The sequence below is a fragment of the Paenibacillus sp. FSL H7-0331 genome, assembly GCF_001956045.1.
The window spans coordinates 115,343-173,013 of the sequence record NZ_MRTH01000004.1 but is presented as its reverse complement, the minus strand read 5'-3'; the positions used below and the strand labels follow the sequence as shown (position 1 = coordinate 173,013).

General features: G+C 44.8%; 44 protein-coding genes (2 of these 44 running past the window's edge). 5 read left to right on the top strand and 39 right to left on the bottom strand.

What is annotated here, in order from left to right; genetic code table 11:
* From BK127_RS07615 to BK127_RS07580, 8 genes are all read right to left on the bottom strand, one after another.
* A protein-coding gene (locus BK127_RS07615) for an FAD-dependent oxidoreductase (RefSeq protein ID WP_076229425.1) crosses the window boundary here: on the bottom strand, positions 1 to 354 show its 5' portion. Its footprint begins 957 nt before the window's first position; the window shows 354 of its 1,311 coding nt (coding positions 1-354); its start codon is at positions 352 to 354; its stop codon lies off the left edge, out of view.
* Positions 355 to 414: 60 nt separating this feature from the next.
* Positions 415 to 1,542, bottom strand: coding sequence for an electron transfer flavoprotein subunit alpha/FixB family protein (locus tag BK127_RS07610; RefSeq protein WP_083689146.1), 1,128 nt, complete (start codon positions 1,540 to 1,542; stop codon positions 415 to 417).
* Between the two features lie 11 nt (positions 1,543 to 1,553).
* Positions 1,554 to 2,387 (bottom strand): electron transfer flavoprotein subunit beta/FixA family protein, encoded by an 834-nt coding sequence (locus BK127_RS07605; RefSeq protein WP_076229424.1) that lies wholly within the window; start codon positions 2,385 to 2,387, stop codon positions 1,554 to 1,556.
* Positions 2,388 to 2,663: 276 nt separating this feature from the next.
* The gene (melA, locus tag BK127_RS07600; protein WP_076229423.1) at positions 2,664 to 3,962 is read right to left on the bottom strand and encodes an alpha-glucosidase/alpha-galactosidase; all 1,299 of its coding nucleotides are present in this window, start codon (positions 3,960 to 3,962) and stop codon (positions 2,664 to 2,666) included.
* 29 nt (positions 3,963 to 3,991) lie between these two features.
* Positions 3,992 to 4,984, bottom strand: coding sequence for a 4-hydroxythreonine-4-phosphate dehydrogenase PdxA (locus BK127_RS07595; protein WP_076229422.1), 993 nt, complete (start codon positions 4,982 to 4,984; stop codon positions 3,992 to 3,994).
* Between the two features lie 50 nt (positions 4,985 to 5,034).
* Positions 5,035 to 5,850 carry a carbohydrate ABC transporter permease gene (locus tag BK127_RS07590; RefSeq protein WP_076229421.1) on the bottom strand — a complete coding sequence of 272 codons (816 nt, stop codon included), beginning with the start codon at positions 5,848 to 5,850 and terminating at the stop codon, positions 5,035 to 5,037.
* A complete protein-coding gene (locus tag BK127_RS07585) occupies positions 5,847 to 6,686 on the bottom strand; it encodes a carbohydrate ABC transporter permease (protein WP_083689182.1) in 840 nt (279 codons plus the stop codon). Before BK127_RS07585 ends, BK127_RS07590 begins: the two co-directional genes overlap by 4 nt.
* A gap of 231 nt (positions 6,687 to 6,917) precedes the next feature.
* Entirely contained in the window at positions 6,918 to 8,222 is a 1,305-nt protein-coding gene (locus BK127_RS07580) for an ABC transporter substrate-binding protein (protein ID WP_076229419.1), read from the bottom strand.
* 167 nt (positions 8,223 to 8,389) lie between these two features.
* On the opposite strand from BK127_RS07580, the gene BK127_RS07575 reads away from it, so the two are divergent.
* Together BK127_RS07575 and BK127_RS07570 are read left to right on the top strand one after the other, a co-directional pair.
* Positions 8,390 to 10,147, top strand: a complete 1,758-nt coding sequence (locus BK127_RS07575; RefSeq protein WP_179097415.1) for a cache domain-containing sensor histidine kinase — start codon at positions 8,390 to 8,392, stop codon at positions 10,145 to 10,147.
* Entirely contained in the window at positions 10,144 to 11,658 is a 1,515-nt protein-coding gene (locus tag BK127_RS07570; RefSeq protein WP_076229418.1) for a response regulator transcription factor, read from the top strand. Before BK127_RS07575 ends, BK127_RS07570 begins: the two co-directional genes overlap by 4 nt.
* Positions 11,659 to 11,783: 125 nt before the next feature.
* Here BK127_RS07570 and BK127_RS07565 read toward each other — a convergent pair whose 3' ends face one another.
* Complete coding sequence (locus BK127_RS07565; RefSeq protein ID WP_076229417.1) at positions 11,784 to 13,295, bottom strand: sulfatase family protein; 1,512 nt, start codon at positions 13,293 to 13,295, stop codon at positions 11,784 to 11,786.
* A gap of 146 nt (positions 13,296 to 13,441) precedes the next feature.
* Between BK127_RS07565 and BK127_RS07560 the strand changes: the two genes are divergently transcribed.
* Positions 13,442 to 14,284 (top strand): AraC family transcriptional regulator, encoded by an 843-nt coding sequence (locus BK127_RS07560; RefSeq protein WP_083689144.1) that lies wholly within the window; start codon positions 13,442 to 13,444, stop codon positions 14,282 to 14,284.
* Between the two features lie 95 nt (positions 14,285 to 14,379).
* Here the strand turns inward: BK127_RS07560 and BK127_RS07555 are convergent, their stop codons facing one another.
* From BK127_RS07555 to BK127_RS07525, 7 genes are all read right to left on the bottom strand, one after another.
* Positions 14,380 to 15,207 carry a sugar phosphate isomerase/epimerase family protein gene (locus BK127_RS07555; RefSeq protein ID WP_076229416.1) on the bottom strand — a complete coding sequence of 276 codons (828 nt, stop codon included), beginning with the start codon at positions 15,205 to 15,207 and terminating at the stop codon, positions 14,380 to 14,382.
* Between the two features lie 22 nt (positions 15,208 to 15,229).
* A complete protein-coding gene (locus BK127_RS07550; protein WP_076229415.1) occupies positions 15,230 to 16,414 on the bottom strand; it encodes a Gfo/Idh/MocA family protein in 1,185 nt (394 codons plus the stop codon).
* Positions 16,415 to 16,552: 138 nt separating this feature from the next.
* Positions 16,553 to 17,332, bottom strand: coding sequence for a phytanoyl-CoA dioxygenase family protein (locus BK127_RS07545; protein WP_076229414.1), 780 nt, complete (start codon positions 17,330 to 17,332; stop codon positions 16,553 to 16,555).
* A 77-nt stretch (positions 17,333 to 17,409) separates the two neighbouring features.
* Positions 17,410 to 18,291 (bottom strand): carbohydrate ABC transporter permease, encoded by an 882-nt coding sequence (locus BK127_RS07540; protein ID WP_076229413.1) that lies wholly within the window; start codon positions 18,289 to 18,291, stop codon positions 17,410 to 17,412.
* Between the two features lie 12 nt (positions 18,292 to 18,303).
* The gene (locus tag BK127_RS07535; RefSeq protein ID WP_076229412.1) at positions 18,304 to 19,278 is read right to left on the bottom strand and encodes an ABC transporter permease; all 975 of its coding nucleotides are present in this window, start codon (positions 19,276 to 19,278) and stop codon (positions 18,304 to 18,306) included.
* Between the two features lie 43 nt (positions 19,279 to 19,321).
* Positions 19,322 to 20,995: a type 2 periplasmic-binding domain-containing protein gene (locus BK127_RS07530; RefSeq protein WP_076229411.1), complete on the bottom strand. Its 1,674-nt coding sequence runs from the start codon at positions 20,993 to 20,995 to the stop codon at positions 19,322 to 19,324.
* A 287-nt stretch (positions 20,996 to 21,282) separates the two neighbouring features.
* Positions 21,283 to 22,164, bottom strand: a complete 882-nt coding sequence (locus tag BK127_RS07525; RefSeq protein WP_144026402.1) for an AraC family transcriptional regulator — start codon at positions 22,162 to 22,164, stop codon at positions 21,283 to 21,285.
* A 170-nt stretch (positions 22,165 to 22,334) separates the two neighbouring features.
* On the opposite strand from BK127_RS07525, the gene BK127_RS07520 reads away from it, so the two are divergent.
* Together BK127_RS07520 and BK127_RS07515 are read left to right on the top strand one after the other, a co-directional pair.
* Positions 22,335 to 23,162 (top strand): AraC family transcriptional regulator, encoded by an 828-nt coding sequence (locus BK127_RS07520; RefSeq protein ID WP_076229409.1) that lies wholly within the window; start codon positions 22,335 to 22,337, stop codon positions 23,160 to 23,162.
* A gap of 38 nt (positions 23,163 to 23,200) precedes the next feature.
* Positions 23,201 to 24,004 carry a sugar phosphate isomerase/epimerase family protein gene (locus tag BK127_RS07515; RefSeq protein WP_076229408.1) on the top strand — a complete coding sequence of 268 codons (804 nt, stop codon included), beginning with the start codon at positions 23,201 to 23,203 and terminating at the stop codon, positions 24,002 to 24,004.
* Positions 24,005 to 24,081: 77 nt separating this feature from the next.
* Here the strand turns inward: BK127_RS07515 and BK127_RS07510 are convergent, their stop codons facing one another.
* The 23 genes from BK127_RS07510 to BK127_RS07405 form a co-directional block, all read right to left on the bottom strand.
* Positions 24,082 to 25,107, bottom strand: a complete 1,026-nt coding sequence (locus BK127_RS07510; protein WP_076229407.1) for a sialidase family protein — start codon at positions 25,105 to 25,107, stop codon at positions 24,082 to 24,084.
* 34 nt (positions 25,108 to 25,141) lie between these two features.
* A complete protein-coding gene (locus BK127_RS43610; protein ID WP_179097407.1) occupies positions 25,142 to 25,294 on the bottom strand; it encodes a hypothetical protein in 153 nt (50 codons plus the stop codon).
* Positions 25,295 to 25,487: 193 nt separating this feature from the next.
* Positions 25,488 to 26,387 (bottom strand): helix-turn-helix domain-containing protein, encoded by a 900-nt coding sequence (locus BK127_RS07505; RefSeq protein ID WP_076229406.1) that lies wholly within the window; start codon positions 26,385 to 26,387, stop codon positions 25,488 to 25,490.
* Positions 26,388 to 26,753: 366 nt separating this feature from the next.
* Entirely contained in the window at positions 26,754 to 27,650 is an 897-nt protein-coding gene (locus BK127_RS07500; RefSeq protein ID WP_076229405.1) for an NAD(P)-dependent oxidoreductase, read from the bottom strand.
* 138 nt (positions 27,651 to 27,788) lie between these two features.
* Entirely contained in the window at positions 27,789 to 29,072 is a 1,284-nt protein-coding gene (locus BK127_RS07495; RefSeq protein ID WP_076229404.1) for a glycoside hydrolase family 18 protein, read from the bottom strand.
* An 84-nt stretch (positions 29,073 to 29,156) separates the two neighbouring features.
* The gene (locus BK127_RS07490) at positions 29,157 to 29,975 is read right to left on the bottom strand and encodes a sugar phosphate isomerase/epimerase family protein (RefSeq protein ID WP_179097414.1); all 819 of its coding nucleotides are present in this window, start codon (positions 29,973 to 29,975) and stop codon (positions 29,157 to 29,159) included.
* 16 nt (positions 29,976 to 29,991) lie between these two features.
* Positions 29,992 to 30,804, bottom strand: coding sequence for a carbohydrate ABC transporter permease (locus tag BK127_RS07485; protein ID WP_076229402.1), 813 nt, complete (start codon positions 30,802 to 30,804; stop codon positions 29,992 to 29,994).
* Between the two features lie 51 nt (positions 30,805 to 30,855).
* On the bottom strand, positions 30,856 to 31,698 hold the full coding sequence (locus tag BK127_RS07480; protein WP_372237347.1) for a carbohydrate ABC transporter permease: 843 nt from the start codon (positions 31,696 to 31,698) through the stop codon (positions 30,856 to 30,858).
* A 170-nt stretch (positions 31,699 to 31,868) separates the two neighbouring features.
* Complete coding sequence (locus tag BK127_RS07475; protein ID WP_076229400.1) at positions 31,869 to 33,194, bottom strand: ABC transporter substrate-binding protein; 1,326 nt, start codon at positions 33,192 to 33,194, stop codon at positions 31,869 to 31,871.
* A gap of 171 nt (positions 33,195 to 33,365) precedes the next feature.
* Complete coding sequence (locus tag BK127_RS07470; RefSeq protein WP_305954290.1) at positions 33,366 to 34,166, bottom strand: HAD-IIA family hydrolase; 801 nt, start codon at positions 34,164 to 34,166, stop codon at positions 33,366 to 33,368.
* Between the two features lie 228 nt (positions 34,167 to 34,394).
* On the bottom strand, positions 34,395 to 34,958 hold the full coding sequence (locus BK127_RS07465; RefSeq protein ID WP_076229399.1) for a glycerol-3-phosphate responsive antiterminator: 564 nt from the start codon (positions 34,956 to 34,958) through the stop codon (positions 34,395 to 34,397).
* A 190-nt stretch (positions 34,959 to 35,148) separates the two neighbouring features.
* Complete coding sequence (locus BK127_RS07460; RefSeq protein ID WP_076229398.1) at positions 35,149 to 40,980, bottom strand: glycerophosphodiester phosphodiesterase family protein; 5,832 nt, start codon at positions 40,978 to 40,980, stop codon at positions 35,149 to 35,151.
* A gap of 340 nt (positions 40,981 to 41,320) precedes the next feature.
* Entirely contained in the window at positions 41,321 to 42,178 is an 858-nt protein-coding gene (locus BK127_RS07455; RefSeq protein WP_076229397.1) for a carbohydrate ABC transporter permease, read from the bottom strand.
* A gap of 14 nt (positions 42,179 to 42,192) precedes the next feature.
* Entirely contained in the window at positions 42,193 to 43,080 is an 888-nt protein-coding gene (locus BK127_RS07450; protein ID WP_076229396.1) for a carbohydrate ABC transporter permease, read from the bottom strand.
* A 202-nt stretch (positions 43,081 to 43,282) separates the two neighbouring features.
* Complete coding sequence (locus BK127_RS07445) at positions 43,283 to 44,629, bottom strand: ABC transporter substrate-binding protein (protein ID WP_076229395.1); 1,347 nt, start codon at positions 44,627 to 44,629, stop codon at positions 43,283 to 43,285.
* A 155-nt stretch (positions 44,630 to 44,784) separates the two neighbouring features.
* Positions 44,785 to 45,987, bottom strand: coding sequence for a response regulator transcription factor (locus BK127_RS07440; protein ID WP_076229394.1), 1,203 nt, complete (start codon positions 45,985 to 45,987; stop codon positions 44,785 to 44,787).
* On the bottom strand, positions 45,969 to 47,669 hold the full coding sequence (locus tag BK127_RS07435; protein ID WP_076229393.1) for a sensor histidine kinase: 1,701 nt from the start codon (positions 47,667 to 47,669) through the stop codon (positions 45,969 to 45,971). The genes BK127_RS07440 and BK127_RS07435 overlap by 19 nt, the downstream gene beginning before the upstream one ends.
* A 169-nt stretch (positions 47,670 to 47,838) precedes the next feature.
* Positions 47,839 to 50,838 carry a glycoside hydrolase family 2 TIM barrel-domain containing protein gene (locus BK127_RS07430; protein WP_305954289.1) on the bottom strand — a complete coding sequence of 1,000 codons (3,000 nt, stop codon included), beginning with the start codon at positions 50,836 to 50,838 and terminating at the stop codon, positions 47,839 to 47,841.
* Between the two features lie 211 nt (positions 50,839 to 51,049).
* Positions 51,050 to 51,589 (bottom strand): glutathione peroxidase, encoded by a 540-nt coding sequence (locus BK127_RS07425; protein WP_076229391.1) that lies wholly within the window; start codon positions 51,587 to 51,589, stop codon positions 51,050 to 51,052.
* Positions 51,590 to 51,592: 3 nt separating this feature from the next.
* Positions 51,593 to 52,042 carry a MarR family winged helix-turn-helix transcriptional regulator gene (locus BK127_RS07420; protein WP_076229390.1) on the bottom strand — a complete coding sequence of 150 codons (450 nt, stop codon included), beginning with the start codon at positions 52,040 to 52,042 and terminating at the stop codon, positions 51,593 to 51,595.
* Between the two features lie 170 nt (positions 52,043 to 52,212).
* Entirely contained in the window at positions 52,213 to 54,846 is a 2,634-nt protein-coding gene (locus tag BK127_RS07415) for a discoidin domain-containing protein (protein WP_076229389.1), read from the bottom strand.
* 35 nt (positions 54,847 to 54,881) lie between these two features.
* A complete protein-coding gene (locus BK127_RS07410; RefSeq protein WP_256711214.1) occupies positions 54,882 to 56,393 on the bottom strand; it encodes a glycosyl hydrolase in 1,512 nt (503 codons plus the stop codon).
* A 195-nt stretch (positions 56,394 to 56,588) separates the two neighbouring features.
* A protein-coding gene (locus BK127_RS07405; protein ID WP_076229387.1) for a sugar phosphate nucleotidyltransferase crosses the window boundary here: on the bottom strand, positions 56,589 to 57,671 show its 3' portion. Its footprint extends 288 nt past the window's final position; 1,083 of the gene's 1,371 nt are visible here — the last part of the coding sequence; its start codon lies beyond the right edge, outside the window; the stop codon is at positions 56,589 to 56,591.

Here is a 57,671-nt window from a genome sequence, read left to right as displayed (position 1 = left end):
CGCTTTGTCCGCAAACCACTGGTCGAATTTGACTCGCAAGCCGGTAAAACAATTATAGGGCTCCGAATATTTTTCATTCCGATGTCCAAAGGTTACCATCGATTCCTTGCCCATCATCCAGATTCGCTGTTCTACAATATACCGCTCCATCGGGAAATTACGTTCCTTCCAAAACTCCGGGACGAGTTCCTCGATTTGCTTACGATATAATACACCACCAAACAGATTTTTGGCACCGGGAAATTCACCACGCTCAAGCAATACAACAGACAAGCCGGCCCGGGACATCGTTAATGCGGCGGCGGCACCTGCTGGTCCACCCCCAACAATGATAGCATCAAATTTTTCGTTCAAAGCAATCCGCTCCTCACAATAATAGTTCCACTCCTGCATGACGACGAAAAATGATGGCTTCTATACAGATTGTTCCAGATTCTGCTGCCGCGAAAGCTCTTGTGATGCTGCTTCTGTATTCGGTAGTTGAACGCCGAACAGGCTTTTACGTTTTTTGACTTCTTCCGTTATCGCTGGCACGATCTTGAACAAATCTCCCACAATCCCATAATGGGCAAACTGAAAAATCGTGGCTTTCTCATCCCTGTTGATCGCGATAACGATGTCCGAATTGCCCATACCTACTGTATGCTGAACAGCGCCCGAGATGCCGATGGCAAAATACAGCTTCGGCCGGACGGTTGAGCCTGTCTGTCCGACTTGGTGCTCATGCTTGATCCACCCGGCATCTACAGCTGCACGAGAAGCGCCAACGACCCCGCCCAATGCATCGGCCAATTCCTTGAGCATCGCAAAAGGCTCAGGCCCTCCCAAACCGCGACCTCCAGATACGATGATATCGGCTTCCTCCAGATTCAGATTACCTGTATCCCGTATAAAGTCGATTACTTGCGCAGCAATTTCCTCTTCAGGCATCAAGCTCTCGATCCTGATGATCTCAGATTCACGTGTCTCATCCCGTGGCAATGCCTGGAATACGCCGGCACGCGCCGTCGCCATCTGCGGGCGATACTGCTTGCATAAAATCGTTGCCATCATCTTCTCGGAAAAGGCCGGTCGGCTGGCCAGCAGCAGCCGCGAGGGGTGTGGCTCCACGTCCAGCTCCGTTGTATCCGCGGTAAGCCCTGTCGGCAGGTGTGTCGCGATCGCTCCAGCCAAGTCCCGTCCTGTTCCCGTCGCGCCGAACAGCACAATCTCAGGCTTCACCTGATCGATCAGCTTCAGGCAGATACGGCTGTAAGGCCGTGTCCGATATACACCAAGCTCAGGCGCTTCACACACATAAACCTTGTCAGCACCATAATAAGCAGCCTCCTTCGCAAGAGGCTCAACTCCATTGCCGATGACTAGAGCCAGTAAGGGAACCTCCAGCTTGGCTGCAAGCTTCTTACCTTCACCCAGTAGCTGCCAGGACACCTTCTTGGCTTCCCCATCCCTTTGCTCAATGACAATTAATACCCCACGATACGCCGACCAATCTGGCATAGCCCCCGCATCCTGTGTGTCCTTTTTTGGTTCATTGGACATGTTGTCGCCTCCTAAGTCCAGCCTAATCGGCTTGGTAAGTCCCGCTCCCACAGCTGGTCAAGCAGCTGTACGGCAGTTGCCTCCGGTGAATCGCCTGTGATCATTTTCGAGTTGACGGCTTTGACCTCGGGTACCCAGGTTTTGGACACTATCGTTGGCGAGCCTTTCAATCCAATCATCGATCGTTCCAAATCCGGAAAATCGGCCGTCGTCCATACCACCGGCTTGTACCTGGCGGCCCGAATCATCCCTGGCATAGCGGCTCTGCGTACCTTATTCAATTCCTTCAAGGCCGTAATCAGCACCGGCATGCTGGTCTGTACCACTTCAATGCCATCCTCAAGTAAGCGGTGCGCTGTCAGTCTGCGCCTTTCCGTATCGACCTCCACCACCTTACTGACATAGGTCAGCTGCTCCAAGTCAAGTCTGCAGGCTACGCCCGGCCCGACCTGTCCGGTATCCCCATCCAGTGTCTGTTTTCCACAAAATACCAAATCTATGGCACCCCATGTTTCCGCTACCTTTTGAAGTGTCTTGGCTATCACGTAAGAGGTAGCGAGTGTATCCGCACCTGCAAATCCTCGATCCGTTACCAACACGGCCTCATCCGCACCCAACGAGATGCACTGCTTCAAGCTTTTTTCCGCAGGGGGAGGCCCCATAGTGACAACAGTTACCCTTGCACCCAACTCATCCTTAATCCGCAGTGCTTCCTCCAAGCCATGCAAATCATAAAAATTAACAATACTCGGTACCCCTTGGCGTATTAAAGTATTGTTCTTCGGGTCAATTCGAATCTCTCGGCTGTCGGGAACCTGCTTGATACAGACAACAATATGCAGCATACGGCGATCCTCCTAACATGGGTCGGCTTCTAGGCCAATGAGTCGTCAAACCTTTCTCCATTTGTGAAACATCTCACTTACTCAACCGAATGAAACCGATTGCAATAACTAGTACTCTTTTACAGTTTATGCAGACATGGCGTATGAATGATACTAAATTTAACCCCACTCTTTTAAAATTATCTGAATATTATGATAATTAATAATAACGAAAAGGCCCGCGATATACGCGGACCTGCATTTCATAAAGCTATTGTCTATTTAATAAGTCTCTTCTTACACAAACTTCGGCAGCCAATCGCCATGAGCTTCAATAAGATCATCGCACATAGCTACGATATCATCGATAGAAAGCTCGGCTGCCGTATGAGGGTCAAGCAGCGCTGCGTGATAAATATGCTCTTTTTTCCCGGTGGCAGCTGCTTCCAGGGTTAATAACTGCGTATTGATATTCGTGCGATTCAATGCAGCCAGCTGCGGAGGCAGATCCCCTACATACGTTGGCGTCACACCGCTTGCATCAACCAGGCATGGTACTTCGACTATGGTTTCCTTAGGCAGATTCGTAATTAATCCGGTATTCATCACATTACCGCCGATTTTGAACGGATTGTTGGTCTCCATCGCCTCAAACATAAAGGATGCATATTCATGAGAACGGGTATGTCTGAGATTTTTGTTATTGACCAGTTCATCGCGCATGGTTGCCCATCTCTTGATTTGGCGTTCACAACGGCGTGGATACTCATCCAATGGAATATTGAAACGCTCAATCAATTCAGGATAATTTTTCTTAATAAAGTACGGGTGGTATTCGGCATTATGCTCAGAGGATTCGGTCACGTAATAGCCAAAGCGGAACATCATTTCATAACGTACCATGTCTTCGTGCTGCTCTTGTTGTTTCTCACGGGCACGACGCTTGATTTCTGGATACAAATCCACTCCGTCTTTGGTGACTTCCAGCAACCAGGCCATATGATTAATACCGGCTATCTTAGTATGAACGCCTTCGGTATCGATGTCCAAGTCCTTAAATAAGTACGGTATGCACCGTTGAACACTGTGGCACAAGCCGACTGTCTGTACACCACCATAGGTGATCATGGCATTCGTCAGTACAGCCATCGGGTTCGTATAGTTCAGGAACAGGGCATTCGGGCACACTTCATTCATATCCTTGGCAAAATCGAGCATGACCGGAATCGTGCGGAGATTACGAAAGATGCCTCCAATTCCCAAGGTGTCACCGATCGTTTGGCGCAAGCCGTATTTCTTTGGTATTTCAAAATCTGTAATCGTACACGGATCATAACCGCCCACCTGTATCGCATTAACTACATATTTGGCCCCACGAAGCGCATCTTTGCGGTTGGTGTACGCTCGTACCGTGCAGGTGCTTCCAAGTGTCAGCTTTAAATTATTTAACATATTTTCAGAATCTTTGAGACGTTCTTCATTGATATCGAACAATGCTAATTCAAAGCCTTGCAGAGCTGGGGTCATCATGCAGTCACCCAACACATTTTTGGCAAATACCGAGCTGCCAGCACCTAGAAAAGTAATCTTTGACATAAACCTTGCCTCCCAATTGTATGATTTTATTAGAATCCTGCTAATCTTACAGCGAGCTTCATCGCCTGCTCTGTAGCGCCAGGGTCAGAGATCCCTTGCCCTGCAATATCAAATGCCGTACCGTGTGCAGGCGTGGTGATGACAACGGGAAGTCCTCCGCTGACCGTAATGCCTTTATTAAAGCCCAACAGCTTCATACCGGTCTGTGCCTGATCATGATACATACTAACCAGACAATCAAAAGGTTTGGTTTTTAACCGTAAAAAGATAGTATCCGCCGGATAAGGGCCTTCTACGTTAATCCCTTGCTCCTGAGCGCTCACAATGGCAGGTCGAATTTCGTCGATTTCTTCAGTGCCTAACAGACCTCCATCGCCGGCATGCGGATTAAGGGCGGCTACGACAATCTTGGGATTATCGAAGCCTACGCTGGTTAAAGTATCCTGAGCAAAACGGATAATACGGGCAACGCGTTCTTTTGTTACAAGGCTGCTGACTTGTTTTAACGGCACATGGGAAGTTATTCGCGTAAACCAAAGGTCGCCCATCACGTTAATTTCACTAAAGCCTTCCTTGCAATCCAGAAGTGATGCAAAAAAATGCAGCTCATCCTGAAAATGAAATCCACCTCGATGCAAAGCTTCTTTATTGATCGGCGCATAAACAACACCATCCAGCTTTTTTTGCTGTGCAAGCTTCAATACGTACGTTAACGTCTCACCGGTTGCTTGGCCGGAATCTTCCGATAATTGGCCCAGAGAATAAGTATCCGGAGACAGATTGTGTAAATCAATGAAATAAACCTTGTCCTCGCTATCGATTTCTTCGATGTTAGCGATTTTTACATAAGGGACTGATAATCCTGCTACGGATTGGCCTTGCTGAAAAACACGTTCATCACCTACTACAACCCATGTCGCCAATTGACGAATTTCTGCAGATTGGAGCGTTTTTGCAACTAACTCCGATCCGATTCCTGTTGCATCTCCCAAGGTTAAGCCCATTACCGGTTTCTTCTTCATGCTGCCATTCCTCTTCTCTATGAATGTTGTATCCTCTAATTCTATGTTTATTATCCTTTGATAGCCCCCGAGGTCATGCCTGAGATGAAATATCTTTGCAAAAACAGGTAGACTGAAATGCTGGGAATTGCAGCTAATAAGGAACCAGCAGCTACCCAACCGATGTTGGAATTGTTCTCACCGAAAAATGTCGATAAAGCCACAGTGATCGTTCTGTATTCTAATTTCTGCAAGAAAAATACAGAGAATTGATAGTCATTCCAGATCGAAACGCCATTCATGATGATAACAGTAGCCGTAATTGGCATAAGTACCGGCAATAAAATCCGAAAAAACAGTCCAATCCTAGAAGCGCCATCAATCATAGCAGCTTCGTCCAGCTCTTTTGGAATCGTACTAATGAAGCCTGTGAACAAAAAGATAGCCATCGATAGATGAAAGGTAACATGGAGAATCACGATTCCTATATACGTATTCATGGCCCCGATTTCAACAAACATTTTATACAAAGGAACGAGGATCGTAAGCGGTGGCACGATAAGCGCACTTACAAAAAATCCGTACATCCATTTATTGAGCTTGCTTTGATTACGGGCAAGTGGAAATGCCGCTGATGAACCGAGAATCAAGATCAGTGCAATGGATAATAACGTAATGATCGCTGTGTTGACAAAAGCTCTGTCCAAACCTGCAATCTCCCACGCATGAATAAAATTATCCCAATATGCATAACCCGGCATGATCCATTTGGAGCTGGTGTCCAAGGTATCTTTAAATGAGGTAGTAATGAGCACATAAAAAGGAACGATATGCATGAGACCTATTAACGCACCTATGAGGGTATACAGAACGCCTGCACGCTTCATGAGGAAACCTCCTTTTTACGTAATAAATACAAAGAGGTCAAACCAATGACAGATATAAGCAGAAACATAAAATTACCTAATGCGGCTGCGTAGCCAGCGTCCTGATGAGCAAAATATAATTGATAAATCATCGTGGATAATGAAGCGGATGCATAGCCGGGTCCCCCATTAGTTAAAGCGGTTATAACATCAAACAGCTTCAAGCCGCCGATCAGGTTAAGTACAATATTAATCGTAATGGCAGGTGCAAGAAGTGGGAGCGTAATATTGCGGAATTTAGATAACCCCGAAGCGCCATCCATCTCCGCCGCCTCATAATAATCCTTGGAAATGGACTGAAGGCCGGCCAGGAAAATAATCATCGCAACACCCAGGAATTGATAGGTGTTCACCAGTGTAATGATCCATACGTTAAGTTGGGTGTCAGCAAGTAAATTGATCGGCTTATCGCGAAACAATAGAATGATATCGTTAAGTGCCCCGCCGTTAAACTGAAAGAAGAAATACCATATATAACCCATAACCAGAGGACTGACGATAACGGGAAGATAGACAATCGTACGAATAAGGGTCTTTCCACGGATATGGTAGTTGAGCAAGAGCGCATAGGCTAACCCAATGGCATTTTGTAAAACCGTACTGCCAATTCCATAAATCAGCGTATTGACAATTACGGTACCGATTCGATGATCCGAAAGCATTCTTTTATAGTTATCCAAACCGATATACTTGTACAGCTGCGAGTAACCGTCCCAATTCGTGAAAGAGATCATAATCCCTTGAAAAAATGGATAATAAATGAATAACACAAACAGCAGAAGCGCAGGTAAGTACATCAGGTTTATTGAGGATGGGGAATTTATCCAGCGACGTAAACGACTTTTAGTAGTTCCTCTCTCACCTGTTTTACGATACACGGTCTCCACGTTTAATCCTCCTTCATTAAAATAAGACACGAATGTGAAACAGCCTTAATATTCTCGCACCACGCCCGTTGACCCTCATGCTAGACCGCAATCGCCCATGCAGGATATAGAATCAAAAGGCGTGATACGAGCTGAGCATAGTTAGTTTTTGCGTAAACGTTCGACTTCCTGCTTCATATTCGCTGTGTATTCTTTTGGTGTAATTCGTCCCGCAAGCAGCTCAGTTCCTGATTTGGACATAACGCTCCACATTCCATTAGGCAAGTAAACGCGGTCAAAATAAGGGAACACTCGAATATCGGCATATCTTTCATAATACTCGGTCAGGTCATGCTTCGACTCAATACCCTTCAAGCCGGGCTGCAGCTTCGTTACATTGGCAATTTTGGTCATATTGGCTGGTTTAGCAAAGAACTGGAGCAGCTTCTTGGAGTCAGCCATATTCTTGGAGTCTTTCCATATCCCCATTGTAGCCCGTTCTCCACCAGAAAAATTCGGTTTGTCATTCGTCGACATCGATGGAATTGGCATCAATCCGACTTTCATGTCCGGCTTTATTTTATTAACCGCATCGACGAAGGATGGAGCCAGTAATACAAAGGCTACCTTCTCTGCAGCAAATGCAGCCGGAATCTCGCTCCGTTTCGCTGTCAAGAAATCTTCGTTAATCAGTCCACGATTTTTAATATCCAGCAATTTTTCCGGAAGCACGTTCCACTTGTTCCAATCGAAGGTGTTTTTCAACAAGTCTGCTGCCGAATTACTCTCTGGACTGATCAATAAGGAGTTGGCAAAATAGTCAAAGTAGGTGCCAATGGTACTTTCATCGATACCTGATAAGAAAAACGGTGTCGTCTTTCCGCCACTCTCTTTTTTAATTTTCTCAGCTGCAGCTATTAATTCATCCAGGGTTTTAGGCGGCTCCAAATTATATTTTTTGAGCATTTCGACGTTATACATAATGCCGTCCTTGGCTTCACTAAGCGGTAGGACGTATACCTTGCCAGCTTTGTCGGTTACGACATTTTTGATCGTATCGGTCAATTGCTTGGCCCACGGCTCATCTTTCAGATCGGCCAGGTATTCTCCGTAGCGGACTTGCGCCCAGCCATGCGTATCAAATACATCTGGAAGATCATTAGCCGCCATCTTTACCTTCATGTTATTTTCATAAGCCGAGCCCGGGAACTGAATATTCACAGCGATATCCGGGTTCTCCTTGGAGAAATCATTAAGAATTTGGCGATACACCTCTTGTACCGGCTGATCAGCAACATTGCTCATCATAGATAATGTTTTTTTGGCCATACTATTGCTATTACTGCTTTCCTTTCCACTCGTAGGTGCTGGTGCTGGCGAAGCTGATTCAGGACGCTGGGAACAACCGCTTATAGCTACTGCGGATACCAGGGTTAACGCCAAAGATAATTTCCATTTTTTCAACATGTGCCCACCTCTTTAAATTTATTATTTCCTTCACACAAAAATCCTATCACAGTTGTAAGGGTTTACATATACGCTAAATCTACGATTTCAGGCGCTCATAATTAATCTTGCAACCCTATTCATTTTCAAGTATAATCGACCTCAAATTAATGCAGGGGGAGTCTCTCTTGAATAAGCCAAAAATCTCGATTCGAGTGAAACTGATTCTGCTCTACTCGTTAACGATACTGATTCCTGTTATTATAATTGCTTTTGTGATGCCTGCCTATTATGTGAAAATTATCACGAAAGAAACGGAAAAGCTTACCGATGCTACCTTGATCGGCTTGACCGAAAACATTCAAACGTATCTGGACGATTTGGAACGAGTCACAATCTCTCCTTACACGAATAATGATGTGATGAATTCTCTCAAGCAAAAAGCCCGGGGCGTCAACAGTCCTCTTGATCCGTATTCAAAGTTTAAAGCCGACTATACCTTGTACCATACACTTCCGAGCTTGCTAGTCAATTTACGTAAGGATATATTAGGCACACTGCTTGTGGCTATTGATGGTTCTGTCTACTATAATGATAGCAGCTCGCAGCTGACTGAAACTCGCAACGCTTATCCTTATACAGAGCAAAACTGGTATCGTGAAGCCGTTGTAGCTAACGGAAGAGTAGCCTTTGTTAATGTCCATCCCCAGGATTATTTAAAGCTGACTGCTGTCCCAGAGGTATTCTCGGTAGCACGATTAATTAAGGATCCAGACTCCAAACAACCGCTTGCCGTCATTATGGCTGATGCCGATACGATCATTTTGGATCGAATCGTAAGACAAATTTCCGTTAACGCAGATTCTTTCGTTACCATTACGGACAAGGATCAAAGGTTGATTTATTCGAATACGAACTTATCTCATGAGGCTTTGAACCAATTTCTGAAAAACCCGACCAATAACGATTTTAATCAGCATTCCTATGTAGCTGTATCCAGGGAAATTTCGACCAGCTCCTGGAAAATTACAGTTTGGTTATCCAAAGCAGAGCTTGCCTCCAAAACCCATTGGATGCGCTTAACGGGAGCGATATTTGCAGCAGGTGGCGTGGTGCTTACCTTCTTCTTGTTTTTGGCCTATTCCAGAACCTTACTGACACCATTCAAAGAAATGATCGGCGTCATGCGCCAGGTTCAGCTCGGCAATATGAACAAACGCTTTTCCGTTCGAGGGCAGGATGAGATCGCTCAATTGGGAACTGTTTTGAACAAAATGATCAGTCAGTTGGATGAATTAATTACGAATGAGTATCTGAACAAGCTGAAGCTAAGAAATGCCGAATTTCGCGCATTGCAGTCACAAATTCACCCTCATTTTCTGTATAATACATTAAATGCGTTCGTGAGTCTAAACCGAAAAGGAGAACATGCGCTGCTGGAGCGTGCTATATTATCGTTAAGCGGGATGCTCCGTTACTTCTTAACCTCTCATGATTCCTGTAGTCTGGAGGAGGAATTCTCCAGTATTCACAAATACGGCGAGCTGATGAGCATACGTTTTAGTGACCGCTTACAAATAAACATCACATTGGCACCCGAGCTGGCACCTATTTATATTCCCAAGCTGCTGATTCAGCCGTTAGTCGAAAACGCTATCATTCACGGCGTTGAGCCTTGTGAGCATCCTTGTATAGTTGAAGTAAGAGCTCAAATGGCTCCCGATAGCGATAACGGAGAAAGCTTTGTCATTCGCATTTCAGATAACGGATTAGGATTTGATACTTCCGTGCACATAGATGATCAGCATATCGGTTTAAGCAATGTTAAGGAACGATTAGCGCTCGCTTTTCCGGATAAACACGAATTTCTACTGGTTAGCAGCCCAGGACAGGGTACTACCATAACGATCACTATATCTCTTAACAAAGAGGAGCTGGCACCATGAATATTGTGATTACTGATGATGAACAATTGGCAAGGGAAGCATTATCGATTATGTTGTTGGAAATTTGCCCGGATTTGCATATCTATGAAGCACGCAACGGTAAGGAGCTGATCCAACTAGCTGAACGGATCAAGCCTGAGGCTGCTTTTGTGGACATTAGAATGCCTGGCAAATCAGGTCTCGAAGCGATTCAAGAAGCAGCCCCGTTATCACCGGATACCCAATGGATTATAGTAACCGGTTTCGCTGATTTTGAATATGCCAAAGAAGCCCTCCGACTGAGAGCGATGGAGTATTTGCTGAAACCGGTCGATATTCAGGATATACGTGTACTACTGACCAAAATACAGCAAACGGCATTTCTGCAAATGATTGAGAAGAACAAGTTTTTTGAGTCGGACATGTTATCCTTATTTCACGGTCTCATTCGCGACTGGGAAGAAATTGAACAGTCCCCTAAGCCTTACAGCGGGATTCGATGTCAGATTATTTATATGGACAGCTGCTACTCGGAAACGGAAAAATCTGCAGCCATCAAGCTGTTGATCAGTGCCATTCGCTCAGCAATGTCGCAGTATTCCCACAAGGATTTGGAGTTGGCTACTTTAATTCTGCCCAGTGGGGATTGGGCTGTAGTCGGGAAGTACCAGACATCACAGGGCGCAGAGCAATTGGATCAGCTATTCTCTGCTCACGCCGAGCTGGTACAGCAGGCTGAGGAGCCGGGTCAGGCATTTACACTGGTACAATCTGGTGAATGCGATTCTTATATCTCCCTGCTAGCTGAGGTAAATATGCTTCATAAGCTTTCTTATCTCCGCTGCTCATTGGGAATCTCACACAGTTGGACTCAAGCAGATTTACTTGCAGTTGAATCACAGCCAATGATTTCTCAGCTATGCCACCTCTTAAATAAAGCAGTAGATGAATACCACAGAGCACAATATGTAGGCTATATGGATACGATTGAGCAATTTGTTAAATACTATTCAGAGCAGTGCAATTCGGTATCTCTAGAAACGTCATTGGCTTTTTCACGGTTTCTCAACTGCTCCATCCAAGCGCCCGTGCTCATTCCAACTGGGGAAGCGGAATGGCTGCAGTCACTCAAAAGTCTTGGCGTACATCTTCTGGATAAAAAGATTCGACAAGTCGATACTAAGCCTGATTTGGTAGGCAAGACCATTGCTTATATAGAAAAGCACTATGCAGGAGATTTAACATTAGGTCGTACTGCAGAAGAGTTCAGTGTGACTCCCAATCACTTAAGCAGTCAGTTCCATAAGCGAACAGGAACGACCTTTATGCAGTATGTGACCAAACTCAGGATGTTGAAAGCGCAGGAGCTGCTGTCTGATCCAATGGTACAGGTACAGCAAGCCGCCGAGCAGGTTGGCTATTTCAGTACAAGACATTTTACAAAGCTATTTAAAGAATTTGTTGGGTGTTATCCGTCTGAATACAAGAAAAATTACAAGAAGGTGGAGTCGGAGAGCTCATCGAAATTGTAATAGAGGTGAACAATAGTCACGAGTGATTATTGTGAATATAAGCCTGATAGGCTCTCCTTATGACCTAATGGAGATAAAAAAGATGGTTCCGCTACAAGGAAACCATCTTTTTATATTGGTGACGTCTAAGCGTGCCAAATGCGCGGCATCGGCAGCGGTTCTTTTCCAAGCTCCGCCCATACATATTTCAACAGCAGCTCTGTCTTCAATGCTGCACTCTTGCTGTCATCCCACAGGTTATTCAGCTCGCCCGGGTCTTCCTGCAGGTCGAAGATTTCGCCATAGGTCTGATTGTAGTAGACTGTTATTTTATATCGTTGATCTACATACGTTTTTTGGTGAATTGTAGTCGCTTCGTGGCGGAATTCACAGATGGCATGGTCCCGCGCCTGATCGGACTTCCCTAACCATACTTCGCTCTGATCGACACCCGTCATGCTGTGAGGGACTGCAATTCCGGCCATACTCAAAAATGTCGGCGCGAGATCAACAAGCGATTGAATAGCCGGAGATTGCACATCTGCTGGCACATGGTCCGGATAACGGACGATAAAAGGAATTTTGATCAGATCCTCATAGTGAAAGCCGCCCTTATATTGCAAACCATGCTGACCAAAGAAGTGGCCGTGGTCTGTTGTAAACACGACAATGGTGTTATCCGTTAGCCCCAGTTCATCGAGCTTATCCAAAATCCGGCCGATATACTTATCCATACAGCTGATCATTCCGTAATAAGTGGCAACAAGCTGTTTGCGTTCACTCTCCGAGTGCCGATTATGGGAATGGTAGCCATGGATACCAAAGCCGCTTTCCAGTAAATGTGAGAAATCTGGATTCGGCTCCTGAGTCATTCCAAAATGCGGCGGATTCTGATCGTGCTCACCAGGTGTTACGGTTGGAATGGTTAGCTGCTCCGGATCGTACATCGTATCCCAAGGCTCCGGTACGAGATAGTCAGGGTGCGGATCAAAAAAGCTTGCCCATAGAAAAAAGCTGTCCTCATTTTGACTATAATCTTCAAGTAGCTGATTGGTTCGTTCGGCTATCCAGGTGTTGTAATGATATTGCTCAGGAATAGGCCATTTATGCAGCACGGACGGATCCATCGTTCCGGTCGGTGGGAGGAAATAATCACGCCAGTTGGTACAGCCCTTTTGCTCCATCCAGATTGCATAATGTTGTCCCACATGGGCTTCATTCGTATGATTACGTGCGAGCTCCACATGATCAAACCCGTAAAAGGGCCCGTTAAAGCTTTTCCAATATTCCAGATCCTGCATGATAGGGTACGACTCCACGGAAGGATATGTCTCCGTACTCTTTAGAGGTTGAAAATGCGCCTTCCCGATCAGTCCTGTTCGGTAACCAGCCTGTTTAAAATCTTCACCAACGGTATGTCGGTCCTCCAAAAGCTTCGTGCCCAAGGTCCAGGCTCCGTGTTGGCTCGGATACATGCCAGTAACAATAGAAGCTCTCGTAGGTGTACAAGTCGGATTCGGGCAATAAGCCTTCGTATAGGTTGTTCCCTGCTTCACCAATCTGTCCAGGTTCGGAGTGGAAATCTCACCATTAAAAGCGCCAAGGGTATTCCAATGCTGTTGGTCACTTGTAATTAGCAATATGTTGGGCTTACTCATTATACAATCCTCCTGTTAGGAATCGATTTCTTTATCTTATAGTATAAATCGGTTTCCTTTCCGTGAAAATGCAAATATGTTGTACTTGTCATTATGTTGTCTGTTGATTTATCCTGAAGGTAGGACAGGTTATCAGGGAGTTGACGATGGATATGCAGGAATACGCCCATGAGTTTGCTGAGCATTGGTACTCGCTTCCCACACCTATGCAAGCGGCAGGCGGCAGTTGGATCGTCCGGGCCGGACATAATAAAGCGAAACCCCATTATGTTGTCGGACCGAAAAGCATTCAGCAATATGGATTTCATTTGATTCAATCAGGGAAAGTTCAGGTGACAAGCGGAGGCGTATCGGTAGAGCTGGCGGAGAGCGATGCCTTCTGTCTATTTCCTGGGAAATCGTATATTTATCAAGCGATACCGGATTGTTCTGAGGAATTGCACATGGTATGGCTGGCGCTTGATGGCCCACAGGTCCCTTTCTTACTGTTAGAGGTGGGTTTGACGGATACATCGTTTTATCTCAGGCAGGCGCTGGACCATCGCGTATGGGCGACAATCAGGCAATTCATTCAATATTTTCAAAAAGGCAAACTTGATCCAATGCGCGAGCAAAGTCTGCTATTTGAGCTGCTGTGGCGAATCAAACAAAACACCGACATTCAACAAGCCATGCCAAAGCGCCATTGGGTTGCCGAGGTCAAACCTTATATGGAGCTGCATTGCACGGAAAATATCAAAATAGACGATATTGCGCGGTATATGGGTGTGCACCGGTCCCATCTGTATACTGCTTTTATGAAAGAGTTTGACTGCTCCCCGATGCAGTATTTACAAAGGCTTCGTTTGGAAAAGGGCAGCCAGCTGCTCAAGAAAACCGATCTTTCAGTAACTGAAATCGCCCTTTCTCTTGGGTATCCGGATTTGTTCTCTTTCACCCGTGCTTTTACGAAGCTGTACGGAATATCACCCAAAGGATATCGGGGGTAAGCAGAGCAGAGATCGAATAATCGATGCACACAAAAAACGGCTCCCTCCCGAAAATATTCGAGTGAAGAGCCGGTTTGAATTCAATTATGACCATACTATTCCCAGGTCTGGTCTACCTTATCGAGCAACACCTTTAATGCACGGATTGCCGCAACAACACGCTCCGAATCGTTTGCTTCAGGCAAATAATGCTTTAAATGAGGCTCTACCGATAGAAAACCGTCATACTGACGTTCCTTTAATGTAACGAGCAATTCCTCAATGTGACCCTCTCCTACACCAGCTGGTACAAATTGACGGGGCACCTGTGTAGCATCCTTGATATGGACATAGTCGATGTAGGGAGCAATCTTGGGATAAGCGTCGTGCATGGGCTGAACGTTATTCATTACATAATTCCCAGGGTCAAACGCTGCACGCATATGCTTGGAATCGCAATGGGCAAGAATGTCCAGGCAGCAGTCGTCAGTTGCACCGTACAAATTGCTGTCATTTTCCAGGATCAAAATGACTCCATGACGGCTGGCAGTCTCTGTGAGCTGCTTCAGTCTGGACAGCACCTCTGCACGATGGGCTTCAACGGATTCACCTTCAGGCAGCCGATAAGAAAAAATGCGAATATACGGAGTTTCAAACAAATGCGCCGCGTGTACCGCCTTATCAAGCGCCTCAAGCTGTGGTTCAAGGGGGTCCGTTATTAAGTATTTGCCGATCGGTGAAGCAATAGATGAAATACGAAAACCTCGTTGTTGTAATGCTGCTTGTATTTGATTCAGCTCTTCTTCATTCAGATCAAGCACATTTTTGCCCCATACTCCACGTAATTCCAAATATTTGATACCTTCCTGCTCAAGAACATCCAGCTGTTCATTTAAATCGGAAGCTATTTCATCGGCAAAACAAGTAAGCTTAACATGACTCACAGCGAGGTCCCCTCTCCATTCATTACTTGCCAAAAGATTTGGACATATCTTCTTGCGACAAGCTTGCTGCCGCTTTCTTAACGAATTTTGAACCGGCAATCAGTTCCTTCAGCTTAGCTTCAAAAGCATCAGCATCAATCGGAACAGTTACCGTCTGTTTTTGGAACGAGGACAGCATAATACCGTTTGCCAAAGTCAGTGCGCCTACACCTTCAACGCCGTGAGCGATAAGCTCTCCGGTACCGTTCAGCAGCCGTTCAACAAATTTGGTAGTCACCACTTGATGTCCGGAAGGCTCATTAATATCGACTTCAATCTCGATCTTTTCGAATTCCATTTTACTGAACTTTTGTTCGGTTTCATTGGAGTATTTCAGCATGGACATCGGATTTTTATAAAGAACCAGCTTGCCATCCTCCAGTACAAGCTTGCCGTGTTCACCGATAATTTCCATTCGATTCGTTCCCGGCGACTCAGCTGTCGTCACCATCAAATGCCCGATCATGCCGTTAGCATGTTCAAAGTATGCGGTTACCTCGTCCTCGACTTCGATATTGTGATATTTGCCGATATGTGCATGTCCGGTAATGCTGGTAGGTACACCGAACAACCATTGATACATGTCAAGTGTGTGCGGACACTGATTTGTCAAAATACCGCCGCCCTCGCCTGCCCAGGTTGCACGCCAGTCTCCACTGTCATAATAAGCCTGGGAACGGAACCATGCCGTATTGATCCAGGTAGCACGCGTAAGCTTACCGAGCTGGCCGCTGTCTACAACACTTTTCACTTTACGGTAAAAAGGTAGGGTGCGCTCTTGGAACATGATGGCGAATTCCAAATTCGGGTGCTGCTTTTTAGCTTCCTCGTAAGCATCGATCATACGCTTGGCATCGTTAAGATGAACAGCAATCGGCTTTTCACACATAACATGGATTCCACGTGCAAAGGCTTCCAAAGCAACGGTAGGGTGATCATAATGCGGCACGGCAATAATAACTGCATCCAGCCCGGACTGCTCCAGCAAATCTTTGTAATTGGTATAAGCTTGCGTATTCAGTTCCTTGGCATAGGAATCCGCTTTTTCCTGAACAACATCACATACACCAGCTATGTGAACATTGCTCATTTCCTTCAATATTTTGGCATGTGTGGAGCCAATGTTCCCGAGTCCTACTAGTCCTATACTTATTTTCCGTTCACTCATATCATCCGTCTCCCTCAATTATTTGTGATATTAGGTTCTTCCTTATTCTAAAGGGTACCAAATGCAACTTCCTTGTAATTTTTGATGAAAAAGTAGGAATTATTGACTAATCACATGATTCATTTACGTTGTCCACAGTTAAACTTCCGCTAATTTTCCTTCATAATTATAATTTCTGAATAAAGGATTGATACCATGAAGCATCATCCCCTGTCCCCAATTTACATGTTTATCATTCGTCGGCAAATCCTCGGGATCACGAACCTGTACAAGTATATTCCTACGAGTCCGGTCGCTGCGGTTAATCGGCGATCCATGAATCGTTAAATAGTTAAAAAATAATACGTCACCCGCTTCAGCTATACAGGGAGTTCCCCTTTCAATAGGATATTCTTTATGGTTCAAATAGTAGCTTCCTACGTGGGGCAAAGGTCCTTGTTTATGGGAGCCAGGTATGACATGCAAACATCCGTTTTCCTCATTCGTTCGATCTAAATGGATGCTTGCTAGCATCATACTATGCTTGGTGTGCGGAAAATACGGATAATCCTGATGCATCGGGAAGGCAGCGCCCTTTTCCGGAGGTTTGACCATCATTTTGGTATGATGCAGTTGGACATTGTCACCGATCAGCTTGGCGAATATACCGACCAGCTTCAATTGTGTGATCATTTGAGTAAATTGGGCGTCATGGTACTGTACGTCATGAAAACCTTTCAGCACAAGCTTCTTCAATTGTTCCGGAGGCAAATAATCTCCCTGCCAAGCGTGACTCCGGTCAAATTTAGAGGCGGCTGCACGCTTCAGGAAGGTTTCCACTGATTCCTGGAACCTCCTAACTTCTTCAGTGTTATATACACCCTTTACCAGTAAGTAACCGTTATCATGATAAAATTGCACTTGGTCCTCAGTTATCAAGGTTAATTCCCCTTTTCCATAATCATTTGGTGTATCCATCCCGAGCCATAGTCCTTACCCTCACCATGGGCTGATACTTATCCCTTCACTGCTCCTATCATAACCCCTTTAGTAAAGTATTTTTGCATAAAAGGATAAACGGCAATGATCGGTAAAGTGGCTATAATGATAGTGCAATATTTAACAATCTCGCTGACTGCCTCTTTGTCATTTCCGTTGGAGCCTGTGATCATACTGTCGGTACTGCTGTTTATTAAAATCTCACGTAAAAACAGCTGCAAAGGATACGCATCTCTATTGCGCAAATAAATCATTGCACTAAACCACGAATTCCAATGCGCCACAGCATAAAACAAAATCATAACCGATATCACGGCTTGCGATAACGGCAGAACGATTTTAAACAAGATCGTGATATCGTTGGCTCCATCAATTCTCGCGGATTCCTCCAGACTATCCGGGATTGCTGCGAAAGAGGTTCTCATAATAATCAAATTATAGGTACTGATCGCTCCCGGCAGAATGAGTGCCCACATGGTGTCAAACATGCCAAGGCTTCTCACTAATAAATAGTTGGGAATCAGACCTCCGCTAAAAAATAAGGTGAACACAATGATCATCATCATCGGATCTCGAAGCATGACACCTTTTCTGGATAATACATAGGCTCCGAGAGCGGTCATAAAAACATTGATGATAGTTCCCACGACCACATAAATGATTGTATTCGTATAACCCGTTATAATATTGGGATTTTTAAAAACATTGATATAACCGTCAACATTGAATCCCAACGGCCAGAGCAGCAGACCGGAATGACTGGCCAACGAAGATGGATTACTTAATGATGCAAAAGCAACATACAGAAATGGATACAACGTGATTAATGTAAGGAACAATAAAAAGCTAATATTAAAGAATCCGAATATGATTTCTGCTTTACTTCTCTTTACATTCAATTTGTCCACTCCCTACCAAAGACTGGTCTCGTTCACTTTTTTACTGATTTTGTTGGTAACTACCAGAAGCACGAAATTGATAACTGAGTTAAATAAACCTACTGCCGCACTGAAGCTGTAGTTCGCTTCCAGAATCCCTTTTCTGTATACATAGGTTGAAATAACATCCGACGTCTCATAGGTAATCGGATTGTATAAGAGAAATATTTTATCAAACCCAACATTCATCATACTTCCCATTCTCAAAATAAAAAGAATAATAATCGTCGGCATAATTCCAGGCAGCGTAACATGGAGCATTTGCTTAAATCTTCCCGCCCCGTCAATCGTTGCTGCTTCGTACAGATCTTGATCAATTCCGGCTAACGCAGCCAAATATATGATAGATCCCCATCCTACCTCCTGCCAAATATTGGAGCTCACATAAATCGTTCTAAATAATTCAGGTTTAAGCAGCATGGTTATTCTTTCCATTCCCATGAAAGCCAGCAAATCATTAACGATACCGTTTCTTGCAGTAAAGTCGACTATCAGACCGCATAAAACCAGGACAGAAATAAAATGCGGCAAATACGTAACTGATTGTACAAACCTCTTAAGCACATTTTTTCTCACTTCATTCAATAGGAGCGCTAAAATGATGGGTGCCGGGAATCCAAATATAATGTTATATAAGCTGATTAAGAGAGTATTGCTTAGTATTCTTCCAAAGTATACATCCTTAAAAAAATCGTTAAAATGCTGCATGCCCACCCAAGAGCTTCCCAAGATTCCCTTCATTGGGGAGAAATCTTTAAAAGCGATGGAAGCACCGTACATAGGGAGATATTGGAAAATAATATAGTAAGCCATAACCGGCAATGCCATCCAATAAATCATTCGGTTTTTATATAAATCTCTTTTAAGTCTATGCACAAAACCGGTTTGTTTCTTCGTCTGATAAACATTTCCAGAAAGTGCCGCGTCACCAACCTTAATCTGATCCATAGTTCCCTCCCATTGGTAACAGTCCTTCTACAGATACACTAGCCTATTTTCTTGCCATATATCTGTCGTATGCAGCTTGCTGAATTTTGATGGCATCTTCGATTCCCATACCCTTCAATGTCTTCATATAATTATCATAATCACTAATAGAAGACTGTCCCATAACGATCTTCAGGAATTGCTCATCCTTATAAGTGTTAACCGCAGACATAACAGATGCCATTTTGGTCGATTCCTCAATGGTTGGCGTTACTGGCGGCATGATTCTATCGTATGAACCTGCTTTCCATAATCCGATAATTTGCTGTTGTTCGGGTAATGACATGCGTTGGTGCCATATCTCAGGTGTCATTACATAAGCTAAGCCGCCAGATCCTCTGGAATATTTGGATAATGCCTCATCAATAGACAGACCCTTTGGATTATTGGTGATCTCAGGGAGTAATTGAGGAGAACCATTCACCATCTTGTAGCTTTCGCCTTCTATACCAAACGTATTGAGCAATGCTCCTTCTGGGCTATAGCCATAGTCCAACCACATCGCAGCCTCCTTGGCATACTTACTTTTGGCGGATATGGCTACACCAATGCCATTAGCAACCTTGATTTCATCTGCATTAAAATTATATGATTTTGTCCCTTTAACGTATGGCGGAACCGTTCCCAATAATTTTACGGTTGGATCCTTTGCTTTCATCAATTGAACAAATCTTCCGAAGGTTCCTGATGTAGATCCCGTCCAGGCACCTGCACGGTTACCTACTACCTTGGTATCGAATTGTTTGGCATCCGTTAATCCAAAATCAGGGTCTATCAATCCTTCTTTATACCACTTGGCTAACGTCGTAAGCGCTTCCTTATATTCAGATGTATAAGGTCCAAATTTAACGGTATCCCCATCATGATAAAAACCGTAATTGATCCCCCAAGCCCTTACCCAGTTCTGTAAATCCCCTGCTCCTTTAGGCGCCAGAGGGATCTCATCATTTTTTCCGCTGCCGCTAGGATTTTTTGTTTTAAAAGCGGTTAACACTTCATACCAATCATCAATCGTTTCAGGTGACTTTAAATTCAGTTTTTCCAGCCAATCCTGACGTATTTGCCAGCCAAATGTCTGAAAAGCGGGATTGGGATTCGGGTTTACCTTGGCGTACTGATCCGGTGATTGTGCCTCAGGGAATACATAAAGCGTACCATCATCTGTGCGGATTTGTTTATTTGCTTTTGGGTCAGAATTCATAAATTTTTTGAGATTGGGAGAATATTTATCTACCAAATCATTGAGTGGAAGGATGATGCCATCCTTGATAGCCTTATTAGGTCCACCGTTAAAATCATTAATCCAGTTATAATATATCAGATCAGGTAAGTCGCCTGACGCTATCATAAGATTGAACTGTTCTTTGATTGCCGCCGCATCCATGGATGCCGGATGAATGAAATCGATATGTATACCGGTTCTTTTTTCCAATTCTTTGAATTGTGCTATTTCATTATAATTTTTCATTGTTGCCGCAACCTTGGGGTCCATGGACACAAACATTTTCAATGTAATAGGTTTACTTACGATGGGCAGTTGGATTGACGATATAGCTTCCTCGGTCTTTTGCGGTGAATTTGTTGGCTGCGTTGCATTGGAAGTACAGCCTGATAATAGGCCTGTGATTAAAGTAAAAGACATGACATAAGCTGAAGTCTTGCCGAGTTTACGATTCATTGATTAAGTCCCCCTGACATTTTTTTGTTTAGAGTTTTGATAAGTTCTTCAAGCTTTTTTGCATAAAGAAACGAAAGCGCATACAAAAAAAGGTGTTATTAGATATAAAAGGATAAACAATCATACTCTGCTATTCTAAAATATTCCAAAGGATATATCATTGTTTTTTGTGATTAAAATATTGTTTTTTGTGCACTTTGAGGCCGCATTAAAAAATGCAGCAGTCTCCTTATGAGACTTACTGCATCTTGTTGATTAGCTTCATTACAGATTCCACAGCAAGCTGCTTATCCCAAATAATTCTTTTGATAATCCCGAGGCAATATCCCTACTTTTTTCTTGAACATACGCAAAAAACTGGTGTAATCGTTAAATCCGCTGACCATACAAGCCTCAGTCACACTGCTGCCCTCTGCGAGTAATTTTTTAGCCAGAGATATACGTTTATAGATAATGTATTCATGAATTGTATTTCCGGTATACTTTTTAAAAAGCTTGATTAGGTAATATTTATTTATAAAAAACTGTTTTTCCAATTGGTCAAGACTCAGATCCTCTCCCAAATGCATTTCAATATAGTCCAGAACGGGAGACAGTTTATGATGCAAATCAAGCCCTTGATCTGTAATCTTCTGCTCTTGGAATAGACGGTTGATATGAACCATGATTTCCATAAAACAACCCATTTTCATAACGGCGTTTCCTAAAGAAGGATGGTTTTTTAAAGCATCATATTTCATAAATAAACTAAGTAAGGCTGCTGAATCATTACTGGTTAGAGAGAGCTTGTTTCTTGTACCGATGGGTCTGTCATAGAAGCAGGATAAAGGATTGAAATCCTCAGTCTGATATTGCGCAGCAATTAGGGGGTCAAATTCAATAGTAATTCGCTCATACACAACATCTGACGAAAAGGACGGTTTATGAATTTCGTGTTGATTCGTAATAATCAAATCGCCGAATTGCAATGGATAGACCGTTTTTTCCACAAAATATTTAACATCACCTTGAAGGAGAAAGTAAATTTCACAGCCTTGATGCAGATGAAAATCGATACTATGGCTTTTCCGCTGCACATGCAAAAATTGAATATAATGATCGATTTGGTCTAAATAAGTAATAGGCAGTGCAATCCCCCCATGAAACATCAATTTAGTCCATATTTTCATCAAAAATTACAATGAAATTGCATATCTTATATAATACTCTATTCTTATCATGAATGTCACACGTACCGCAACTACAAATCAGAAAGGTGATGAGAACAGTTACAGCCCAGAAAAGCCAATAGTTTATTTCAGCCTGAAACATTTGTGTAGGATAAAGTGAGGTCATATGGATGAATTTAGCTTATGGAAATATCGATGATTGCATTCGTTATGAGCATAAACTCTTAAATCCTAACCTATATAACGTTAACTTTCATTTGCATGAAGAGTTTGAAATTTACTTTTTAATATCAGGTGATGTGAACTACTTTGTTGAAAAAAGTATATATCCTTTAAAATACGGCGATTTAATGATTACCAATAATCAGGAAATTCATAAGCCGGCTTTTCGAAATGATAGGTTATACGAAAGAATAACACTACAGTTTGCACCACACATCGTCCGTCCTTTCAATTCTCCACGGCTCGATCTTCTGAATTGTTTTATTAACAAACCGAAGGGCCAACAAAATAAGATTTCTCTTAAACCGAGTCAGACTATTGAAATACTGCGGCTTTTTAATCAAATGGAGAATCTTAAAAACGATGCTGGCTATGAAATTTTAAAGCTCAATTATCTCGTTGAAATGTTGGTTCTGATTAATATTGTATTTATGGACGTTAATCGCTCAGAAAGTCTTTCTACAATGCCTGATTTATTAATTTCATTACTGGACTATATTGACATGAATTTGGAAAAAGATCTTACCCTTGTATCACTCTCCAAAAAGTTTTATGTGGATCGATTTTATATGGGGAGAATTTTCAAAAAAAATATCGGTAGTAACATCCATGAATATATTTTATTTAAACGAATTTCCAAAGCAAAAGAAATTCTTTCTGAAGGCTATAACGTCACAGATACGTGCGAAAGATGTGGATTTAATGATTACTCCAATTTTTTAAAAATGTTTAAACGAACCGTTGGTATTTCTCCTGGAAAATACAAGGGTAATTAGTGTACGATACGATAATTTGTAGTTGAGGAGAGAACCTGATGAAGATAGCATTTCAAACATTGGCAAGCCCGAATTGGAGCTGGGAGCAAACCCTGAATGCAGCCGCGCAGCTTGGCTACGACGGTATTGAGTTAAGAGGCGTGGAAGGCGAGATGTACTTACCTCGGGCGCGACCGTTTTTACCCGAAAATATAGAGCAAACTTTGTTGGATTTACAACAAAAGGGTTTGGAAATCTGTTGTCTGGACACATCCTGCGCTTTTCACAATGAGGAGAAATACCGTGCCTCCATTCTGGAAGGTAAGGATGCGATAGATCTTGCAGTGAAGCTCCAAGCACCTTACATCCGAGTATTTGGAGACATCATTCCTGAAGGCGCTTCGGAAGCGGAAATCGCAGGCACAATCGCATCAGGGCTGACTGAATTAGGGCTTTATGCAGAAGGAACAGGCGTTACTGTACTGCTGGAAACCCATGGAGATATTAATAATCACCGCATCATCAAGCATATATTGGATCAAACCGACAGCAGCAGTGTTGGCGTCCTATGGGATTTTGAGCATCCGTATTTGCATGGGGAAGAGCCTGAACTTACCTACAGGGAGCTTGCTCCTTACATCAAGCATACCCATGTCAAGGACGCGATTAAAGGCGAAGACGGTAAAAAGCTTTGTCTGATCGGAGATGGCGATGTGCCTGTCCCCCAGATTGTCAGTATTCTCAAGGAAAATGGCTATAACGGCTGGCTCTCGCTGGAATATGAGAAGAAGTGGGCTCCTTATCTGGAGGAACCTGAGGTTTCACTGCCCGCTTACATGTCCTATATCAAAAAACTCGTTTAGCTATAAACCAAAGTCCGGTTACTTCCCAGATGGGAGAACCGGACTTTTTTTGAAGCATGATTGTCGACTCTTCAACTCTAGCTATGGACCGCCTGCTGCTGCAAGGTCAGCTGCCAAAAGGCGATTCGTTCCCGCTTCCAGGTATACGTTACATACAGCTCATTGTTTTTGGCAACAATGGCTGGGTATGAATATTCACCAGGCTCGGTTTCCAGCTTGATTTCATCCGTCCATGTACTGCCATTGTCCGAAGAAAAACGAATGACTATCGGTGTACGTGGACTACTTGTGGAATAACCAGTCACCGGGTTGAAAATAAGCGCCAGCAGCCCGTTGTCCATCTGCACGACATCAATTCCACTGTTGTTGTTGGGCAGCTCTATCGGATAGGCCAGGCGCCAGGTTTCTCCGTTGTCCTCCGAATCGCTGCGATAAATAAGGCCTTCGGTGCTGCGCAGCAGCATATGGACATGCGTCCCGCCTGACGTCCACAATGTCGGCTGAATAAACCCTTTGGCATGTGAATGCACCGCCCCTACCAGCTTAGAGACCTCCATGGGCACAAGGCTGCTCTGCCTCCAGGTATGTCCGTAATCGTCGGATATATCGACGAATGCTTCCCAAATTTGCTTGCCCGGCGCATCCGGGTCCTTCCTCTCGATAGAAGCAGGCGCCAATATGATGCAATTGCTTAAGGAAATCGGCTTATTGCGTACCGGTCCTCGTCCGCCGATATCGCCTTCAACAAGCTCCTTCGGCTCCGTCCATGTCTGTCCGCCATCCACAGAATGAATTACCCGTGTAAACCAATCTGTGATTTCATGGCCGACCTTATAATAAAGCGTTAGCTTGCGGCCATCGTCAAAAAGCACCGGATTCCAATGGGCAATGCCCTCTTCATCTGCAGCTAGATAAGGTGCTGACCAGCTCTCTCCGGTACGCCGCGACATCCAGATCGCCACATCACTAGCCTTCTCATGCAGACCGCCGAACCATGCAGCCAGGATGTCGCCATTCGACAAAACGACCAGCGTAGAAGCATGGCAGCTTGGAAAAGGTCGGTCGTCTTCAAATATAAATTGTTTTTGGGATTGAATATTCATGGTTAAGTTCTCCTTTGTTTTGTAATGAATACTATCAGCCTTTAACCGAGCCAACCATCACCCCCTGCACAAAATATTTTTGAACAAACGGGTACACGGCCAGGATAGGAAGCAGCAAGCATAAGAAGTACATCAGAATTTTGAAAAACAGTTTATTTTTTCGCATCACCTTAATCCAATTATTCATACTCATGGTGCCCTCCTTGCCGACCCTAAGTGGATATTTGAAACAACCGCTCTGATTGTATTGTAATCGATTTCATGCTGAAGATGATTAACCATTTCCATTAGGCCGTTTCATTTGTCTACAATTATGAGAAAGAACATGATTCATTTCTCCTACTGTGTTTCAACTGTCTACTTTAGGGAGTTTCAACGATCTACTTGTTATTCAAATGTGTCCGGTAAAAAGCACGACGGAATTCAGTAGGCGTCATCTGCTGATGCTTGCGGAACACTTTCATAAAATATTTTTCATCCTCAAATCCCAACCGATGGGCGATTTCTTTAATCGAAAGATCGGTGCGGCCCAGCTCTTCCTTTGCGCGGTCGATTTTGACTTTTTGAATATATTCCTGCATGCTCATGCCCATTTCCTTTTTAAATAAACGGGTCAAGTAGTCGGGATTGTAATTGAATTCACGTGCAGCATCATCAACCGATATAGGCTTGACAGCATGGATGCGAATCCACTCCAGCACACTCATCATCCTCTGGTGCCTCGAAGTCATTCCCCCTTGAGGGCTTGTATAAGCAGTCATCGATTGCTGCGTCAGCTCAATTAATAAAGAAGTCAGCATGTAGTCGGCCCCCTGCCGGGTGTAATAGCGTGATTCCACAATGTGCAGCAGCTGACGAAACAAAATCCCCGCTTTGTCCACCTCAGGTGGTTTAAAAAACGCCGGCAGCAGGACAAATGGCATACCTTGATCCAAATAAGGATTATGCTTGTAACGCCCAAGCTCGGCCTCGGCCTGCTTCTCATCCATGAACTCCATACTGCTCTCAGGACATTGAAAATGCAGCCAGTAAAAAGAAACCTGCGGGTCCGAATACGCATAACCCCAATGGGTCTGTTCCGGCAATAGCAGCAGTACACTGCCTGGAGTCACCTCAAACTGTTCATCCTCCTGCTGAATATAGGCAGTGTCGCGCAATCCGAGGATAATCTCAAAGCTGTTTATCGAACGTTTACCGTGAATCCACGGATAACCGGCGGTAAAGTGCCCTGCAGATACGAATTCGATCGGCTTTTCGATCTGTGCTTTCCAATAATACATAGTCGGTTTTTTCCACCTGTTCTAATAAATGATTCCCTGACAGCAGGATTCTTCCATGATTATCCTTAGTATAAAGCTGTTGATCATGCACGACAACCCATCAAATCCGTATCCGTAAAATTACACCTGCAGGTTTAGAATGAGTGGGATGTTATCCAGGATGAAAAAAAGATCAGCTTGGATAACCAACTGATCTTTAGGAGTCCGGTGAATAAAGAGCGAAGCGGCCAAATGATCCCGGAGAAGCGTCATCGATCGGAGGGATATTTGGCCGCGCAGTGCGACTTATTCGCCGCACTTTTAGGAAGATGTAATTCGAAGAAATCAGGGTGAGCCTGTACTTGTGATGCAGGGAATGATGCTAGCCTAGCTACGATGGCTGACTCCGGCTTTACCCCAGTCTTCATAGCATTTAACAATCGCACTCATATCTTCATCGCCATACCCATCGTTGCAAGCGACCTGAAACAGCTCCTTGACAGCCGATAGTGCAGGCACCGGGAGCTCGAACGATTCCGCCAATCCGCGGGCCAGCTTCAAATCCTTCAGCATTAGCCGTGTCATAAATTGCGGCGAAAAGTCTCCACTCAGCATTTTGGGTCCTTTCATCTCCGCCATGCCGCTGCGCGCTCCGCCACCCGCTACAACCTCTAGAAATAAGGCGGGGTCAATGCCAGCTTGACGAACAAGTGAGATACTCTCGGAAAGTCCTGCCAGCGTAATAGCAACCAAAGCGTTATTGGCAAGCTTCGTTTGCGAACCTGTACCCTGCGCTCCCATATGTACCGCTTTTTTTCCCATGGCATTAAATAAAGGCAGGCAGCTCTCGAATAATTCCCGATCTCCACCAACGATAAAAGTCAACTGCGCTTCTTTAGCTTGAGGCTCGCTGCCTGTAACCGGTGCATCCAGCATCTGTACGCCAATTGCTGATAAGTGAGCAGCCAGCTCCAGACTTGTATCCGGAGAGATTGTACTGCAATCGATAAGTGTGCGGGCACCCGGCTGCTGCTGTAGCGCAGGAACAATTCCGCCTTCACCCAAATAAACTTCCTTGACAGCACGGTCATCTGAGATCATCGTAATCACGATGTCTGCTCCTTGGGCAGCTTCGCCGGGAGAGTCTACAACATGGACGGAAGAGCCGAGACCCTCAGTCTTGCGCCGATCTCTATTGTAAACGCTTAATTTATATCCAGCCTTTAATAAGTTGACTGCCATGTGCCGCCCCATAGTCCCCAAACCAACAAAAGCAATATTCACTTGATTACCTCCTAAATGGAATGATGATACCTCTCCTATTATAACCTAAGTAAATGAAAAAAGCCTGCAATCACGCAGGCCTCATGCTAGCTATATACGGAAATTCATCGAATTAAAGCAGACGACGTATCGAATTTTTCATTTTTTGATGACATTGAAGTTATCCTCGATAAGCAGCCAGTTCTGAGGAAAGCTTAATCCGAGCTTCCAATAGCTGATTCCCCGAAGGTTTAATTCCTTTAATAAATCAAATTTGGCTTGAATCGATCTTGCGTCCTCAAACCATACGATGTGGGTTTTACCATTATCGTCCCAGTAGGTGAAATGTGGAGCCTGCGCCACGTAATCGTATTGAATCGCAGCCTGCCGCTCACGGGCCAAATTAATAGCCTCCTGAGGACTTAAAGCTCTGGCATACGCTCCTCCGGCCACAAAGGGCAAGGTCCAGTCGTATCCGTAGAGGTTTTGTCCCATCATGATCTTGGAGGCGGGAATTTCCGTCAGCGCATATTCCAATACTTGCCGAACCGGACCTATCGGGGATACAGCCATAGCAGGCCCACCGCTATACCCCCATTCATAGGTCATGATGATGACAAAGTCAGCAATCTCACCATGGGCACGATAATCGTGTGCCGAGTACCATGCACCCACTTGGGTTGCGCTGGTCTTGGGTACGAGCGCCGTTGACATCAAGAATCCCTCATTATGGATAATGTCCGCTGCTTTACGTAAGAAACGGTTGTAGGCTTCTCTATCCTGTGGACGCAGATGCTCAATATCAAAGTGAATATCCTTGAAATCAAGCCGCTTGGCTGTTTGAATAATCGTATCCAATAAGGTATCCTGCAGCTGCTCGTCATTTAATAGGACTGCGCCAAGCTCTGCGCTGAATTGTTGCTCCAGATTGGTTATAACCATCATCAGCGTCACATTGTTATTACTGGCTATGGTCTGGAGACCAGCGAGAGGAGGAGCCTTCAATGTGCCATCGCGTTGGATGCGGAAGCTAAAAGGAGCAAGATAAGTAAGATGGGGGGCCGCTTGCCGGGCTGCCTGGAGAAGTGGAGGTGAGACCGTATCACCACGAGGCTCGATATAAGCATTAACCTCGATATTCCTGCGAGGCCTTGGTGGAATATATAACCTGAGGCCCACGTTGAGTGGCTGGTTTGGTGCTAAACCGTTGACCGATGCCAGCTGCTGCGGTGATATTCTGAATTTATTGGCAATCGTATACAGGCTGTCCCCGCTCTCTACCCAATAGTATTGACCCGTGATCGGGATTACTAATGCCTGTCCCACGACCAACGACTTATCCGGTGATAGCTCATTTGCATCTGTAATGCTTTGAATACTTACACCATAAGCTTGTGAAAGCTGATAGAGCGTCTGGCCTGGCCGGACAACCTGGATCTGCATGACGTCCCCCCCTTAAACATTCCTTATTAAACATATATTCAATTACATCGAATAATTGTTCGTTTAGTAAAAAAATGTTTAGCGTTAGTGACCAAGCCACTCCTGAGATAATCGGATATCGTTCATATTGCTCATTTCCAGCACCCAAGCACCTGAATAACTATACTCGTTGGCCATGGCTAGCACCGATTTCAGAGGAACGGTTCCTGCTCCCAGCCGAAGATGATCGTCATGCTGCCCCTGGTTATCACTAAGATGAATACTCGTTATAAACGGCAGCAGGCTTTGAAACGACTGTTCACATTGCCCTTCACCCATCAAATGCATATGACCCACATCATAAACAATTTTCACACGTCGGGATTGTACGAGATGGATCACTTTTTTCAAAAACACGCTATCTGTGCCCAACAATCCAGGATAAGGAGGCACATTTTCCAAAGCAAGGATAACTTGTGATCCTTCGGTTTCGTTCACAATCTCCTGCAAAAAGGCAGCTATTCTCAGCGCTGCTTCATGACTCGCGCCATCCCGATCCACCTTGTCCCTGCTCAGCTCTCCGGGGTGAAGCACCACATAAGCACATTCCAGCAGCTCCGCAATCTGCAAGGTCCGAAGCAGCAGCTCCGTGTTAGACTGAATTAACTCCTCTTCCTCCGCTGCCAGATTCAGATTCGCTATGGGAGCGTGAATCGTCCAGATGATTTGATTCTCATCTCCAAGCTGTTTCAGCACATTCAGTCGTTCCTGCGGCCAATCCAACAATTCTCCATGACGCCCTTCACACATAATTTCAATCGCTTTACAGCCTTTATTTATTAAATGATTAACCGCCTCATCCAAGGGAATATCTGCCAAAGCATACGTCGAGATCAAGCATTCATTGCCTTTCAGCATATTCATCATCCTTTCTTGGTTATTATTTCATTCCTGAATGAATGAAGCTGTTCATAAACTGTCGTTGAAATAACAGGAATCCGATCATCAGCGGTGCGATGACGAGCAGTGTAGCAGCGCTGACTTCAGTCCATTGAGCACCTATCTCGAACGACTGTGCGAATATAGCCAGACCTACCGTCAAGGGACGGTTCTCTACGGAGTTGGTAACAATTAAAGGCCATAGGAAATTGTTCCAATGATAGCTGACGGATACGAGCCCAAAGGCCACATAAGTTGGACGGGAAAGCGGGAAATAGATTTTCCACAAAATCTGCCATTTCGAGTAGCCTTCCATTACAGCAGCCTCGTCGAGCTCTGGAGGGATCGTCTTGAACATCTGCCGCAGCAGAAAGATGCCAAAAGCCGATGCAAAATACGGCAGCATCACACCGAGCTTGGTATCGAGCAGTGACAATTCCTTGAGTACGCTGTAATTCGGAAAAATCAACACATCGGCAGGCACCATAATTTGGATAAGAAACAGCAGGAACACGATATTTTTCGCGCGAAACTCCACTCTTGCAAAGGCGAAGGCAGCCATCGAAGCCGTAATCATCTGTACGAGGAATACGCCCACCACGATCAGGATCGTATTCAAATAGTATTGCGCGAAGGGTGCAGCCGACCAGACCCGGGCAAAATTATCAAGTGTGAACTCCAGTGAAAATGAAGGTGACAAAGCAATTTGCCTGGGGCGGAATGCGGTTACCGTCATCCAAAGCAGCGGCACTAGCCAGAAGGCGGCACCTATATATAAGAGCCATTGGCTTATATTCAATTTTTTAAGCAGCATAGGGATCGCCTTTCTCCCCCTCACGGGAGCTTACTTGGGCCTTGAGAGGCATCAATGATAATGAATTTTTTTGTCCAGTCCGAGGAAATTTAACGCTGCAAACAATAGAAGAACCCCAATCATTACAACCGTCAAGGTTGAAGCCATTCCCTGATCCCAGAAGCTGAACGCAGATTCGTAAATATAATAGAGCAGCAAATTACTGGCGTTGTTCGGTCCACCCTTGGTCATAATCAGCAAGTGATCCACCAGCTTAAACGAATTGGTCAAGGCCACAATGGAAACGAATAATGTTGTCGGCATCAGCAGTGGAAAGGTAATTTTACGAAATACCGTCCAGCGTCCCACACCATCCATCTGTGCAGCTTCATACAAATCCGGAGAAATATTTTGCAGACCGGCTAAGTAAAAAATCATAAAATATCCGGCCTCCTTCCAAATTACCATAATCACCATTGCCCACATTACATACTGCGGTGATCCCAGCCAGTTCACATCGGTTTGCATAAAGCCTTTCATGACTCTGCTGAGCAATCCATACTGCGGCGTGTAAATAAACAACCAAATATTAGCTACTGCAATCATCGGAATTAACGTTGGATAAAAAAATGCGGTCCGTGCCAGGCTTGTGCCCCGCATTACTTTATTGGTGAATACCGCCATAAGGATCGCTAACAGAATCGAGGTCGGGACCGTGCCAATCGCAAACCACATATTGTTGGACATGACCTGCCAAAAAACCATATCGTCCAGCAAATGCTTATAATTATCCAAACCGTTGAAAATAGGTACCGGTGTCGCCAAATCGGCTTGATAAAAGCTGAGTCGAATCGTTTTGGCAATCGGATAGAACGTAAATAGAAACAAAAAGACAAGCGATGGCGCTAGAAGCATCCAGGCAAACGCATTGGTTTTCCAGCTAAAGACTGATTTTTTGCTGCCCAATTGGGGGCCTCCTCGCATTAATATCTGAGTAAGTCCGTACATCATGAAGTTAAGTAAGGGGAAGCAGTCTGCTATGCGTCCTGTTCAGTGCCGCAGCATTGCCTCCCCGCTTTCAACAATTACTTATTAAAGGGTGCAAGCGCCTTGTCTGCTTCCTCCTGTGCCTTTTGCAGAGCTTCAGCAGGTGCCATACTGCCTGTCAACACGGCCTGTATCGGATCGTTTAATGCTTTCATAACCTTGCCGTTGTTATGTGTGGATAACTCCGCAGCGGCATATTGCAGCTGATCACGGGCAATTAGAGCTGCGGGGAATTCTGCCGCATATTTCTTCATTCGTTCTGTATCATAGGCCGATTTTTTAACAGCGACATAACCGGTATCGATGCTCCATTGTGCAGCAAGCTCCGTTTCGGTCATAAATTTCACGAATTTCCAGGCTGCTTCCTGCTTTTTCTTTTCGATATCTTTGAAGATATAGAAGTTTCCGCCACCTGTTGGACTTCCAAAGCTTTTATTTTTAGGCAGGAAGCTCACACCAAAATTGAATTTGGCATTTTTCTTCACGTTGGATAAGTTGCCGGTTGTATGGTACATCATCGCCGTCTTGCCTTCCAGGAAGTCAGAGGGTACAGTTCCCCATTCGGTGACGCCTTCCGGCATTACTTTGTCTTTCTTCGCCAAATCGCTCCAATATTGCAGTCCTTGCACGTTCTCAGGTGTATTAAACATGACCTTTTTACCGTCCTCGGACATCAAATTTTTACCATTTTGCAACGCAAAGGTTTGCATCATCCAGTAAGCATATCCCGTCACCGGAATTTCCAAGCCCCATACCCCGTTTTTGGTTAGCTTGCTCGCATAATCCTTCATCTCGTCCCAGGTTTGAGGAGCCTTCTCTGGATCAAGCCCTGCCGCTTTAAACAAATCCTTGTTGTAATAAAGCACAATGGTGCTGCGTTGAAACGGAATGCTGTATGTCTTCCCGCCGGTTTGGGAGTTTGACATAAATGCCGGATAGAAATCGGACAAATATTTATCGCCGCCTTCTTTGGCAATGAAATCATCCAACGGAACGATCGCGTTCATGTCCAGCAGACTGAACAGCTCGGTAGACTGAAGCACGGCCACATCGGGTGGATTCTTGCTCTGTACGCCTGCTTGGGTTTTGACTGCGGTATCCGCATAGCTGCCTGTGTATATCGGCTTAACGGTTATGTTCGGATTAAGCTTGGTAAACTCCTGAGCCATGCTTTCAATCGTAGCCGTCAGAGGACCACCCACAGCAATCGGATAATAGAAGCTAAGCTCGACCTTCTCTGCTTTCGTATCGGTCGGTGCCCCTGCAGGTGCTGCCGCAGATGGCTCGGTTGTCGTTTTGGCGCAGGCGGCCAGCATGGAGACGCATAAAGTAAGACCTATCATTTTTGTTGTGAGGGAACGCATAAGTAAATCTCTCCTTTTTCCTATGATCTTATTTGTGAAGAACTGCCCACTTCCGCCGCTTCCTCATTCACTGTAACAAACCATTGTGATCCCATGATTACAGCAGTGTGAAGCAGGTGTAAACTCTAATGCTCTGTGCTTTGCTGCAGTGGTTCGTCTGAGCCTGACTGCTTACACCTGTTCCTTATGCATGGTCAGGATCGATAGTAAATCATCCAATGAATCCCATACATAATCAGGTTGTATCAGAGATTGTTCGATATCTCCCTTCGCCGTGACCCCCGTCAATACAAGCGCCGTGTAAAAGCCATGATTTGACCCGAATAAAATATCCGTTTCCAGCCGGTCACCCACCATTAGACAACGTTCGGCACTCAGACCGCTCCATTCCTGCACTTTAGCTGCATAATGCTCGGACGGCTTGCCGATAACAGCATGCGGTGCTATACAGCTTGCCGCTTCTATGGCCTTCACCATCGACCACGTATCAGGGATGACGTCGCCGACGACCGGACAATTCGGATCGGGGTTCGCAGCGATCAGGGCAGCTCCATTGCGTACAGCCGTCATAGCTTGATGAAGCTTATCGTAATCAAAATGCATATCCATACCTACAAGCACATGTGTAGCGGCAAGCGGGTCCATCGTATGCTTGACCCCCTGCTCATCCAGCTCACTGAACAGTGCCGGCTCCCCGACTGCAAATACCAGCGGCTCCTGCGTGCCTTCACGCAGATATATAGCTGCTGTGAAAGCTGCCGTCACGATTTCCTCCAGGTGCGCCTCAAGGCCAAGCTTGCGCAGCCGATTCACGCAATCCATACGGGTTCGCGTCGTAGTATTGCTCAAGAACAAAATCCTTTTTCCTGTTTGCCTTAACACGGCCAAAGTTTCCGAGACACCCGGGAGCAGCTGTTCTCCAAGTAAAATCGTTCCATCCAAATCAAAAAAGTAACCATCCCAATCCATCACATCCGGCAATCTGTGAGCATCTCCTTTCTTGGAACAACACAAAAAACCCTCTATCCATCAAACGGAATCGGCGCGCCCAAATAAAGGCGGTTCCACTTGCTGCATAAAAGGGTTTTCTCTTCGGCTCGTACCCTTGTATATTCGATTAGTTATTACATCTCTACTTTACCAAGCTTCTGTTATCGGAGCATCAAGCGGAAGTTAAGATTTTGTAAACCTGTGACATTATTAAATCCATAGCCGCTTGCTGCCCATCGATACAGCACTGGCACCAGCCTGTAAAGCCATTGTAATCTCACTATGATCGTGAATTAATCCACCAGCGATAATAGGTATGGAAATCGTATCACAGAGTTTGGTAATCACACGAGGGATCAACCCAGGCATAATTTCAACAGCATCGGGCCCACTCTGCTCAATGTTGTGGATGCCATGCTCCAAAGCCGACGTATCGATCAAAAAAATCCGTTGGATCGCCATCAGCCCATTTTTTTTGGCATGCTTTACAAAATGGCTCTTTGTGGATATGATGCCTGTCGGCCGCAATCGCTCGGCTACAAACTTCATTACAATCGGGTCGCCACCCAATCCCGTAATAAAATCGACATGCAGAAAAATCTTTTTACCTGCTTGTTGCACTTGTTTAATATAATCCTCCACGGTGAGCAGATCGCCGATCAGTAGGAAAACTACCGGACTGTCGCTTCGGCAGGCTGCTTGCAAATCCTCAACCTTGCGAACCGCAGGTATGATCCGTTTGGGGCCCCAATAATCATGTTCAATATTACTCATTAGCCAACATCCTTTCCAACTCTTACACCTATTCCAATTTACCAGACTATTGTTTGCGCAATATTAACTTAAATCAACAAAAAGTTTACTTGGACTGTTAGGCACAGCCCAAGCAAACTTTTGTATGCAACCATTTTGTTCATACAGCTTCGCTCACCAAACCCGAATCAAGAAACGAAGCGCATCAAACCTAGTTAATAAAATTGACTTTGCTTAAGAAACGTTTCAATATAACAGCGGATTGGGCACGTGTTGCATAGCTTGCCAAATCGAGCGTGTCTGGTGTCATTCCATTCATCAGACCCGCATGCACAGCGGTAGCTACCTCGGATTTAGCCCAAGCGATCTTATTGGCATCCTTGAATGGCGCCAAGGTTTCGCTTTGCTGTGCTGCCGAAATCGCCGTATCCACGCTTACGAAGGACATGGCACGGATGACCATAGCAGCCTGCTCCTCACGCGTAATTTCCCTATCAGGACGGAATGTACCATCCTCGTAGCCGCTGATCAGACCTACTTTCGCCGCAGCAGCCACCTCAGGAGCATACCAGGCATCGGAGGCTACATCGCGGAAATCACTCTTGGCAGCAGTTGGGCTTATACCCAGGGCACGAACAAGCAGTGCCGCAAATTCCGAGCGAGAGATATTGCGATCACCCTCGAAACGGCTATCGCTAACCCCATCAACCACCAGCTTGTTAGCCAGCAACTCCACGTCCGCTTTTGCCCAATGGTTGGCCAGATCGGTGAAGCTTTTGTTATTCTCCATTACGGTATACATACTGTTGCCATTTCGTTTAAGTGTAGCTGTTGTCTGACCATCCTTCGTTTCGAATACGGTCGGAACGAACCGGAGCATTTTCGTTTCCGGGATAAACTGTACACCCGTCGCTTTCTTGAAATCGACTTCCTTGCCAAGCTTTAACTCGCGAGCCACATAGGTGGAGCCAAAGGATATAGGAAGTGATTGGCCACTCTTATTGACTGCCTGAACATCAAAATCTACGGCAGTGGCGATTTGTTGTCCGCCTGCTTTCACCACAGCTGCTGCAACTGCTGCCGCCATGCTGTCGTCAAGCTTCTTGATCGTCACCTGGATCGTCAGGTCATTCACACTTACACCCAGCTGCTGTGCCAATCCCGTTAGATTTAAAGTGGATACTGGCAAATAATAAGCAGCATTGCTATCGCCTGTAATGACCAGTGTGCTTCCGTTTATTTGTGATGCATCCAACAGCCCAGCCGCGCTGAGCTCCAGCTTCTCGCCTGTCATATGCACCTCAACTCTGGTGCCAGCAGCAAATGCATTTCTGAGTTGACCCGCATCCAGCTTGCCATCGACGGCTTCAAGCTTAACGGACTGTTTGCCATCACCGTTATTGCCTGTGCCAGATGTTCCAGTTCCAGTTCCGGATGTATCCGGGGTTGTGGAGGAGCCGCCCGAACTCGAATTGGACGGTTTGAGCACCACCGTAACGTCAATGGAAGCGGTCGTGTTGCGGTAAACAACATCAATCACTGTAGAACCGGTTAGGAGCGCCCGCATCTTACCGTTCTCTACAGATACAATGGTATTGTCACGAGGTGTGTAGGCTGCATAAGGAGTTACAATTTGGCTATCCTTTGCAGACAAATAGGTTACATTGTCGATGTTCTGTTCTCTGCCCACAATAATCGTATATTGCTTCGGATCCACACTGAGTGTATAGGTTACTGGCTCAGGATTCGGGTTACCACCACCCGGGTTTTCTCCTGGGTTACCACCGGGATTCTCTCCTGGGTTTCCACCGGGATTTCCGCCCGGATTACCTCCTGGGTTTTCTCCTGGATTACCTCCTGGGTTCTCCGGCTCCTGCCCTTTGACCTCAATAGTGATCGGTTTCGTATACAAATCATATTTCCGGCTGGCGTCCATGGCGGCTGTATATCTGAGCAGCACATGCGCGGTTCCTGACTTCTTGGCTGTTACCTTGCCTTGATCCACCCCAATGAAATCTTGACCGTCCAGCAGCACGACTTCCGGGGTTACGGTCGATTTGGTGCCTTTGTAGGTTTCGACGGTTGCATGTAAGGACAAGCCTTCATCCTTCAGCAACACATAGTTGTCTTTCTCCGGTTTAACCGAAGCGGCCCAATCCGCAGCCCACAGCGCATAATCGGTCGTTAACCCAAAGGCTCCTAGCGCGAACAAGTTTTTAAGATCATCCTGGTTATTAATGGTCCACGGCGATACGATTAATCCACGGTGCTTGGTTGCCTCCAGGAAGTTCTTGCCAATCCCATAATAGCCTACGTTGAACGTGGCATTAAGACCTTGAACCGTTCTCAGCGCATCACGCAGTGATTTATTGGCGTTCGTCTCATTAGAGCTGATGCTGTTCACCAGCAAGCCCGAAGGCATCTCCGGCATCTGATCAGCCAGCAGCTTTAATTGATTCGAGCTAAAGGACATCGAGTCGACAAGCCCCTCTGCCTTCATCTCTTTAAGCAGCTTGACGTAGGCAGCAACAGCAGCTGGCGTGCTCGTCTTGATTTCAGCCATGACCATTTTCCCTCTACTTGCAGCCAGTTCAATCTGCTCATCCAGTGTCGGAATTTGAACATACGGAAAGCCTGTTGGGAACGGCTTATTGGCATTCAGTTTCTTTAATTGCTCCAGTGTAAAGTCCTCAACATTTCCTGCGCCATCCGTTGTATGCGACAATTCAGCATCATGGATAATGACTAGACGATTGTCCTTGGTTACATAAATATCATTTTCAATAAAGTCTGCTCCGTTATCCAACCCAAGCTTGTCACTTTCGATCGTGTTCTCGGGAGCGCTCGTCGGCATGCCTCTATGACCGATAATATAAGGCTTACGGATCAATGTTGTATTATTCGAATACAGTTGAAAAGCAGTGAAAGCTTCATTTGGTGAATCCGTGACAATTCCGTTCACTCCAGCTGTAATCAAGCTGTGCATCGACAGGCTGTGACCAGTTGCACTAGCAGCTTCCTTCGACCACACTACGATCAGCCGCTGCTGAAGGTACGCAACATTATCCATGGAGGCTGCACTCTGTGGCAGCAGTGCGATCTTGGCAAGGCTGCGTGTGGTTTGTCTACGAATGTCCAACAAGCCCTCTTGCGTTACATCTTTAATATTACTGAAATCTACAATACCACGGATAATTGGATAGGCCGTTCTTGCCCTCTTAACCAAATCCCCCTTGTCAGAGATGACAAATGCATCTTCCATACCCTTGTTCTTCAGAGCATCCATCAGCTTATCTACAGTCTGCTCATCCTTAATGTAAAAAGCAGGAATCATCCGGTTTCCGATCGTGTCCAAAATAGTGTCAAGACTTGCAATTTCCGTCTGGCCTGTTGGATCTGTAACCTTTAAATCACTGTTCACATGGACCATTACAGTCGCAGGCAGAACAGGTCCGGTTAATGCTGTCAAATCCTTCATCGTCTTCAGCTCGGTGATCACAGACGGGGCCATGGAAATTCGGCTTTCCGGCTCTGTAACCTGGACGAATCGTTCACTCGGCATCGGCGGCAGCGCCTCTTGCTGCAAAGTGATTCGAATATTATCCACCTTCATTTTACTTCCGTTGGACTGAAGCCCAATTCTTCCTTTCGTATATGCTGTTGCCGCGTTGCTGTCTACAATTACCCGGTCATTAATCAACTCCTGCACCCGACTTCCATGGGCTTTGACCGTATAATGATATAATTTAGCTACATCAATAGCTTCGGAATTCGAACCTGTCTCCATTACGTTCCATCCATTGGCAGCTGTTCGCTCGGCAAACTCAATCCCATTGGATGCAGTTGCATCCTTCCTAACAGCCATTTGGTAGTAGGGATAGTCGTTGTTTTGTATTCTGTACATGATCGAGTGCCATCTGGCCGCGTCGTTGGCAGCCAAATGCGTAACATCAGCTTCAATCCTGTAATTGCCGAACAGTCCCAAATAATCGGGCAGCAGCACTCGGGAAGGATTATCGGGAGCAGCACTCGCATTCAGCTCAAATGCTCCGGATTTCACCACAGCTGCACCAACTGTAGTCCCCTCTTTTCTCGTCCATCCTTGAGGCAGTGAGCCCTCTGCGGCATTATCAAAGTTCTCTTCGTATAACGTGTATTCACTATCACCAGCGTTTTTAACGACTAGAGCCATATTCGCTGTAGCACCATTTGCTGCAGCAGTAAGCATGTAAACGCCTTTTGTTTGCGCCGTTATTTTGCCATTCGCTACAACGACGTCAGGACTGCTGGGAGTCCAGGTTAATTCATCGCCCTTGATAGTTCCCGTTGAAAAGTCATTAAATTCCGCTTTAAATATAACCGAATTCAGCAGCACATCCTGACCAGCAGTAGCCAAAATATAACCGTCATCATGCTTGATGGATGTCGCCTTAATCCCTGTCAGAGACGGTGTAACCGTAATTTCTTTTGATACTTCCTGGTTATAATAAACAGCTTTAACCATTGCTTTACCCGGCTTGATAGGATAGATCTTGTTGTCAATAATTCTAATAATGCTTTCATCCAATGAATATAGCTTCACCCGTCCATCAGAAGGGGAATCTGTTACACCATCCGAATAATACACACTGGCTGTGACGCTAGCCGGTCCTGTCAGGGCCTCAAGTGTGCCAGGCATCGTCATATCGAGCCGATCAGCCGTAATACGGGTCACTTTCAGATTATCGAAGGAAACCTTGCTCTGATCACCTTGAAAACCGATTGCTCCTCTTTCTGGCAGCATATCCGGAGTCAAGAACTTATCCCCTTTGAGATCAAAGGCGGGCGCACTCTTATCTTTAAAATAATCCTGAACATGATTATCGAAGACTCTTACTTTCATCGTATAATCTTTGTTCAGCGCTAGTCCCGCTCCCGTAAGGGTGATTGGTGAGACCCAGCTGCCATCAGGCTTTCTATAGGCGACCTCAATAATACCATTCGGCTTAATAGCCATTTGCGAATAGGGAGGTTTGCCAGTGGAGGGTGCCCGGAACATAATTGAACCCCATCTTCCCGTATCCTTCCATGCATCGAACCGAACATCCGCTTCAATGACAAAATTGTCCCATTGGACCGGCGCTATAATGCGACTTTGTTGACCGGAAGTAATCCCATTAAAGGTCATTCTTCCATTGCCATATGTATCTTTCACTACGGAGAATGGGGGGCTTCCGGCATTAATATCCGAAATCCATCCGTCTGGAATTTGACCTGTAGCATAATTGTCGAAATTTTCCTGAAGAATTACATTGTTCAAGCTGCCTGAAACCGGACTGCTGTCCACAAGCGTAATGTTTCCAAAACCGGAAGTATCATTCCAGAAGGAAAACGAGTTATAAGCACTCCAGAAGCTGGTTCTATTCTTGGCGGGGTCCGTATCATAACGGTCTGTAGCACCAATTTCTAAACCCAATTGTTTTTTCAACACCGGGTCAAAATTGATCATATCCCACGGCAATGCGACTTCAAGAGACCAACCTGTAGCGGTTTTACTGATGGCCCTCAATATTTTCTTATCATCCTTGGCTGCCTGACCATTAGCTGCAGCACCATAATGAAACTCAGGTACCGTCGTATTCGGTTTATATACAAAACCAAGCTGCATGTCATCGGCCACATAAGGTGTGGATTGATGAAGCTTGGGATCCAGGAACACATTAATATTGTCCTGTTCAAACCAATTCCCCGTTCCCCCGTTCACAAGCGTGTCGTCATCAGCCTGAATTCCCAAATATAAATATTTATTATCCCACAGTAAGCCAAATTTGCTGTCTTTAAAGGTGCCTTCGCCTACACGCGCATTCAGAGGCTGATCAATTTTCCAGACCGAATCATCCAGCTTGCCGTCAATTACGGGTGATGTTATCGTCTTATTCACATCCAGCGATTTTCTCCCTGCATCCGCAGCATGAACCTTGGATGGAAGCATAGGCACTTGAAACATACTGCTTATTAAACTTATTATCATGATTACAACTACATATTTAGCATGCTTTTTCATGGAGTACCTCTTCATCAATTTTCAACCCTTTCATGAGTTCATTTACAAACCATCGACATGTGAACATCTGCTGTTAAGCCCGCGGTCTCCTTCCCTTGAACAACACAAAAAACCCTTTATCCATCAAACGGAAGCGGCGCGCCAAAACAAAGGCTCTTCCATTTGTTGCATAAAGGGTATTCTCCTCGACTCGTACCCTTACCTATTCGTTTGTTTGCTACATTTCCTAGTTTATCAGCTCTTTGTTATCAGAATATCAAACGCAAGTGAAGAATTTGTAAAACCAGTGGATCCGATCGTGCCTCGACCGATGCTGATGCTGATAGGTCGTCGGTATCGATTATCCTTTGACAGATCCTTCAGTCAATCCGGAAATCAGCTGCTTTTGAAAAACGAGCACGACAATAAGCAGCGGTATGACGCTAATAACCGAAGCAGCCATGATCAAGTGATACGGTGTATAATTGCTGTCTTCAAGTGCTTTGATCGCTACGGCAAGTGTTAAGTTCTCTTTGGACCTTAGAATAACAACCGGCCACAAAAAATTGTTCCACTGCTTAACGAACAAAATAATGCCCAAAGCTGCAAAAGCCGACTTCAAATTGGGCAGCACTACTTTTCGGAACAGTGTAAATTCCGAGCATCCATCAATCCGTGCCGCTTCCAGCATCTCATCTGGCAGCGACCGACAGTATTGTCTCATAAAGAAAATACCAAAGGCATTGGCAAGGTCTGGAAGGATAACCCCCCAAATATTATCAATTAAATGAAGCTGCTTATAGATGACAAACAGCGGTACCATTGTCGCTTCGTGAGGAATCATTAACGAAGCTAATACAAATACGAATAAAATTTGTTTTCCGCGGAATTCGTATTTGGCAAAGGCATAACCGCCCAAGCTGCATAGAAACAGTGTTACAACAGTAAAGGTTGTGGATAGTAAAACACTATTCCACGTAATGATACCAAAGCTTCTTTTCAAAAACAGTTCCCCGAAATTTTCCCAATGCAAGGTTTCAGGAATCCATATCGGAGGGTTGACGAATATTTCACTTACCGCTTTTAATGAAGAGCTTAGCAGCCAAAAAAACGGAAATAACATCACTGCGGAAACAACAGCCATTACGATAAACATGAGGATAGCGTTAAATTCATTTTTGCGATTCCAGCTGTAATTCTGTTTAGCCGAGGTCTGCATGCCTTCTCCCCCCTTTATCCATTTTTATCATCAAACAAGCGTAATTGAACTAACGAAACCAGCATCATGAGAATAAAAAAACATACGGCGATCGAAGAAGCATAACCAAAGTTAAAGTTTTGAAAGCTCTCGTTATACAGCATCAAAACAGGAGTTAACGTAGAGTTCAAAGGGCCTCCCTTGGTTAAGATGAAGGGTTCGGTAAACAATGAAAATGTCCCAATCGTGGACAAAATCGTACAGAATAGTAATATCTTTTTCACCAGAGGGATCGTAATCAGAAAGAAACTTTGGGTTTTGGTGGCGCCATCGACATATGCGGCCTCATACAAATCTTTGGGGATGCTTTGCAGTCCTGTCATAAGCAGCAGCATATTGTAGCCGAGCCAGCGATACAAAACCATCATTGCCACAGTAAACCGAGCCCAGCCCGGTGATTCCAGCCACGGAATACGGTTATCCAACCATCCCAAATTCATAAGCAGAGAATTCAAAAGTCCATCCTGCGTGTTGAATATCAAAACAAATACGAATGATACGGCAACAACAGATACAAAGTTCGGGACGAACAACGCCATACGGAAAAAGCCTTTGCCGACCATCCAGTTCGCATTAAGCAGGCTGGCAAAAATAAGCGCCAGAAAAAGCATGATAGGCACATAAATCACATAGATCACAGCGCTGTTCCATAAAGACAACCAGAATTGGTTATCATGCATTAAAGTCGTATAATTTTGTAATCCGATAAACGACTTTACTTTAGAACCGTTCCAATCCGTGAGACTTATATAAAATGAATAAATAATAGGATATAAAGAGAACAGGATAAACAACAAAAAGTATGGCGATATGTAAAAATAAGGAGCGAGTCGAAACTGCCATTTCCAGCTTGTGGTTCTCATAGCTTTCCTCCTATGAGTTTCGCTTTAGCGAAACTGACTTCGTAAGCATTTGCTAAGTTTGGCGAAGCAAAACTGACTTCGTAAGCTTAGCAAAAAACAAAGGGGGCATCATTCCCATCGAACTCATGCTGATTCACATTCGCTCGAATGAACATGACACTCCCTCAGTTATTCCTGTCGAGATTGAATAGGTATTTTGTGCTTACTTTCTTTTCGTCTTTTGCCTAAGCTCGTCAGCCATGCTTTTTAAAGCTTTGTCCGAAGGCGTATTGTTTAAAAAGATTTGCGCCCATACGTCCGTCATCATTTTATTGGCTAATGGAAAGTCGGAAGTGTAAGCAAGCGGGAAAGTTTGTTTTAACGACTCGGCATACATTTTCAGGACCGGCTGGTTGTTGAAGTATGCAGATGGCGCGTCCATATCCGGACTGCTATATACGGTGTTCAGTGCCGGGAACAATCCTGCTTTTGTCATCATTTTCGCTTGAGAACTGTCCTTACCCAACATAAATTCAATGAATTTCCATGCTTCTTCAGGATTCTTGGAATTTTTATTGATAGCCATGTTAGAGCCGCCTTGGTTGGCACTGACATATTTATCATCCTTGGACCATTTTGGCATCATGGCAACCGACCATTTCCCCTTATCTCCAGGGGCATACTGCTGTTCGATGGTCGCGTCATGCCATGAGCCTCCTACAACGGTAGCGAATTTACCCTCTTTGATAGCATTACCCCAAGGATCGGTATTAGCACGGGCATCAAATACGAGTCCTTCTTTTTGCATCTTGACCAGAAAATCAGCTACTTCTTTCACCTGAGGCGAATCGACGGATACGTTACCCTGCTTATCGAAGTACCACAAGCCGCGCTGCCACATCATGGACTCGAATACACGGTTGCTTGAATTTGTTTTTGAGTCTCCATACATCAGAACGCCGGTTTTTTCTTTAATTAGTTTCGCTGCTTCATAGTAATCGTTCCAAGTCTGGATTTTTTGTGAAACTTCCTTCGGATCGGTAGGAAGACCGGCTTTTGCGAACACATCATTTCTATAAAACATCACAACCGGACCACTGTCCCATGGCATCGCGTAGATTTTATTATCCTTTGTGGCGTCTTCCCATTTGTACGCATTCATTTTGTCTTTATAGGGCTGGACACGAGAAGTAATATCCAGTAAGGAATCAATTTGCACCATTTGGGAAAGATTGGTAGATTCCAATGAGACAATATCCGGCACTGCATCTCCCGTATTGGAAGCGATCAAATACTTTTGATACAAGTCTGTCGATTTCATCAATTGAAATTCAACCTCGATATTCGGGTATTGCTTCTTAAATTCTTCCATGTTCAAATCTACACCCGTTTTTGCCGATTCCCAAATCCAAACTACCAGCTTCGTCTTTTTACCGGCATCTGCAGGCTTGACGGCTTCTCCGGGCTTTGCCGATTCTGCAGGTTTGCTGCTTGGATTGGAACATGCACTGGCCATGATAGAGAAAAACATGCAGAGGACCAGTAATAGCGACCAACTTTTCTTTTTCATTGTTCAATACCCTCCTTATTTTGTTCTTCTTTATCTTAGTTTTTTTGAAAGTGCTTTCAAACTGACATTCGTTTGATAATAGTGTACTATTTTAGAAAAATAAAAAAACACTCCTGACGTTCAGGAGGTTGTCGTAATCTTGTTCCATCATTTCGTTATTTTGTTTGATGTCGGTATAGACTGGGGGTTTGAGCCACACATTTTTTAAACCATTTGGAAAAATATTTGACGTCCTGAATGCCCACCTGCTCGGCTACTTCATCCGTTCGAAGGTCGGTCAGACGCAGCAAATCCTTGGCCCGTTTCAATTTACGATCAGAAATAAAAGTGATCAAGCTGCAGCCAACCTCTTCTTTGAATATCGTGCTAAAATAGCTTCTGCTAACCCCTATTCGGTTAGCCAGATCGGCAGCCCGTATATCTAGATGCAAATGCTGATCGATAAAATCAATTGCCCTAAGCACATCATCCTTATGAATTCCGCTGCGCAATTCGATTTGCAGCTCGATTTGCCGAAGTCGGTGCATCTTTTCCATGGCCTTCATCCAGCCCGAAGCATCTTGTATAGCTCCCTCGCTTCTCCAATGCAGCCAAGGCTTGTTCAATTTCATGGCGAGCAATTCAGTTTTACATGCATGCATAAGATCCGAGCCGCAACATAAAAACAAAGAGTCCTGCCCATTATTCAGAAAAAGGATTCCCTCAGCGCACACAAGTGGAAAGGTTTGACTTACTTCCTCCAGTAAGTCCAAACCCTTCTCACCCGTATCACCAGCTTTGTTCATAAACAGATGGAATAGATGACTCCCGGAAACCATCCATTTCCAATCAGTGTCCAAATACTGCTTCAATTGAGCAGCGGCCGATTGTTTCTTTTCCATAAGCCATGTTTGCAGAAGGTTATCTGTGCGATCTTGATCTTTTGGCGTCGTGGCGGAGGCTTTCTCCGGTTTGTGAAGAAGTAATTCCTGGCGTATTTTTGCCAAGCTGTCATCCATTTGTGCATCATCAAAGTTGGTTTTTACAATGTAATCGGATATACCGAGCTGAATCCCTTGCTTGGCAAAGCTAAAATCGCGGTGACAGCTTAAAAATAATATCTTAGTCTCCGGATAATCCCCCAAGATTCGCTTGGCCAACTCGATTCCGTCCATTTCCGGCATCACAATATCGGTAATGACGATGTGCGGCCGATGTTTCAGGAACGATTCCCAACCGAGTAAACCGTTCGCAGAGTCCGCAACGACCTTCATTTGATGTTTTTCCCAATCAACGGTCATGCGCAGACCTTGTCTGACCAACTGTTCATCATCAACAATCATCACTTTTAAAACAGTATCTACAGTAATTTCGGCCATATGAACATCATCCTCGTTCCTTTCATTCTCTCTGATTCAATGTTCATCCTGTACTGCAAGTCAAAATGCAGCTTAAATCGTTCGTCGACATTCCGTAAACCCAGCCCGCCCTGCTTATCAGGAATTTTGTGGCCGCTTCGGATATATTCCAGATGCTGTGGTTTGATACCCAAACCGTCATCGGTAAGCTCCATGCAAATGTTTTGCCGTAAGGAAGTAATCGTAAGCATCAATTGCCCCCTACCATCGGTAAAAGCGTGAAAAAAGATGTTCTCTAACAAGGGTTGAAGCACCATTCGTGGTATAAGACAGTTCTCCAGCTCGGGCTCCACATGCAATACAACGTTGAATACATCTCCGTATCTGTATCTTTGAATTTCCAGAAAATGCTGTGCCACTTCAAGCTCCGTTTTAAGCGGTACTAGCGATTGTTTAAAATTAAAACTTGCCTCCAGCACAGCGACTAAATGCACGAGCATATTTTGTATATCCGGCTGGTGGGCTAATCTCGCCTTCCACTGAATGCTGTTTAATGTATTGAATAGCAGATGAGGATTAATTTGATAATGGAGAGCTCTCAGTTCAGCCTCGCTTTTGAGCTTTTCTTTAAGGCTGATTTCATGTACCGACTGTTTGATTTGCTCCGTCATCCTGTTGAAGGCATCGCCCAGATATCCCAGCTCATCCGACGTTGTAATCCGCGTCTGAACGGAAAGATCACCTTGACCGAATCTCTTGATCGATTTAGCTAATTCTTTAATGGGCCTTGTAAACCGCGAAGAAAAAATACCTGCCATAATAACCACCAGGACAAGGGCTAATAAAGAAACAAACAGTGAATATTTTAAAATGACACTGGAGGATTCATAAAATTGCTTATAAGGCAATCTGGCCTCAATAATCCACCCATTCGTATCTAACCGATCCGACCATATAATATCATTATCAGCAAAAGAATAATCTGCTGAGGTTTGCAGCAACACCCCTCTGTTTTGATCAAGAATTTGCAGATGCGCTTTCAAATCATGTTCAAAGGTACGAAATAAGCCTAATATTGAATCCGCTTTCATTTCAATTAAAATATGACTTCCTTCCGGCAATCTGAACTGTTTTTGTATAGGTACGACTAAACTTATCACATAATTCACCGATGTGGACGAGTAATAATCCGGATGATGAATCATAATTTTATTGCGTATTATAGGACGCTCTGAAACGTTCTTCCAAAAGTCGGAAAGCATAAGCTTCTGAGCATTAATCATATCGTTCCCATAGATTTTTCCCGATTTGGTAACAATATTTACGCTTATGATATCCGAATTTGTATAAGAGGCGAGCAGTCTTTTCAGATCTCTTTCATCTGTATATTGGCTGTAGGTCTGAAGATCCTCATCCTCGATTACAATAGGTGTGGACGTCAAATAAGCTAATATATTCCCCGTGATATTTTCCATTTGTTTCAAGTTGGTATCCAGATGAAGCCTCAGCTGCTGCACGGCATACAGGCCGTAGTTTCCGAATTGAGAATTGACAACCTGGGATGACTTATAATAAGAAAAGTAACCCAGTGTTATTAAAGGCAAAATAGCCACGATCAATAAAAAAATGATCAGTCTTGCTTGAACACTTTTGGACAATTGAAACCGGTAGGGCAGCTTTTCAGAGGGAAATCGGTATTTCATGCTTCACCTGCTTTGAGATGATAAATAGATATGATAAATAGATATAATGTAGTATAACGATTTATGTTTGCTGATTCCACCCTCAGTTTATTCCATAGCATACATTTTCTAAAAAATAGGGGTGGTTTCCCCCAAGCTAGTTACTTAGGGAACACCACCACGCCGTTGTTTATTCATCCTCTTTAAAAATAGGCTTGATTCTAAGTTCAAATTTGAACTCCTTTTCATCCAACCGGTAAGGTACCAAAAGCTCAGGTCCGCAGGAATTGGAGCCTACTCCGCTTATCTTATAATCGAGGTGAACAATCGTTTCTTTTCGTCTGACAAGCTCATAATCGTGAGCGGCCTTAGTTAGATCCTCTGGTGTATAATGCGCTGCATTCAAGGAGAAATCGTCCGAACCCGAAAATTTCAACCCCATTCCCTGCTCGTTGGATACGATCGCCCACTCGGTTCCATATCGCGAACCATTCTCCTGAGGCATAATATAGTTTTCGAACATCTCGTCAACCGTCAGTAGATACTTTCCTCTTTTTACACTATGACGTTTGTCTATATAACTCTCATGCGGGCCAAGACCAAAATATTCTACCTCCTCCGTTCCTTGAGGCATAGTAAGCTGCAGCCCGAAGCGTGGAAGAAATACAAGACCATCTCTTACAGTGATGTCTACTTGCAGTGAAATTTCACCAGTACCATCTACTTTCCAGAGGGCAACACCATGAAGAATCGGGATTTTAATATATCCGCCTAAAGAAAATTGTACAGTGATCTCCACCGATGCTTCCGTTTGATTCGTGATCTCACAACCGTACACATGCATATTTGCTCTGTCATAGCCCTCTTCCATCCAGCTGTGCTTGATCTTACGATCGTTATCGGTAGGGGCACGCCATATGTTAAATTTAGTCGGCGCATCAATCATATCCATTCCATGCTTGGTTATCTGTATAAATGCACCCTCATACATGTCGAACACATGCTTGAAATCAAATCCCTCAATATTCAACTGATGTCCACTTTTATTCAAATGAATGGCCGGTATCTGTTGAACCTCATGCTCCTGCCTCCTAAAGACCGGGAGCTCGAACTGATTAAAGCAGATTTCGTGACCGGCTTCAGCCCATCGGGTCTCCCGCTTGGACCTGCACGAAACTGTAAGGAAATAACGGCTGTGGGACTCAGCAGGTAATTCATAGGGTATACGCACCCGTTGGACAGCATGAGGTGAAGCTTCGAGCTGGATCGGCTCCCCTTGATCAATCAGCTGCCCGTCCTTTTCAATCCTCCAGGTCAATTCAATATGGGATAAATCGATAAAATCGAACAAATTCGTTACGATTATCGTGCCTTTTGTCAAGTCCTCCGCTTCCATACGAATCGGTGCAATAACCTGCTTCAATTCCAGCAGCCCTGTATGCGGTTTCCGGTCTGGACCCACAAGGCCATCTATGCAAAAGTTGCCATCGTTAGGCTGATCTCCGAAATCTCCCCCGTAAGCAAAATATTCCTTTCCATCGGCTGAATGGGTCTTGATCCCATGATCAGACCACTCCCACACACAGCCGCCCATCAGCTTCGGATATTTGTAAATGATATCCCAATAATCCTTCAGATCTCCGGGCCCATTGCCCATAGCATGGCTGTATTCGCATAAAAACATCGGCTTCGTGCTGTTCTCATCTTTAGCATAATTCTCAATGTATGCAGGTGAAGAGTACATTCGGCTTTCTACATCGATGACCTCTGTATTAGAGCTTCCTTGATGTCGCGGATCTACACCTTCATAGTGAATAGGTCGTGACGCGTCTCGACCTTTGATCCATCTTGCCATCGCCATATGATTAACATCGTAACCGGACTCATTACCCAGGGACCACATAATGATTGAAGGATGGTTTTTGTCCCTTTCGACCATTCGGATGGCCCGCTCCAGAAAAGCATCCTCCCAATCCGGATTTCGAGTTAGCATATGATAATCTCCCGCATGCAGCACACCGTGGCATTCCAGGTCTGCTTCATCAATCAGGTAAAAACCGTATTCATTGCATAAATCCAGAAAACGCGGATCATTAGGATAATGGGAGGTTCGAATGGTGTTCACGTTGTGACGCTTCATAAGCACAAGGTCTTTGATCATATGGTTGATCGGAATCGTTTGCCCAAGCTCAGAATGTGAATCATGACGGTTGACACCTTTGAGCTTCACCGCAGTTCCATTGATCATAAACACGCCGTCATTAATTTCAACTTTTCTGAAGCCTACCTGAAACAGGAGCACCTCGTTCCCGCTATAAATATACAGACTATATAAATAAGGATTTTCCGCATTCCAAAGAACAGGCTCCAGAACTTCAAATTCCAAGCATCCCTTACGATCAATCATTGCTATGCCTTCGTGTATCACTTCACCCCTGGCATTTCTTAACTGTGCCCTAATCTCCAAAGAGCTCGTAGTCTGTAATTCACACTTTACAACAGCCTTTTGGTAATCATCTGATATCTCCTGCTTGTTGAATACATCCACGATATGATTGTGATCCCGAGCAAGTAAATAAACGTCTCTGAAAATTCCGGAAAATCTCCAAAGATCTTGATCCTCTATATAAGTGCCGTCGCACCACTTTAATACCATCACAGCCATTCGGTTCTTACCGCTTTGGATATAGGGGGAAATATTAAACTCCGCTGGCACCCTGCTGCCTTGGCTGTAGCCTACAAATTCGCCATTGATCCAGAGATAGAAACAGGAGTTGACCCCCTCAAACACAACATATTTTTCTTTTTCGTTCCAATTGTCAGAAATGTTGAACTCCCTGACATACAAACCCGTCGGATTCTCATTAGGTACATACGGAGGATCACAAGGAAATGGATAATTCACGTTTGTATATTGCAGTTGATCGTACCCTTTAACTTGCCAGCAGGATGGAACCGTCAAATCGTCCCAAGCGCTTACATTTGTTGAAACGTCATAAAAACCGTCCTCAACATCTTTGATACTGGGATGATACTGGAACTTCCATCGTCCATTCAAGGTTTGATAAAAAGGGGAACGTCCACGTTTTCCGCTTGAAGCCGCTTCCACATCACCATAAGGAATGTAGTAGGCTCTCGGAGCTTCCCTGTTGATTTGCAAAACTTTAAGATCTTCCCAGTAACGGGTCACATTAATCAAATGAATCGCTCCTAATGTCAATTAAGCTGCAAACAGTAGCAAGCTTTCGGTTCATGCATGATCATTTTAAATGGATGCTGGGGGGATTGGAACCGACAGATGTTTGGAATAAGTGTATTTTTTAACAAACATAGCTGCGTTCAAACACAAAGAACCCTTTTTTTGTAAAAAGGGTCCCGGTCATTTCGTTTCTGTAAATGAATTACAGCAGCGCTTCAATCTCAGAGGTCATGTCCGCAGGCGAAACCGTTGGTTCAAAACGTTGGATTGGATTGCCATCAGCATCAATAAGAAATTTGGTGAAATTCCATTTGATATCGTTGCCCTCAATCGTACCCGCTTTAGTCAGCATATTGTGCATCATTTTACCTGTTCCGTCGTTCAGGTCAAAGCCTTCGAATGGCAGAGCTTCTGTCAAATAGCCGAATAACGGATGCTTGTTGTCACCCAGCACCTCGATTTTGTAAAAGAGCGGAAAGGTAACGCCATAATTAATTTGGCAGAAGGTGTCGATCTCTTCATTCGTGCCAGGTTCTTGACCGCCGAATTGATCGCAGGGAAAGCCAAGAATCACAAGTCCTCGATCACTGTAGCTTTCATGCAGCTTTTGCAGCTCGGAGTATTGCGGTGTAAATCCGCATTTACTTGCTGTATTCACAACGAGCAGCACCTTGCCTTTATATTGATCCAAATGCACTTCTTGACCTCGAATGTTGGTAGCGGAAAACGAATGAACTCCCATAGTTTATTCCTCCTGTGTAAGTTGATGAACTTGCTCGAGCAGCTCGGTAAGACGCTTCCTCATTGTGAAAGCTTCTTCTTGAGTTATGTCGATCTGGCAAAATACGCGTTCAGGCACCTCTTGTGCTTGTTCCTTAAGAGAATGCCCCCGATCAGTCAGCCGGATAATGACGTTGCGCTCATCCTGAGGGTCACGGTTCCGTCGAAGCAATTCCATGCCTTCCAATTTCTTCAGCAACGGCGTAAGGGTACCCGAATCCAGATACAATCGGCTGCCCAACTCCTTAACTGTGATGACATCCTGCTCCCAAAGCACCAATAGCACAATGTATTGGGTGTATGTAAGTCCCAGCTTGTCCAGAACCGGCCTGTATAGCCTTGTCATCTCCCTTGAGAACGCATAGACCGCAAAGCATAATTGATTATCCAGCTTCAATATTTCGTCTCTGTTCATAAGCATCTCTTTCCACTCAATTAAATTGTATACAATTTAATTTCATAAAATTAATTTACCTCATTTTTATTGAAATGTCAAGAAGACTGAAATTCAATTTTGTAACTCCTATCCTATTTTAAGATAATTTTCTCAAAAAAATCCCCCATCTGGGGGATTCACCTTCTCAGTTATCGTTCAAAACCATAAATCTGCAGCTCATGAATGGACCAGTAATTTCCACTCGTTCCGGTTTGCACAATTTTTACATATCTGGCCTGCTGCGGGGTGAATTTTATTTCCGTTACCTTATTTCCGTTACCGAATGCGATCGGCCCCGTCCATGTTAAGCCATTGTTCGACACATAAACTTCATATTTACGTGGGTAATCGTTAGGCGATCCCTCCGTCTGAAGCTCTATTCGATTGATCGTAAAAGGATTCTTCATATCTACTTGATAATATTGTCCCGACGTTTGCGCGGCGCTAGTATCCCACCTTGTATTACTGTTGTCATCAATCGCGCCTTGTGGCTTCCCGCCGGAACTGCCTGAGACTATCCAATCCTTACGTTCCAAAGGTACATAATCCGTCGCGGCTGTCTCAACAGTTTGGGAAGTCCCACTTACTCCTGGCAATCTTATTTGATACTTGTATGTCGTTCCAGCCAAAGTGCTGCTGTCGATGAAACGGGTTTTCTGTACGTTAGCAGCGATTAATTCGTAACTCACACTCGAATCTGAACTACGCCAAATATCGTAGCCCTTGGCTCCCTCCGATTCCATCCAGTAGAGTTCTATTGAATGCTGCTGTATAGGCGCTGCCTTCACCCACGTCGGAGGTTTTGGTTTAACATCTTCAGATCGTGTTAGGATATATTGAACCGCTTCACCAGGACCGAGCGTTTCCCTTAACTCCAGATCGGGGGAAGCCTGTAATCCCGATATATACGTCCGTGCTTCCTCATAGGTGCTGCCTGGCCCGAATCTTTCCCCTTCATAAATAGTCTGTTCAGGCATCGTCACTTTGACAGCTATCGTCTGTGCGCTTTTCTCAAAATTAACGAAGTTCAGCAATATTTTGTTAGAGGTTCCCTGCGATCCGGGTAAAGGCCTCAGCGAAGACGTGTCTACCCCACGGAAGTATACCAGCTTATCATACAAGACATTGGTATTCGTTATTTGGTAAACTAACGGTTTGCCATGGGTCGCATAGGCCAGATTAAGCCGTCTCATAACCCCTGCTCGGGAATCTGTTTCTGAAGTATTCCCGTATATTCGTGTTGTAGCAGGATTATGGTTATTCAAATTAAAGCCTGTTTCAAACAAAGAGTAGTTGGGATAAAAGGCAGCATGATGGGTGAACATGTCTGCATAACCAATATGAGCGCGCATAATCCGGTCAAAGACCGCCGATTTCGGTTCTACCGCCCCGAATTGCTTAGCATCCATATGAGTATCCGAGGTACCATATTCGGTATTCAGCATCAGCTTCGGCAAACCGTCTTCGGCTCCACCAAACGTCTTCAAATTTTCTACAAAGCTTCCGCCCACACGATCCGCAAATGAGGATCCATAGGAATGACCATTGGTTAGATTAGTCACATTTTCCAGCTCCCTGCGCTGGGACGGATCGCTTTCCCACCCGTCAGGATCCCCACATTGGCGTTTTCCATCGGGCAATTGATTTTTGCAAGCTTTCATCTCATACGGGAGAGCATAGGCCCAGCCTGGGGCAACGGTCTTCAAATGGGGTGCCAATATAGGGATGTTGGCATTTAACCAATTCGCTATGGCCAGATTTACTACTTTGGAACGATTAAATAATCCAGGCTCGTTATCGATCTCATAATATTGAAAAAGAGAACCGTAATTTTTTACGTAATTATACAATTTATCCTTGGCATCATCGGGAAGTGTCCCATCCATTTTCAGCTTGATATTGCCTGTGTGCAAATGAAACGATACAGCTTGAGTATTATAGTCCCGTAACGTCTCGTAATAAGTCCCAATAGCTGAACAAGCGTTCTTCACATCGGTAGCGCAGCCGGTACGCATCACATTACCGCTATAAGCGATGCCCATCCATTTCAAGACATAAGGGAGATGCCGAACGGCCCCTTCGTCGTAGTAGAAGGACATATTGTTAAGGCTTGTACCTGATGCGATATAGCTGCCGTGAATCGGTTCCTCCACAGGTGCAGACAAAGCTTTTAACCCGATATAATCCCACTTCCACCAAAGATACTCATTCTCGGAAGCCGAGCAATATAAGCAGCCTGCAGCCTGCAGCTCCAATACGTTGTTACCAAGCTGCAATTGCTCCTTTGGGATGTAAAGCACGTACGTTTTTTTGAATGGGTATTCGCTTGTCGTACCACCGACGCCAGCGATCTGAACAATGCCCGATAACATGCGGTTAGTGAAGACAGCCATTTGAGGGACCGATTTATAAGCATCGAGCACTTTGAACTGTAAATGAACGCCGTATTCCGGGATTGCTTCCAACGAATAGTTAATGCTAAATGACGGATTCACCGATTTATTAAGTCCACTCGGCACACTTTTCCAATCCGCACTCTTAATGGAATCGGTAGGAAAGCTATAACTTTGTCTCCCGGTATCCGAATTACCGAATTCATTCAAGGAATCATCCTGTTTCCCAAGCAGCCATATCCAGTTGTCCTGGTTTAACAAAGCTGACGCTGGCTCAGCACGCGTTAATTGATCGGCTGCCTTGCATGGGTCGCAGGAAACTAAAGATAAAATGAACAAGCATAGCAGAACTGCTGGCAAGACAAACAACAAAACCAGTTTTCTTTTCATGGTGTGTCTCCATTCCTTTTTTTGAACCGCGTCCTTCATTTAGGAATAAATAACGCACTCTCCGGAATGATTTCTTTGGCTTGGGAAAGGCTTGCCCACATGACTTTGGCTGCCGCTCCTGCTTTGTCATTGTAAAACTCTACTTTAAAGTCGACGGGCTTTCCGGCGGTAAGTGCAATCGTACCGGATCGTTCAACCCAACTTTGGTTGAACCAGCTGTCTATAACTAAATCCCCATTCACCCAAACTCTTATTCCGTCATCGCTCAAGGTGGATATCGTATAAGTTTCCGTAAAGCTGGGCCAAAGCCTGCCCGTCCATCTCACCGAGAATGTGTCTGCCTGTACAGCGGTAGTTGGAGCCAATTGCCGCCAATTGAAGTCGATATTAGGATCTTCACGAACTTCCTTAAGGTCTGTAAAGTCCTTGTTATCATAATATTCGGCTACCAATCCATTCTTACCGGCAGCCTTGCCGGGCATTCGGAGAGTAAGCGGAACCGTCCCCCTCTTGATGGATCTTGAGCTGGCATAAAAGGAGTGGATACGCTCTGCGGTGTTATTTTCGGTCAGCATTTTGCCCCAAACCATCATATAAGCCCATTTAGGCTGATTCTCAAGGACAGCAGGGTCCGGGATCTCGCCGGTTTCTCCAATAGCCACCGGTTTGCCTCCCGCAAGCTCAACAATCTTGTCATAGTATTCCTGTCGGAATTCATTACCATAGATGTCAACAGCCAGGATATCCACCTTGTCAGCGCCAGGATAAGTCAGCGTATAAGGATCAGCCCATTCCGTAGGGGCATTCGGACTCCATACCCACAGAAGATTGTTCAACTTATGCACGTTTACGTATCGGTCATACATGATATTCCATAGAGCAGAGAAGTTATTCTTCTTGCCCCACCAAAACCATCCTCCGTTCATTTCATGATACGGACGCCATAATACAGGAACTCCAGCATCCTTAAGCTTAATCAGGGATACAGCCACCTCATCCAGGTCCGCAATCAATTTGTCATATTCCACAGTTCCCGGCGTCACATATTTATCGAACTCAGATTGACTCATTTCCTTTTGTACATTGGACCAGCAGCGGCAAGTATCGGGAATGCTTTCATGATAAGTCATCGTAACAAGACCACCTGCCTTATTCCATGCAATCGCGCTGTTCACCACCTTCTGCCTTTGCGAGGCTACCTCCGAAGGGGATTGATTCATAATGGCTCCAAGCTCATAGCCGTGGATTCCCGCGTTCTTGCCAGTCTGTTTCTTTAACTTGTTGTTCAGCTCATCCGGGCTTTCCAAATAATCATGCTGTCCACTTATGATTTTCGTCCCTGATATCTCATAGAGATTTTGCAATACTGCTTTTGCTTCCGTTGATGCTATCGGATTTACCGGGGCAGATAAAGCTAACGAAATATCTGAATCAACAGGAAAATGAGGGGCAACCAACGTAAGTAACAGTAAAATAGAAATCACTTTTCTAACCACACCCACCCTTCTGCTATGCTGCAGCAAAATCATATGGTATAATTTTTGCAAAACTTATGCTTGTTAAAGGAGCTGCTAGTGAGTGAATCATAATTCTAAGCTGTCCATGCCAAGAGGCTGTATTTGGGCTATTGTCATAACCTTGCCGATCTGGTTCATTATTTTATACTTAGTGGTCAAATAAACAATCGCCTTCCATCCCCACAAAGAGAATAAAAGGCGGTTGCTCATTCCGAATATCCGCATTCATATGAACTGATGAAGCGGTATGTCCTTCCATTCCATGCAAATTCGAACGATATCCTCCTCGACCAATTCCGAACCGGTCTGTACCTCGATAAGCTCCATATCAGTTATAGCCAGAATGCTGTGTTTGGTCCCTTCCGGAATACGGACTACATCACCCGCCTTCACTTGAAACGGCTTATCGTTGATCACAATGTTAGCAATGCCGCTAATGATGGTCCATACTTCACTTCGTTTATAGTGAAGCTGGTAGCTAATATTTTTACCTGCACAGACCATGATGCGTTTGGTCAATACTTCATTACCTTCTTTATATTTGATGTAGTCAACGACGCGGTACCGTCCCCATCTCCGTTCCTCGTACATCGGCCGCTGCTCAATATGATTCATAACTTCCTTAATTCTTGGACTTTCCACTTTGGAAGTGACCAATATGCCGTCTGGACTTGCAGCTACTACCACATCGTGCATGCCGATCACGGTAACTGGGATGTCCAGCTCATTGATCAGGTGTGTATTTACGGAGTCCTCCGTAATAATTCCAGTCCCGATCTGGGAGCAGCTCATTTCCTCTGTCAACGTATTCCAGGTGCCCAGATCCTTCCAGAATCCGCTATAGGGCAGCACGACTACATTGTCTTCCTTTTCTACGACCTCGTAATCAAAGCTGATTTTGGGCAGGTCTTTATACTGCTTGAGCATCTCCTCATACTGAATTGGAAGTCCTTTCTCAATCAGCACATTAATCAAGTAATCGAGACGGAATCCAAATACGCCGCAATTCCATAGAGCATGACGCTGGATTAAAGCTTCGGCCTGCGCACGGTCAGGTTTTTCCCTGAAATGACTGACCTGAAGTATATTCGGATCTGCAGCATGAGGCTCGGAGGGCACGATATAGCCATATTTCTCTGAAGGGACGCTTGGAACCACACCGATTAACGCCAGGTTGGCATCCGTCTGTTGAAGAACCTGCTCCAGTTGCTTGATAGCTTCGAAGAAAGCTTCATCTACATAAGGATCGACTGGCATGACGGTTATAACGGTATTAAGCGGAACGTTGCCCATCGAATACATGTATGT

Coding starts and splice junctions, on each gene's coding strand:
- BK127_RS07610 (WP_083689146.1), bottom strand. CDS start 1,542: ATGTCCAATGAACCAAAAAAGGACACACAGGATGCGGGGGCTATGCCA.
- BK127_RS07605 (WP_076229424.1), bottom strand. CDS start 2,387: ATGCTGCATATTGTTGTCTGTATCAAGCAGGTTCCCGACAGCCGAGAG.
- melA (WP_076229423.1), bottom strand. CDS start 3,962: ATGTCAAAGATTACTTTTCTAGGTGCTGGCAGCTCGGTATTTGCCAAA.
- BK127_RS07595 (WP_076229422.1), bottom strand. CDS start 4,984: ATGAAGAAGAAACCGGTAATGGGCTTAACCTTGGGAGATGCAACAGGA.
- BK127_RS07590 (WP_076229421.1), bottom strand. CDS start 5,850: ATGAAGCGTGCAGGCGTTCTGTATACCCTCATAGGTGCGTTAATAGGT.
- BK127_RS07585 (WP_083689182.1), bottom strand. CDS start 6,686: ATGTACTTACCTGCGCTTCTGCTGTTTGTGTTATTCATTTATTATCCA.
- BK127_RS07580 (WP_076229419.1), bottom strand. CDS start 8,222: ATGTTGAAAAAATGGAAATTATCTTTGGCGTTAACCCTGGTATCCGCA.
- BK127_RS07570 (WP_076229418.1), top strand. CDS start 10,144: ATGAATATTGTGATTACTGATGATGAACAATTGGCAAGGGAAGCATTA.
- BK127_RS07565 (WP_076229417.1), bottom strand. CDS start 13,295: ATGAGTAAGCCCAACATATTGCTAATTACAAGTGACCAACAGCATTGG.
- BK127_RS07560 (WP_083689144.1), top strand. CDS start 13,442: ATGGATATGCAGGAATACGCCCATGAGTTTGCTGAGCATTGGTACTCG.
- BK127_RS07550 (WP_076229415.1), bottom strand. CDS start 16,414: ATGAGTGAACGGAAAATAAGTATAGGACTAGTAGGACTCGGGAACATT.
- BK127_RS07535 (WP_076229412.1), bottom strand. CDS start 19,278: ATGGATCAGATTAAGGTTGGTGACGCGGCACTTTCTGGAAATGTTTAT.
- BK127_RS07530 (WP_076229411.1), bottom strand. CDS start 20,995: ATGAATCGTAAACTCGGCAAGACTTCAGCTTATGTCATGTCTTTTACT.
- BK127_RS07525 (WP_144026402.1), bottom strand. CDS start 22,164: ATGAAAATATGGACTAAATTGATGTTTCATGGGGGGATTGCACTGCCT.
- BK127_RS07520 (WP_076229409.1), top strand. CDS start 22,335: ATGAATTTAGCTTATGGAAATATCGATGATTGCATTCGTTATGAGCAT.
- BK127_RS07515 (WP_076229408.1), top strand. CDS start 23,201: ATGAAGATAGCATTTCAAACATTGGCAAGCCCGAATTGGAGCTGGGAG.
- BK127_RS07510 (WP_076229407.1), bottom strand. CDS start 25,107: ATGAATATTCAATCCCAAAAACAATTTATATTTGAAGACGACCGACCT.
- BK127_RS43610 (WP_179097407.1), bottom strand. CDS start 25,294: ATGAATAATTGGATTAAGGTGATGCGAAAAAATAAACTGTTTTTCAAA.
- BK127_RS07505 (WP_076229406.1), bottom strand. CDS start 26,387: ATGTATTATTGGAAAGCACAGATCGAAAAGCCGATCGAATTCGTATCT.
- BK127_RS07495 (WP_076229404.1), bottom strand. CDS start 29,072: ATGCAGATCCAGGTTGTCCGGCCAGGCCAGACGCTCTATCAGCTTTCA.
- BK127_RS07490 (WP_179097414.1), bottom strand. CDS start 29,975: ATGAATATGCTGAAAGGCAATGAATGCTTGATCTCGACGTATGCTTTG.
- BK127_RS07485 (WP_076229402.1), bottom strand. CDS start 30,804: ATGCTGCTTAAAAAATTGAATATAAGCCAATGGCTCTTATATATAGGT.
- BK127_RS07480 (WP_372237347.1), bottom strand. CDS start 31,698: ATGCTTCTAGCGCCATCGCTTGTCTTTTTGTTTCTATTTACGTTCTAT.
- BK127_RS07475 (WP_076229400.1), bottom strand. CDS start 33,194: ATGCGTTCCCTCACAACAAAAATGATAGGTCTTACTTTATGCGTCTCC.
- BK127_RS07465 (WP_076229399.1), bottom strand. CDS start 34,958: ATGAGTAATATTGAACATGATTATTGGGGCCCCAAACGGATCATACCT.
- BK127_RS07460 (WP_076229398.1), bottom strand. CDS start 40,980: ATGAAAAAGCATGCTAAATATGTAGTTGTAATCATGATAATAAGTTTA.
- BK127_RS07455 (WP_076229397.1), bottom strand. CDS start 42,178: ATGCAGACCTCGGCTAAACAGAATTACAGCTGGAATCGCAAAAATGAA.
- BK127_RS07450 (WP_076229396.1), bottom strand. CDS start 43,080: ATGAGAACCACAAGCTGGAAATGGCAGTTTCGACTCGCTCCTTATTTT.
- BK127_RS07445 (WP_076229395.1), bottom strand. CDS start 44,629: ATGAAAAAGAAAAGTTGGTCGCTATTACTGGTCCTCTGCATGTTTTTC.
- BK127_RS07440 (WP_076229394.1), bottom strand. CDS start 45,987: ATGGCCGAAATTACTGTAGATACTGTTTTAAAAGTGATGATTGTTGAT.
- BK127_RS07435 (WP_076229393.1), bottom strand. CDS start 47,669: ATGAAATACCGATTTCCCTCTGAAAAGCTGCCCTACCGGTTTCAATTG.
- BK127_RS07425 (WP_076229391.1), bottom strand. CDS start 51,589: ATGGGAGTTCATTCGTTTTCCGCTACCAACATTCGAGGTCAAGAAGTG.
- BK127_RS07420 (WP_076229390.1), bottom strand. CDS start 52,042: ATGAACAGAGACGAAATATTGAAGCTGGATAATCAATTATGCTTTGCG.
- BK127_RS07415 (WP_076229389.1), bottom strand. CDS start 54,846: ATGAAAAGAAAACTGGTTTTGTTGTTTGTCTTGCCAGCAGTTCTGCTA.